General features: G+C 64.5%; 53 protein-coding genes and 1 riboswitch (1 of these 54 running past the window's edge). Of the genes, 41 read left to right on the forward strand and 12 right to left on the reverse strand.

Going from position 1 to position 57,671, the window contains the following annotated elements; genetic code table 11:
• Positions 1-198: 198 nt before the first annotated feature.
• Entirely contained in the window at positions 199-870 is a 672-nt protein-coding gene (locus Q2T94_RS06665; RefSeq protein ID WP_302263381.1) for a GntR family transcriptional regulator, read from the forward strand.
• A 34-nt stretch (positions 871-904) separates the two neighbouring features.
• Here the strand turns inward: Q2T94_RS06665 and Q2T94_RS06670 are convergent, their stop codons facing one another.
• Positions 905-1,201, reverse strand: coding sequence for a helix-turn-helix domain-containing protein (locus Q2T94_RS06670; RefSeq protein WP_264268474.1), 297 nt, complete (start codon positions 1,199-1,201; stop codon positions 905-907).
• 564 nt (positions 1,202-1,765) lie between these two features.
• Between Q2T94_RS06670 and Q2T94_RS06675 the strand changes: the two genes are divergently transcribed.
• From Q2T94_RS06675 to Q2T94_RS06705, 7 genes are all read left to right on the forward strand, one after another.
• Positions 1,766-3,142, forward strand: a complete 1,377-nt coding sequence (locus Q2T94_RS06675; RefSeq protein ID WP_302263382.1) for an MFS transporter — start codon at positions 1,766-1,768, stop codon at positions 3,140-3,142.
• Between the two features lie 450 nt (positions 3,143-3,592).
• The gene (locus Q2T94_RS06680) at positions 3,593-4,387 is read left to right on the forward strand and encodes a creatininase (RefSeq protein ID WP_264268472.1); all 795 of its coding nucleotides are present in this window, start codon (positions 3,593-3,595) and stop codon (positions 4,385-4,387) included.
• A 1-nt stretch (position 4,388) separates the two neighbouring features.
• A complete protein-coding gene (locus Q2T94_RS06685; protein ID WP_372342853.1) occupies positions 4,389-6,143 on the forward strand; it encodes a BCCT family transporter in 1,755 nt (584 codons plus the stop codon).
• Between the two features lie 299 nt (positions 6,144-6,442).
• Complete coding sequence (locus Q2T94_RS06690; protein ID WP_302263383.1) at positions 6,443-7,699, forward strand: M24 family metallopeptidase; 1,257 nt, start codon at positions 6,443-6,445, stop codon at positions 7,697-7,699.
• 106 nt (positions 7,700-7,805) lie between these two features.
• A complete protein-coding gene (locus tag Q2T94_RS06695) occupies positions 7,806-8,282 on the forward strand; it encodes a nucleoside deaminase (RefSeq protein ID WP_264268470.1) in 477 nt (158 codons plus the stop codon).
• Positions 8,283-8,333: 51 nt separating this feature from the next.
• Positions 8,334-9,128, forward strand: a complete 795-nt coding sequence (locus Q2T94_RS06700) for an IclR family transcriptional regulator (RefSeq protein WP_302263384.1) — start codon at positions 8,334-8,336, stop codon at positions 9,126-9,128.
• Between the two features lie 38 nt (positions 9,129-9,166).
• On the forward strand, positions 9,167-9,577 hold the full coding sequence (locus Q2T94_RS06705) for a cupin domain-containing protein (RefSeq protein WP_302263385.1): 411 nt from the start codon (positions 9,167-9,169) through the stop codon (positions 9,575-9,577).
• A gap of 14 nt (positions 9,578-9,591) precedes the next feature.
• Here Q2T94_RS06705 and Q2T94_RS06710 read toward each other — a convergent pair whose 3' ends face one another.
• On the reverse strand, positions 9,592-10,404 hold the full coding sequence (locus tag Q2T94_RS06710; RefSeq protein WP_302263386.1) for an alpha/beta fold hydrolase: 813 nt from the start codon (positions 10,402-10,404) through the stop codon (positions 9,592-9,594).
• 170 nt (positions 10,405-10,574) lie between these two features.
• Between Q2T94_RS06710 and Q2T94_RS06715 the strand changes: the two genes are divergently transcribed.
• Entirely contained in the window at positions 10,575-12,251 is a 1,677-nt protein-coding gene (locus tag Q2T94_RS06715) for an FAD-binding dehydrogenase (RefSeq protein WP_302263387.1), read from the forward strand.
• Between the two features lie 70 nt (positions 12,252-12,321).
• Here the strand turns inward: Q2T94_RS06715 and Q2T94_RS06720 are convergent, their stop codons facing one another.
• On the reverse strand, positions 12,322-12,534 hold the full coding sequence (locus tag Q2T94_RS06720) for a hypothetical protein (RefSeq protein ID WP_264268465.1): 213 nt from the start codon (positions 12,532-12,534) through the stop codon (positions 12,322-12,324).
• A 45-nt stretch (positions 12,535-12,579) separates the two neighbouring features.
• Between Q2T94_RS06720 and Q2T94_RS06725 the strand changes: the two genes are divergently transcribed.
• Positions 12,580-13,083, forward strand: coding sequence for a DUF2087 domain-containing protein (locus tag Q2T94_RS06725; RefSeq protein ID WP_302263388.1), 504 nt, complete (start codon positions 12,580-12,582; stop codon positions 13,081-13,083).
• A gap of 94 nt (positions 13,084-13,177) precedes the next feature.
• The gene (locus tag Q2T94_RS06730) at positions 13,178-13,921 is read left to right on the forward strand and encodes a hypothetical protein (protein WP_302263389.1); all 744 of its coding nucleotides are present in this window, start codon (positions 13,178-13,180) and stop codon (positions 13,919-13,921) included.
• Here the strand turns inward: Q2T94_RS06730 and Q2T94_RS06735 are convergent.
• A complete protein-coding gene (locus Q2T94_RS06735) occupies positions 13,913-14,779 on the reverse strand; it encodes an inositol monophosphatase family protein (RefSeq protein ID WP_264268462.1) in 867 nt (288 codons plus the stop codon). The genes Q2T94_RS06730 and Q2T94_RS06735 overlap by 9 nt on opposite strands.
• A gap of 124 nt (positions 14,780-14,903) precedes the next feature.
• Here Q2T94_RS06735 and Q2T94_RS06740 point away from each other — a divergent pair, with 124 nt between their 5' ends.
• From Q2T94_RS06740 to Q2T94_RS06770, 7 genes are all read left to right on the forward strand, one after another.
• The gene (locus tag Q2T94_RS06740) at positions 14,904-15,404 is read left to right on the forward strand and encodes a MarR family winged helix-turn-helix transcriptional regulator (protein WP_264268461.1); all 501 of its coding nucleotides are present in this window, start codon (positions 14,904-14,906) and stop codon (positions 15,402-15,404) included.
• Positions 15,405-15,456: 52 nt separating this feature from the next.
• Positions 15,457-16,962 carry an MFS transporter gene (locus Q2T94_RS06745; protein WP_302263390.1) on the forward strand — a complete coding sequence of 502 codons (1,506 nt, stop codon included), beginning with the start codon at positions 15,457-15,459 and terminating at the stop codon, positions 16,960-16,962.
• A gap of 480 nt (positions 16,963-17,442) precedes the next feature.
• Complete coding sequence (locus Q2T94_RS06750) at positions 17,443-19,029, forward strand: sodium:solute symporter family protein (protein WP_302263391.1); 1,587 nt, start codon at positions 17,443-17,445, stop codon at positions 19,027-19,029.
• Between the two features lie 123 nt (positions 19,030-19,152).
• Entirely contained in the window at positions 19,153-20,832 is a 1,680-nt protein-coding gene (locus Q2T94_RS06755; protein WP_302263392.1) for an amidohydrolase, read from the forward strand.
• Positions 20,829-21,872 carry a CobW family GTP-binding protein gene (locus tag Q2T94_RS06760; protein WP_302263393.1) on the forward strand — a complete coding sequence of 348 codons (1,044 nt, stop codon included), beginning with the start codon at positions 20,829-20,831 and terminating at the stop codon, positions 21,870-21,872. Before Q2T94_RS06755 ends, Q2T94_RS06760 begins: the two co-directional genes overlap by 4 nt.
• A 251-nt stretch (positions 21,873-22,123) precedes the next feature.
• Complete coding sequence (locus Q2T94_RS06765; RefSeq protein WP_302263394.1) at positions 22,124-23,647, forward strand: APC family permease; 1,524 nt, start codon at positions 22,124-22,126, stop codon at positions 23,645-23,647.
• Entirely contained in the window at positions 23,644-24,843 is a 1,200-nt protein-coding gene (locus Q2T94_RS06770; RefSeq protein ID WP_302263395.1) for a CaiB/BaiF CoA transferase family protein, read from the forward strand. Before Q2T94_RS06765 ends, Q2T94_RS06770 begins: the two co-directional genes overlap by 4 nt.
• Here Q2T94_RS06770 and Q2T94_RS06775 read toward each other — a convergent pair.
• Complete coding sequence (locus Q2T94_RS06775) at positions 24,823-26,376, reverse strand: PucR family transcriptional regulator (RefSeq protein WP_302263396.1); 1,554 nt, start codon at positions 26,374-26,376, stop codon at positions 24,823-24,825. The genes Q2T94_RS06770 and Q2T94_RS06775 overlap by 21 nt on opposite strands.
• Before the next feature lie 82 nt (positions 26,377-26,458).
• Here Q2T94_RS06775 and Q2T94_RS06780 point away from each other — a divergent pair, with 82 nt between their 5' ends.
• The 7 genes from Q2T94_RS06780 (at position 26,459) to xdhC (ending at position 36,896) form a co-directional block, all read left to right on the forward strand.
• A complete protein-coding gene (locus Q2T94_RS06780; protein WP_302263397.1) occupies positions 26,459-27,820 on the forward strand; it encodes an aminotransferase class III-fold pyridoxal phosphate-dependent enzyme in 1,362 nt (453 codons plus the stop codon).
• Positions 27,821-27,870: 50 nt separating this feature from the next.
• Positions 27,871-29,064, forward strand: coding sequence for an acyl-CoA dehydrogenase family protein (locus Q2T94_RS06785; protein WP_302263398.1), 1,194 nt, complete (start codon positions 27,871-27,873; stop codon positions 29,062-29,064).
• A gap of 29 nt (positions 29,065-29,093) precedes the next feature.
• The gene (locus Q2T94_RS06790) at positions 29,094-30,554 is read left to right on the forward strand and encodes an aldehyde dehydrogenase family protein (protein WP_302263399.1); all 1,461 of its coding nucleotides are present in this window, start codon (positions 29,094-29,096) and stop codon (positions 30,552-30,554) included.
• Between the two features lie 134 nt (positions 30,555-30,688).
• Positions 30,689-31,570, forward strand: coding sequence for a 3-hydroxyacyl-CoA dehydrogenase family protein (locus Q2T94_RS06795; RefSeq protein WP_302263400.1), 882 nt, complete (start codon positions 30,689-30,691; stop codon positions 31,568-31,570).
• Between the two features lie 660 nt (positions 31,571-32,230).
• Positions 32,231-33,739, forward strand: a complete 1,509-nt coding sequence (locus Q2T94_RS06800) for a xanthine dehydrogenase small subunit (RefSeq protein ID WP_264268447.1) — start codon at positions 32,231-32,233, stop codon at positions 33,737-33,739.
• A complete protein-coding gene (gene xdhB / locus Q2T94_RS06805; protein ID WP_302263403.1) occupies positions 33,736-36,093 on the forward strand; it encodes a xanthine dehydrogenase molybdopterin binding subunit in 2,358 nt (785 codons plus the stop codon). The genes Q2T94_RS06800 and xdhB overlap by 4 nt, the downstream gene beginning before the upstream one ends.
• Positions 36,090-36,896: a xanthine dehydrogenase accessory protein XdhC gene (xdhC, locus tag Q2T94_RS06810; RefSeq protein WP_302263405.1), complete on the forward strand. Its 807-nt coding sequence runs from the start codon at positions 36,090-36,092 to the stop codon at positions 36,894-36,896. Before xdhB ends, xdhC begins: the two co-directional genes overlap by 4 nt.
• Before the next feature lie 102 nt (positions 36,897-36,998).
• On the opposite strand, the gene Q2T94_RS06815 is transcribed toward xdhC, so the two are convergent.
• Positions 36,999-37,430, reverse strand: coding sequence for a pyridoxamine 5'-phosphate oxidase family protein (locus tag Q2T94_RS06815; protein WP_264268444.1), 432 nt, complete (start codon positions 37,428-37,430; stop codon positions 36,999-37,001).
• 128 nt (positions 37,431-37,558) lie between these two features.
• On the opposite strand from Q2T94_RS06815, the gene Q2T94_RS06820 reads away from it, so the two are divergent.
• From Q2T94_RS06820 to Q2T94_RS06830, 3 genes are all read left to right on the forward strand, one after another.
• The gene (locus Q2T94_RS06820; protein WP_264268443.1) at positions 37,559-38,638 is read left to right on the forward strand and encodes an App1 family protein phosphatidate phosphatase; all 1,080 of its coding nucleotides are present in this window, start codon (positions 37,559-37,561) and stop codon (positions 38,636-38,638) included.
• On the forward strand, positions 38,639-39,103 hold the full coding sequence (locus Q2T94_RS06825; RefSeq protein ID WP_264268442.1) for an acyl-CoA thioesterase: 465 nt from the start codon (positions 38,639-38,641) through the stop codon (positions 39,101-39,103). It abuts the gene before it with no gap.
• Positions 39,104-39,241: 138 nt separating this feature from the next.
• Entirely contained in the window at positions 39,242-39,610 is a 369-nt protein-coding gene (locus tag Q2T94_RS06830; RefSeq protein WP_264268441.1) for an avidin-fold protein, read from the forward strand.
• Positions 39,611-39,706: 96 nt separating this feature from the next.
• On the opposite strand, the gene Q2T94_RS06835 is transcribed toward Q2T94_RS06830, so the two are convergent.
• Positions 39,707-40,141, reverse strand: coding sequence for a hypothetical protein (locus Q2T94_RS06835; RefSeq protein ID WP_302263407.1), 435 nt, complete (start codon positions 40,139-40,141; stop codon positions 39,707-39,709).
• A gap of 15 nt (positions 40,142-40,156) precedes the next feature.
• Positions 40,157-40,280, reverse strand: a riboswitch (SAM riboswitch).
• 46 nt (positions 40,281-40,326) lie between these two features.
• On the opposite strand from Q2T94_RS06835, the gene Q2T94_RS06840 reads away from it, so the two are divergent.
• Entirely contained in the window at positions 40,327-40,932 is a 606-nt protein-coding gene (locus Q2T94_RS06840; protein WP_302263408.1) for a histidine phosphatase family protein, read from the forward strand.
• 76 nt (positions 40,933-41,008) lie between these two features.
• On the opposite strand, the gene Q2T94_RS06845 is transcribed toward Q2T94_RS06840, so the two are convergent.
• Both Q2T94_RS06845 and Q2T94_RS06850 read right to left on the reverse strand, forming a co-directional pair.
• Entirely contained in the window at positions 41,009-42,379 is a 1,371-nt protein-coding gene (locus Q2T94_RS06845) for an APC family permease (RefSeq protein WP_302263410.1), read from the reverse strand.
• Positions 42,376-44,010 carry an amidohydrolase gene (locus Q2T94_RS06850; protein WP_302263411.1) on the reverse strand — a complete coding sequence of 545 codons (1,635 nt, stop codon included), beginning with the start codon at positions 44,008-44,010 and terminating at the stop codon, positions 42,376-42,378. The genes Q2T94_RS06845 and Q2T94_RS06850 overlap by 4 nt, the downstream gene beginning before the upstream one ends.
• A gap of 87 nt (positions 44,011-44,097) precedes the next feature.
• On the opposite strand from Q2T94_RS06850, the gene Q2T94_RS06855 reads away from it, so the two are divergent.
• Both Q2T94_RS06855 and Q2T94_RS06860 read left to right on the forward strand, forming a co-directional pair.
• On the forward strand, positions 44,098-44,754 hold the full coding sequence (locus Q2T94_RS06855; protein ID WP_302263412.1) for a TetR/AcrR family transcriptional regulator C-terminal domain-containing protein: 657 nt from the start codon (positions 44,098-44,100) through the stop codon (positions 44,752-44,754).
• A gap of 75 nt (positions 44,755-44,829) precedes the next feature.
• A complete protein-coding gene (locus tag Q2T94_RS06860; protein ID WP_302263413.1) occupies positions 44,830-45,678 on the forward strand; it encodes a siderophore-interacting protein in 849 nt (282 codons plus the stop codon).
• On the opposite strand, the gene Q2T94_RS06865 is transcribed toward Q2T94_RS06860, so the two are convergent.
• The gene (locus Q2T94_RS06865; protein WP_302263414.1) at positions 45,675-46,595 is read right to left on the reverse strand and encodes a DNA-3-methyladenine glycosylase family protein; all 921 of its coding nucleotides are present in this window, start codon (positions 46,593-46,595) and stop codon (positions 45,675-45,677) included. The genes Q2T94_RS06860 and Q2T94_RS06865 overlap by 4 nt on opposite strands.
• Positions 46,592-47,188 (reverse strand): DNA-3-methyladenine glycosylase I, encoded by a 597-nt coding sequence (locus Q2T94_RS06870; protein ID WP_264268433.1) that lies wholly within the window; start codon positions 47,186-47,188, stop codon positions 46,592-46,594. Before Q2T94_RS06870 ends, Q2T94_RS06865 begins: the two co-directional genes overlap by 4 nt.
• A gap of 63 nt (positions 47,189-47,251) precedes the next feature.
• On the opposite strand from Q2T94_RS06870, the gene Q2T94_RS06875 reads away from it, so the two are divergent.
• The 10 genes from Q2T94_RS06875 (at position 47,252) to Q2T94_RS06920 (ending at position 57,077) form a co-directional block, all read left to right on the forward strand.
• Positions 47,252-47,650, forward strand: coding sequence for an ArsR/SmtB family transcription factor (locus Q2T94_RS06875; RefSeq protein ID WP_302263415.1), 399 nt, complete (start codon positions 47,252-47,254; stop codon positions 47,648-47,650).
• Entirely contained in the window at positions 47,647-48,561 is a 915-nt protein-coding gene (locus tag Q2T94_RS06880) for a cation diffusion facilitator family transporter (RefSeq protein ID WP_264268431.1), read from the forward strand. The genes Q2T94_RS06875 and Q2T94_RS06880 overlap by 4 nt, the downstream gene beginning before the upstream one ends.
• Positions 48,562-49,037: 476 nt before the next feature.
• Positions 49,038-50,555 carry an APC family permease gene (locus Q2T94_RS06885; RefSeq protein WP_264268430.1) on the forward strand — a complete coding sequence of 506 codons (1,518 nt, stop codon included), beginning with the start codon at positions 49,038-49,040 and terminating at the stop codon, positions 50,553-50,555.
• 71 nt (positions 50,556-50,626) lie between these two features.
• Positions 50,627-51,838, forward strand: a complete 1,212-nt coding sequence (locus tag Q2T94_RS06890; protein WP_302263416.1) for a cytochrome P450 — start codon at positions 50,627-50,629, stop codon at positions 51,836-51,838.
• 52 nt (positions 51,839-51,890) lie between these two features.
• A complete protein-coding gene (locus Q2T94_RS06895; protein WP_264268428.1) occupies positions 51,891-52,082 on the forward strand; it encodes a ferredoxin in 192 nt (63 codons plus the stop codon).
• A 2-nt stretch (positions 52,083-52,084) separates the two neighbouring features.
• Positions 52,085-53,314 carry an NAD(P)/FAD-dependent oxidoreductase gene (locus tag Q2T94_RS06900; RefSeq protein ID WP_264268427.1) on the forward strand — a complete coding sequence of 410 codons (1,230 nt, stop codon included), beginning with the start codon at positions 52,085-52,087 and terminating at the stop codon, positions 53,312-53,314.
• Between the two features lie 28 nt (positions 53,315-53,342).
• Positions 53,343-54,758, forward strand: a complete 1,416-nt coding sequence (locus Q2T94_RS06905; RefSeq protein ID WP_264268426.1) for a glutamine synthetase family protein — start codon at positions 53,343-53,345, stop codon at positions 54,756-54,758.
• Complete coding sequence (locus Q2T94_RS06910; protein WP_302263417.1) at positions 54,758-55,480, forward strand: ABC transporter substrate-binding protein; 723 nt, start codon at positions 54,758-54,760, stop codon at positions 55,478-55,480. Before Q2T94_RS06905 ends, Q2T94_RS06910 begins: the two co-directional genes overlap by 1 nt.
• Complete coding sequence (locus Q2T94_RS06915; protein ID WP_302263418.1) at positions 55,477-56,247, forward strand: gamma-glutamyl-gamma-aminobutyrate hydrolase family protein; 771 nt, start codon at positions 55,477-55,479, stop codon at positions 56,245-56,247. The genes Q2T94_RS06910 and Q2T94_RS06915 overlap by 4 nt, the downstream gene beginning before the upstream one ends.
• Complete coding sequence (locus Q2T94_RS06920; RefSeq protein ID WP_302263419.1) at positions 56,244-57,077, forward strand: gamma-glutamyl-gamma-aminobutyrate hydrolase family protein; 834 nt, start codon at positions 56,244-56,246, stop codon at positions 57,075-57,077. Before Q2T94_RS06915 ends, Q2T94_RS06920 begins: the two co-directional genes overlap by 4 nt.
• A 40-nt stretch (positions 57,078-57,117) precedes the next feature.
• On the opposite strand, the gene Q2T94_RS06925 is transcribed toward Q2T94_RS06920, so the two are convergent.
• Positions 57,118-57,671, reverse strand: the 3' portion of a protein-coding gene (locus Q2T94_RS06925) for a cache domain-containing protein (protein WP_302263420.1). 151 nt of this gene lie beyond the right edge of the window; only the last 554 of its 705 coding nucleotides appear in the window; the start codon falls outside the window, past its right edge; it ends in the stop codon at positions 57,118-57,120.

Raw genomic sequence — 57,671 nt, forward strand, 5'->3', positions numbered from 1 at the left:
TGTCTCAACAAGCGTGGCGTTAGTGGCGGTCATCCAGTGTTCACTCCTTGAAGTACAAGTTGTTTATGATTGATATATCAGAACTGGTTGCAATGCTATGATGGGGATCACATAGTGTCAATGGCCGTCCCGAATAAGTCGCGCGGCCGACCGAACTACAGTGATTCCGTACCTCGGCGAAGTGAAGGAGACATCCGCATGAGTACTATCTCCGCAAGCCCGGAGGTGCTGGGCGAGCCCCTTTCCCTGGCCGAGCAGTCGTACCGCGATCTCCGGGATCGACTGATCATGCTCGACATCCGTCCCGGGGAACCGATCAACGACGGCCAGCTGGCCCTTGAGCTGGGTGTGGGGCGAACCCCCGTGCGCGAGGCGCTCAAGCGGCTGGAGATCGACCACCTGGTCGTCTCCTATCCGCGCCGCGGCACCTTTGCCACGATCGTTGACATCACGGAATTGGCTGACGTCTCCGAAATGCGCCGCTCGCTGGAACCCCTGGCCGCCCGCAAAGCCGCGCTCGGTGCCTCGGGGTCCGACCGCGATGCCCTGCGCGCCCTGGCCCGCGACATCGAGCGGCTGGGGGAGAAAAGGGTCGACAAGCGCGGGCTGATGCAATACGACCTCAGCGTCCACCGGCTGATCTACCGGGCGGCGGGAAACCCCCACCTCGAGGAGACGCTGATCCGCCTGGACAATCTGGCCACGCGCATCTGGTGCCTGGTGCTGGACAAGGTCCCGTCCGTCGCCGGGCACATCGAGGAACACGTCGACCTGCTCGAGGCCATTGTTGCCGGCGAAGCCGACAAGGCGGAGGCCATGGCGCTGGCGCACATCACCAGCTTCGAGCAGACGATCCGGGCGGTGCTCTAGAGGCCGACTCCGCCATGCTCGTGGGTGCCGCGCCTCAATTGCGCGTGTCCAGGCTCGCGAGGGCCAGCCGGGTCGTCAAGTGGAGCGCCGCAGGGCGCGAGGTTCCGCGCGGATCGCCGCTTAGCAGGTCGATGATCTTGTTCGGGCGCTTGTGGAGGGTCTGACGTTCCGTGAACAGCGCAGCGGCGGCGGTGGAATTGCAGCCGCTCGACAGCCAAGTCTCCACGGTGGCGACCAAATCGCCGGATCGCATGCTGTCGTGGACCAGCAGGTCCGAAAGGATTTCCTGGATGTAGTGGTCGATTTTTTTGGCCCGAGTTCGCGTTCGCACGGGCGCCTACCGAGCCGCAGTCCGGGTCGGCGCCAGTGAAGCAAAAAATCGGCTCGTAGCAGTTCTTGAGAACCAGCGGGCCCCCCGGCGGAGAGATTGGCCGTGGGGCGCCCACAATGTCGACTGCAGGCTCCGGTTGCCACGACTGTCCATTCCACGGGGTTCGCACAGGTGCCATGTCGCCAACAGTCCTAGTGCCTTCTCGATCTGTTTTTTGGAAGGCGTCGATGCGGAGGCCTGCGCCGAACGCTTGGCCCAGCCGTTCAAGAGGGGTTGAGCCCCCTTGGAATCTGCCCGTGGGATCCGGCACGCACCCCGGCCACTGATGCGTCTAGGAGGAGGCCAGCCCGTGAACTAGCAATTACCTCGGACTGCCCATGGGCAACGGCTCCGTGGCGTCCAGCGGAACAGGACCACGGGGTTTTCCGATCCTGGCCGCACGCCCGGTCGATAGCCGATTTGAGGGGTACCTAAAAAACACTTGACAGTGACACGGGACACAAATAGGGTCAACGCAACAGTGTTGCATGCAATGCAACTTCAAAAACTTTCTGGTGGTTACCCATGATGCACCGCACCAACTCCGCGAACGGCCACGGCGCCCACTCGGTTTCTGCAACGAGCGCACAGGCCAATAACCTGGACATCGATCGCGGCCAGGGACCCGCAGGAGTCGACAAGAAGACGCGCACCAAGGTCGTGGCTGCCAGCTTTATCGGCAACTTCGTGGAGTGGTTCGATTACGCCGTCTACGGCTACTTGGCTGTGACCATTACGGCGGTCTTCTTTCCCGAGTCGGACCCTGCGACAGGCTTGATGCTCACGTTCGCACTCTTCGCGATCTCATTCCTGGTTCGCCCGCTGGGCGGATTCGTCTGGGGGCACCTGGGCGACAAGATCGGCAGACGTGAGGCACTCTCCTGGTCCATCCTGATCATGTCCGCGGCGACCTTCTGCATTGCATTGATCCCCTCCTACGACACCATCGGCATCTGGGCCCCGATCCTGTTGCTGATCATCCGCGTCGTACAGGGGTTCTCCGCCTCAGGCGAATACGCGGGGGCTTCGGCATTCCTGGTGGAATATGCTCCGGCCAACCGTCGCGGCCTCTACGCCGCCGTCGTTCCGGCCAGCACCGCCACCGGCCTGCTGCTCGGCTCGCTGCTGGCGGCGTTGCTCACGGGCCTGCTAGAACCCGAGCAAATGCAGTCCTGGGGCTGGCGTCTGCCATTCCTGCTGGCTGCACCAATGGGTCTGATTGGTCGATATATCCGGACCCGGCTCGAGGATTCACCGGTATTCAAGGAACTGGCCAAGGAAGACAACGCGGACAATGCCCCGGTTAGCTCGCTGTTCAAGAACCACTGGCGTCAGCTCGTACAGGCCGTCGGTGCGGTGCTGCTCAATGCCGTGGGTTTCTACCTGATCCTCAGCTACATGCCCACACACCTTTCGCAAAACATCGGGCTCAGTGAAACCGCATCCTATGTAGCCACCACCGTGGCGCTGACCACGTACATCGGCTTCATTTTCGTGGTGGGCATCCTCTCGGACAGATTCGGGCGCAAGAAGGTGTTGATGAGTGCGTCGATCCTCTTTGTGCTGTTGACGGTGCCGGCGTTCATGCTGTTGGAAACGGGCAACTTCCTCATCGTGGTTCTTGTGCAGATCTTGCTCGGCGCAATGCTTAGCCTCAACGACGGAACGCTGCCCAGCTACCTTGCCGAGATGTTCCCCACCCGCGTCCGTTACTCCGGATTCGCGGTGAGCTTCAACCTGTCCAATGCGCTCTTCGGGGGCACCGCACCTTTCGTGGCAACCGTGCTGATTGCCAGCTCTGGCACCGATCTGGCCCCCGGTTGGTACCTCATGGGAGCGGCAATCATCTCTCTGGTGGCCGTGTCCTTCTCGGTTGAAACCAGTAAGAAGCCGCTGGCCTAGCCAGTCGACGAGCATTTTCCTCACGCGCGAGGTGGGTCTCGATCAGGCCTGGGTTGCCGCATTGGCCAGTTGAATGCACCTCATAACCAGGCTCAAGACACTTATGCCCGGCGGGTACAGGCGCGGACAGGGGTGACGGGGATCAGCTCCCCGCGCCCACCATGTATCAGGGCCGGAACTCCACTGCTGTGACCCTGGATCGAGGCAAATCGCTGTTCCGGTGGTCAATCGACAGTGGCGGCACCTCAGTCGACGTTACGTCGATGTTTATGCCCGAGACTTACGCCTCTCATCCTGAGTAGCGAAGCTTGACTGTGAGCTGAACCACTGAAAGGATTCAATGCAACCATGTTGTGATAGATGCAACAAAAAGTTTCCATTCGCGGGACTCGTGACGTTCCGCCGAAGTCCCGACATTCCTCGTTCGCTGTGAATATATAGGAGACAACGATGGCCTCAGTATTTCTTGAAGACCTTGACGCAGAAACCTACGCCGCCGTTGTGGCCCGGGAAGGATCGACCGTAATCATCCCCACCGGTGCCACGGAGCAACATGGCCCTCACATGCCGTTGGGCGTGGACGCCATGCTGTCGAAGGCAATTGCCGGGGTGGTCGCCGAAAAGACCGGCGCAGTGGTTGCCCCGGTATTCGCATACGGCTACAAATCCCAGCCGCGTTCGGGCGGTGGCAACCACCGGGTAGGTACCACCAGCCTCGGTGCCGCAGCATTGACCGGAATGGTGGATGATGTGGTTTCCTCGTTCCTGGCCCAAGGTTTCAATCATGTGGTCGTCCTTAATGGCCACTTCGAGAACTACCAGTTCATCTACGAGGGTCTGGACAACGCGGTTGCCCGCGCCCGCAAACATGGCACCGGATCGCGGGCATTGTTGCTTTCCTACTGGGACTTCGTGGACGAAACCACCTTGGAGAAGGTCTTCCCTGATGGCTTCCTCGGCTGGGACATCGAACACGGCGGGGTGCTGGAAACCTCCCTGATGCTCTTGCTTCACCCGGAAAAGGTGGATATGTCCCGCGTTGTGGACCACCCGCCGGCCAAACTTACCCCCTACGACATCTTCCCCGAGGACCCGGCGCGAACCCCGGACAGCGGCTGCCTTTCCAGCGCCAAGGGCGCGAGTGCCGAGCGTGGGCAACTCTTGCTCGATGCGGTTGTCACGCAGATTGCAGACGCCCTCAAGGGCGAACTGTTGCTCGGGGACATTGCCCTGGAGGTGTCATAACATGTCACTGGACAAGACGAACCCGCATCCGGCTGCGAGTGCCGAAGGCGATAACGATCCCAAGTCCGCCACGCTGGTGGAGCTTCCCCGCTTCATGGGGCGGCACATCCCGCCCCTTGACAGGTTGCTGATCCGAGTCATTCCGCCAGTGCTCATCGTCGGGGTGATCATCTGGGTGCTGGCCAACCCCGTGGGCGCCGCGGCGGCGATCTCCGAAATGCGAACCTTCGTGACCGGCAAGTTCACCTGGCTGTTCATCCTGTATTCGGTCTTTACCGTGGTGGTGTGCATCTGGCTCGCCGTGAGCAAGGTGGGCAAGGTTCGACTGGGTGGACCCAATGCAAAGCCGCAGCATAGCAAGTTCGCGTGGTACTCGATGCTTTTCGCCTGTGGGCAAGGCATCGGGCTGATCTTCTGGTCGGTCGCCGAACCCATCATGCTGCGTGACGAGAACCCGGTCATCCCGGCCGGGCCCAGCGGCGGTGCCGAGGGCGCCATTGTGTGGACCTACTTCCACTGGGGCCTGACTGCCTGGGCCATGTATTGCGTGGTGGCGGTCTGTCTGGCCTACTCGCACCACAACCTGGGCAAGACACTGACCTTCCGAGAGGCAACCGTCGATATCCTTCCGCGATGGTCGCGCCGTGGGGCCGGCGTCATTGTTGAACTGCTGGCCATCATAGCCACTGTGCTCGGTCTCGCCACGTCCTTCGGGTTCGCAGCCATGCAGTTCAGCTCTGGCATCACTTCCTTCACTGGCATTGCAGCCAGTCCGGTGATGTGGTTCATGGTCATCCTGATTTTCGCCGGTATCACCTCGGTCTCGGCCATCGTGGGCATCAACAAGGGCATGGCCCGGATCAGTAGTGTGAACTCGATCCTCAGCATCGTGCTGGTGGTAGCCGTGCTGATCTTCGGCCCGACGCTGTTTATCATCTCCAATATGTCCCAAACTTTCGGCAGTTTCATGGCGAACTTCGTGGACATGAGCTTGTGGACGGACTCCGGTTTGGCGGCAACCACTCTCACGAGCTGGCAGGACAGTTGGAATGGCTGGTGGACGGTATTCATCTGGTGCTGGGTCATTGCCTTCTCACCCTTCGTTGCAGGCTTCATTGCCCGGATCTCCCGCGGGCGCACCATCCGTGAGTTTGTCCTGGGCGTGACCGTCATCCCGACCCTGATCGTCATGGTCTGGGTGGCAGTGATCGGTTCGGCCGCCATCTACTACGACGACAAGTCCGACCGCGCCATCAGTGCGGCAGTGGCGGCCGATACCTCTGCCGGCCTGTTCGCGATGCTCGACGCCGTTCCAGTGGTCGGCACCATCCTGCTGGTGGTTGCCACGATCCTGGTCGCCACCTACTACGTCACCTCGCTGGACTCTGGCATCTACGCGCTGAGCGAGTTTGTCTCGGCACCGCACAAGTCCGGACCCGTGTTCCGGGTGGTGCTGGTGCTGTCCGTGGGTACGGTCACCACGGTGTTGTTGACGTTGGGCGGAACTGCGGTGGTTGACACCGTTCAAACCGGTACCATCATCGGGGCATTCCCGTTCTCGTTTGTGATCCTTTTGATGATCGTGAACCTGATCCGAAGGCTGCTCAAGCGTGACAAGGCAATTAGGCAGCTGGAAAAGTTCATCAACGACCCCGACCCTACACGGGTGTTCGTTCCCGATCCGAGGGAGGAGGGCGCGATCCGCAGGGTCGCCTCCGAGGTCGACGAGGGAACTGGACTGTCAGAGAAGAAGTGATCGCGCGAAGGTCGTGGTGTCCGCAATGGCGGAGACCACGGCCTTCGCCATTGCTGCGCGGGAAAGCGCCCTTGAAGGTACCTGCAAAAAGGCCCGGTCGAGTCCCGCGAATTGGAAATCTTTCGACGTTAGCCGGAAAGCACTTGACAGTGAGATAGAGCACACATAACCTGAGTGCAACGGCGTTGCAATGAATGCAACAACCCGAACCTTTCTCCGGCGGTTCCCAAGAATCCACGCAATCCATTGGATTGGGCCGGTCTGCATTGCCACCTGATTACTTCTAAGGAGTCAATACCTTGACCACCACCGCTCACAGCGCCACCAACGTTTCAGACCTCGAGCGCCTCAAGACGCTGCACAACGGCACCAAGCAGCAGCTGACCTTCTCGGACGCAGAGTTCGAGCGCCGCCTGGCCGGCCTGCGCCGGATCATGGCCGCCAAGGAGCTCGACGCTGTCATCCTGACCAGCTACCACGGCATCAAGTACTACTCTGATTTCCTGTACACAACCTTCGGCCGCAATTACGCGCTGGTTGTCACCGCCGACAGCTCGACCACCATCACCGCGAACATCGATGCCGGCATGCCATGGCGCACCAGCTACGGCGACAACATCGTCTACACAGACTGGAAGCGCGACAACTTCTACTTCGGTCTGCAGGAAGCCCTGAAGCGCAACGGCGTCAAGGCCTCGCGCATCGGCGTCGAAGACGACGCCCTTCCGTTGATGACCCGCCAGGCCATCGCGGCCACCTTCGACGGAGCCACCCTGGTCGATGTCTCGCAGGATGCCATGCGCCAGCGCATGATCAAGTCCGCCGAGGAAATCGAGGTCATCAAGCACGGTGCACGCATCGGCGACATCGGCGGCGAAGCCATCAAGGCCGCGATCCGCGAGGGCATCACCGAGTACGAGGTTGCACTGATCGGCACCGAGGCGATGGTGCACGAGATCGCCAAGACCTTCCCGCACCGCGAAGTGCGCGACACCTGGGTATGGTTCCAGTCCGGCATCAACACCGACGGCGCCCACAACTGGGCCACTACCCGCAAGCTGGAGCGTGGGGACATCCTCTCGCTGAACTGCTTCCCGATGACCAGCGGCTACTACACCGCCTTGGAGCGCACCCTGTTCCTCGGCGAGCCGGACGAGCGCTCGCTGCAGGTATGGAATGCCAACGTCGAGGTGCACAAGCGCGGCCTGGAGCTGATCAAGCCCGGAGCGGTCTGCAAGGACATCGCCGCCGAGCTCAACGAGATCTTCATTTCGCACAACCTGCTGCCGAACCGCACCTTCGGCTACGGCCACTCTTTCGGAGTGCTCTCGCACTACTACGGCCGCGAGGCCGGCCTGGAGCTGCGCGAGGACATCGACACGGTGCTGGAGCCGGGCATGGTTGTCTCGATGGAACCGATGGTCACCATTCTTGACGGCGAGCCGGGTGCCGGCGGCTACCGCGAGCACGACATCCTGGTCATCGGCGAGGACGGCGGCGTGGAGAACATCACCAAGTTCGGCTTCGGTCCGGACAACAACATCATCGGCGCCTAGGGCCAGCTGGCATGATGGTGGGCGGGTGGGGCGCATGCGTGCACTCCACCCGCCCCCCGCATTTCACCCGAACGTCGCATCCCGACGAAGAATCGAGCCCCACGCCATGACACTGGATGACCACGACCGCGCCGGATACGCCATCGCCCTTGAACAGGCCCGCCTGGGTGCCAGCGAGGGAGGGGTGCCCATTGGCTCGAGCATCCTCGAGAACGGGGTGCTGCTGGGTGCCGGCCGCAACCGCCGCGTGCAAAACGGGGATCCGACGGCGCACGGGGAAATCGACGCGCTGCGCAACGCCGGGCGCCGTGCCTCCTACGCCGGAACCACGCTGTACTCCACGCTGGCGCCCTGCGCCATGTGCTCCGGATCGATCATCCTCTTCGGCATCCGGCGCGTGGTGGTCGGCGAGGAGAAGAACTTCCCCGGGGAACTCGAGCTGCTGCGGTCCCGCGGCGTGGAGGTCGTGGTCATCGACGACCCGAAGGCCACAGCACTGATGGAGGACTTCGTCGCCGAACACCCGGGCCTCTGGAATGAGGACATCGGCGTCGACGAGGCCCCGCCGGCCCCGGCGCGGTAGCGTACAACTGTGAACGCACCCACCAGCACCCCACCCACCGGAGGAATTCCCATGGTTGCCCAAGCGGCCGAAACCACCACCGCGGAACCGCGCGGCGCCTCGGTCATTGTCAACGTCATCGACGTGTTGCGGTGCTTCACCGTTGAGCACCCGGTGCTCGGCGTCACCGAAATCGCCGCGCAGGTGGGCCTGCACAAATCAAGCATCTCGCGGATCCTGGCCACGCTCGAACAGGAACGCATCGTGGCCCGCGACGAGGCCACCCGGAAGTACTCGCTAGGACTGGGGCTGATCGCCGTTGCCGGTCCGTTGCTGGCAAACCTCGACGTGCGCCGGGTGTCCTACCCCTTCCTGGCGGAACTGGCCCGGGACACCGGGGAAACCGCGGTGCTGACCATCTGGGACGGCATCGAATCCGTCTCGGTCGAGCAGATCCCCAGCCTCCACCAGGTCAAGCACACCTCGGCCATGGGCAGCCGCTACAACACCGCGCTCAGCGCCTCGGTGCAGGTCTTCCTGGCCCACGAGGACGCGGAACGCGCCGCGGCGCTGCTGGAAGCGGGGACCGTGGTGCTTCCGGAGAACACCGCCAGCACCCGCGCTGCCTACCTCAAGCGCCTGGAAGAGGTGCGGGTCCGGGGCTACGCGGCCAACTACGGGGAGACCTCCGGCGAGGAGGTCGGCGTGGCCGCGCCCATCTTCGACCACCGCGGCACGGTCGTGGCTTGTGCCTTGGTCGCCGCCCCGTACTACCGCGTCTCGCAGGAACAACTGGCCGCACTTGGCGCCGACTGCGTCCGTGCGGCGCGGCAAATCAGCATGCGCCTGGGCGCATCGCCGGCCTAGTTGAAGCACGGCACAACCGACGAAGAAGGGGGGCGCTCATGTTTGAACCACGTGGTGCACACACCTTTGACTACGCCCTGCACGAGGGCACCGGCACCCGCATGCAATTCCATTTCGCCGACGAGATGCGCATGCCCGTCGCCATCCAGACCTGGGAACTCGAACCCGGCGGACACGAGGGCATGCATGCCCACCACCGGGACGACATGGCCCTCGAGGAGTTTTACCTGGTGCTCGAGGGCACCGCGTCCATGCGCGTGGGCCAGGAGCACCACGAGCTGAAGGCGGGGGACAGCGTCCTGGCCCCGGCCGGGGTGGAGCACGATCTGCGCAACACCGGGGACGGCACGCTGCGCGTCCTGGCGGTCTGGGGCGAGGAAGGGCACAAGGACTTCTCCGCCTTCGGGTCCCTCGCCGCGGCGCGGGAAGCCCGGGCCGGGAATGACTGACCGCGCGGCAATGCTCAGGTCGAGGTGCCGCCTGGGAGGGGAAGCAGTTCGTCCATGCGGGCGATCCATGCTTCGAGCAAGCTGGCGGTGAGCTCGGGTTGGTCCAGGTGCGCGTTGTGTCCTGCCCGCTCGAGGATCGAGAACGTGGAGTTTTCATAGCGCGCCGCCAACGTGGCCTGGTCCTGGTATCCCACCACGTGGTCCTGCCGTCCCGCGATGACCAGGGTGGGGCCCTTGAAAGTCGATTCACGGTCCTCGGGCTCGATGGCCAGCGGGTATTTTCCGGCGATCCTGCCGATCGCCTTGCGGTCAAATCTCCGCAGCCCCGGTAGGGCCGAATCGCGGAAACGAGCCCAGTTCTCCGGGGTTTGGAGTACCGCCATTTCTTGGTAGGCCGCCGCGTCCTCCTGGTCCAGGGAGGCCAACAGGTCCTCATCGGTGCGCAGTACCATCCGGGGCGGCACCCGCCGGCGTCCGTGGTCGGCCACTGCCACCGGGCAAAGTAGGGCAAGGCCAAGGACCTGGTCGCCGAACTCCGCCACGAGGTGGCGCGCGATTATTCCACCGAAGGAATTCCCGAGAACCGCGAATCGCTGGATGCCAAAGGCCTTGCGGGCGAACGACGCCACGGCCGCCGCGACGTCATCGGTGCTGCGGATATCCGGCCCGGCGGCGGATAGGCCCATGCCCGGAAGATCGATGTAGACCCGCCGCCAGCCCCCACGCCCGGCAAGCGCCGGGTCGAGCCCAACCAGCAGGTGGTGGTCCACGCAGAAGCCATGGATCACCAGCAGCGGGGTCCCGTAACCAATCTCGACAAAATGCACCCCTTGAACGCTAGCACCACGCCACGACGGCCACCTGTCGCACGGCTACGCCGGGACGCCCGGGGTGCGGCCCGAGAGGCCAGTTCGTCGAGTGCGCCGTCGCGGCACATGCCGCGCCTCCGCCGAAGCGGCGCGTGTGGCCCGCGCCACTTCGGCGCTAGGGTGGATCCATGTCGAACATCCCGCATTCGCAACACTTCGATGTCATCGTCGTCGGTGCCGGCCTGGCCGGACTGGTGGCTGCCACCGAGGCCACCGCGGCCGGGGCACGCGTGCTGCTGCTGGACCAGGAATCCGAAGCGAACCTCGGCGGACAGGCCCACTGGAGCTTTGGCGGGATCTTCTTGGTCGACTCGCCGGAACAGCGCCGGCTGGGTGTCAAGGACTCCGCGGACCTCGCGCTGCGGGACTGGGCCAACACCGCGGGCTTCGACCGCGACGAGGATGAGTGGGCCCGCAAGTGGTCCCGCGCCTACGTCCAATGGGCTGCAGGCGGTAAGCGTGAATGGCTGCGTGAACGCGGCATCCGATTCTTCCCGGTGGTCGGGTGGGCCGAACGCGGCGGGGCCGGGGCCCAAGGTCCGGGAAACTCCGTGCCGCGCTTCCACATCACCTGGGGGACCGGACCCGGGCTGTTGGCCCCCTTCATCCTGGCCGCCCGCACCGCAGAGGCAAAGGGGCAGCTGACGATGCTTTGGCGCCACCAACTCGATGAATTGGTCACCGACAACGGTGCAATCACCGGGGTGCGCGGCACGGTGCTTGCGGATGATCCGGCACCGCGCGGGGTTGCAACCAACCGCACCAAGGCTGGGGACTTCGAATATTCTGCCCCATCGGTCATCGTTGCCACCGGCGGCATCGGAGGGAACCTGTCCAAGGTGCGCGCCGCGTGGCCGAAACGCTTGGGGACCCCGCCGCAGGACATGGTCTCCGGTGTGCCCGCCCACGTGGACGGACGCGGCCTGGACATCGCCCGGCGGGCAGGGACGCAGGTGGTCAACGAGGACCGGATGTGGCACTACACCGAGGGAATCGCCAACTGGAACCCGTTATGGGCGCGCCACGGAATCCGCATCCTGCCCGGGCCCAGTTCCTTGTGGCTGGATGCCACCGGTCGGCGGCTGCCGGCTCCGCTGTGGCCCGGCTTCGACACGCTGGGAACCCTCGAATACCTGCGCGGCACCGGGCACGATTACAGCTGGTTCATTTTGAACCGGCGCATCATCGGCAAGGAGTTCGCGCTCTCGGGTTCCGAGCAGAACCCCGACCTCACCGGCAAGGACATCCGCGCGGTGCTGGCACGGGCACGCGTGGATGTCCCCGGCCCGGTCCAGAATTTCCTGGACCACGGCGACGACTTCCTCCAGGCAGCCACGATCGGCGAGCTGGTGGCAAAGATGAATCGGCTCACCGGGGACGACCTCTTGGATCCGGCGCAGGTCGCCGGGGTCATCGACGACAGGGATTTGGCGGTGGCGAACCGCTTCGGAAAGGACGGGCAGATCTCGGCCATCACGTCGGCCCGGAACTATCTGGGCGACAAGCTGGTGCGCAGCGTCAAACCTCACCGCCTCACGGATCCAAAGGCCGGCCCGCTGATTGCGGTGCGATTGAGGATCCTGACGCGCAAGTCATTGGGCGGGATCCAGACCGACCTTGATTCGAGGGTGCTGGATGCCGCCGGGAATCCGATCCCGGGCCTCTACGCTGCGGGTGAGGCTGCGGGCTTTGGCGGCGGTGGCATGCACGGCTACCGGGCACTCGAGGGCACGTTCCTGGGTGGCTGCCTCATGAGCGGCAGGATTGCAGGCCGCCACGCCGGCGAGGCTTGGAAGCGAACATAGTGCGAGCCACCAACGTCCCGTCCCTTGTCGAGGCAGCAGTAAATTCGTGGCTCGGCGTGGGGCGATTCGGTCAGTGCGTGAAGTGGTAAACAGTGCCAAATAGGACAGCTGAAAGGCCGAAGGCGATACCGATCAACATGGGTTCCCATGCGCCTTGGGCAGCAAACAGAAAGACGGCGAAGACCGCAAAGAGCAACACCGCCAGGATTCCGCCAAGGATGATCGAGCCGCCACCGTGGTGATGCACAGCAGTCTGCGCATGCCGATGAAATAGAGTAGCCATATCCTCAGGGTAGGCCGAGTATCTAGGAAAAACGAGGGATGGAACATGAAGGATCCAGTGCAGGAATCCGCGGGCGACTGGCGCCAGGTTTTTGGCGCATTGGCCAATGAGGAAACACGCCGTTTCTACGCCCAACAAGTCCTGGGGTTGGAGAGCGATCTGCGGCCCGAACGCCAGGCCAAGGCGCAGCTGAACCTGACCAACGCGGGCCTGCTCGATGGGAAGGGCCATATTGACGGCGAGGTCTTTGCCCGCATCCTGGCCGAGGGTGCACCGCGGGAGCCGCGGACGGGGAACGACCGCTTCTTCGACAACGAGGGCCGCATCGACCGCTATCCCAAGAAGCACGAGGAACGTCTGGGCTTGCTGCGTGTGGTGGCAGGTAAGGTGTTGCGGCACGGGCAACGACTCACGGAGGCCGAACTGACCTCGAAGCTGGAAGCCTTCAGCGATGACCCGGTGCTCCTGCGCCGCTATCTCGTGGACTACGGGATGCTGCTGCGCCAGCGTGACGGGTCGGCGTATCGGCTGGCCGACGGATCGGACTAGGCCCGGCAATTGTGTCCTGCCCGCGACAGGGAGTAATTTCTTAGGTGAACGGTTGCGGCAGCTGCCGCCCCGCCCCGTACCTTTCAGGAGCCACATGTCTGACCCGTATGCCCGTCCGGGCGGAGATCCCCACCACGGATCGTGGTCGTCTCCCGGCGGGTACCCGTGGCAACCCGGATCCGGCCAGGAGCCCTACGAGGGCCAATATCCGCCCAACGGGTACTACGGCAACGGTGGCAACCAGCCGCCGCCGCGCACGCATGGGATGACGACATTCGCCATGGTGACTGGAATCGTGGCGGCCGTGATTTCCCTGGTCCCCTTCCTGGGCTTCATTTCCTTTATATTGGGTCCACTGGCCATGGTGTTGGGCATCGTCGGCATCGCCAAGCGGTTCAGGAGCCGCGGATTCAGCGTCACGGCATTGGTGACGGGGACATTCGGGCTGCTGGTCTCGATTCTCTACGCAGTGTTGCTTTCCACGATCCTCTCGTTTTACGACAATACGCAGAGCTTTGAATTTGAGGCCGAGGGTACCGGCGAATATGAGCTCTCGCTGACCACCACCTCGGCCCTGCCCGTGACCACCAACGAATCCGGCCGGTACGGAAGCACAGTTGACGCCTCGACGCTCTTTGGCGGCATCGTCGTCACGAATCTCGACGGCAACCGCGGCACCATCAGCTGCCGGATCTACGATTCGACGGGAAACCTGTTGGTGGAAAACACCGATGTGGGCATCGACGCGGTCGCCCAATGCATGCTCAGCGACGTCCTGGTGCGCAAGGTCGAGGACCTGGACTTTCCCGAGGAAATCAGCGCCCGCGGCCTAGGCTGAGCCGACGGCGCCCCGCGCGTTGCGGGCAGCGATGATCCGGTGGATCGATTCGTCCAGCACCGGGTAGTCGGCACCCGGGCCCAACGCCAGGAAGCACGGGGCCTCGTGGTCGGGCAGCGTGTGCACGTCATAGCGGAAGCCCAGGTACGTGCCACCTGCGCGACGCACCAGCAGCGCACCGGCGGCAACGTCCCAGGGCTTGGTGTCGAAGCCAATGGTTGCATCGCACCATCCGGCTGCCACATGGGCCAGGGCCATGGCGGCGGAGACCTTGCGGCGGACGGTGGCAAAGGCCCCGACCCACGCGCCGAACTCGCGCAGGCCCGCCTCCCCGTCGACTTCCAGGGCCTCGGCCGACGGGTAGTCGGTCATGATGTTCGCATGTTTCTGGTCGGGTCTGGATCCGGGAGCCAGGATCGTGCCGTTGAGGTAGGCATGTTGCGCGTCGGCGGTGAATTCCAGGTCGGCGATGGGGTCAAGCACGACTGCCGCCAGCAGCACCCCGTCGCGGGCCGCGGCAATGGAGATGCAGAAGAAGGCAACCCCGTGGGTGAAGTTGCTGGTCCCGTCTATGGGGTCGACGATCCATTCGATGCTTCCCGCGCCGGTGCTGCCGCCTTCTTCGCCCAGGACCCGGGAATCGGGCTCGGCCGCCAGCAGGTGTCCGCGAATGATCTCTTCGCTCTGCCTGTCGAACGCCGTCACCAGGTCGTGGGCATTGGTCTTGTTTTCGCGTGCCACGTCCTGGCGGAATGCCCCGCGCAGGACCGGTGCGGCCAGCCGCGCCGCATCCAGGGCGATCGAGCGCAGCCGTGCAGCCAGGGCGATATCGGGGGTGCTGAAATTTTCGGTGCTCACGATCCACCAGCCTAGCCGCTGTGAGATGCGCCAAATTGGTTTGACGAGGCAACTAAATTGACCATATGGTTGCCTTGGGCAACATTTGCCTTGGTCAACCATATTTGCGAAGGAGTGCTATCCGTTGCAACGCGGTGAAACCTCAACACTTGAACTGGTCGAGAGCCTGACAGCCCTCCAGCGCACCTTGCGCTGCGTCGGGCACCTGAGCGAAGGAAAGCAGCCGGTGGGCTTCGCGGCCCTTGGCGTCCTGGCCTACGTCCAGCGCAACCAACCCACTCGAGCCACCGACATTGCCCAGTGGATCGGCATCGGGCCCGCGGCGCTGAGCCGCCAGGTCGTTGAGCTGGAAAGCTCGGGATTGCTGGTGCGGAGCCCGAGCCCCACGGACGCCCGTGCCCAATTGATTTCCCTCACTCCCCAGGGCGCCGAGGAGGTCGAAAAGGCCTACGACAGGCGCGCAACGGTGCTGGCCGGGCTGCTCAAGGACTGGGACGAGGCGAAAATCTCCGCGGCGGCAGCCACGATGAACGACATTCAACAGGTGCTGCGCGCCGGGCTGGACGACATCCACGGAAAAACCACCCCGACGGTCAACGGTCCGGAAGGGGCTCCCATTGTCTGAGCAGCGGCAGTCTATCGACCGGACGCGGGAGCGTCCCGGGGACCAGCCGCAGATGAGCCAGAAGGAAGTGCTGCGCTCCATCACCGGCGTGCTCGCCTCCTTCTTTGCCGCGATGCTGGCCACCACGATTGTTTCCATCGCCCTGCCGACCATCATGGATGCCCTGGGCGGCACGCAGACCGACTTCAACTGGGTGCTCACCGCGGCCCTGCTGGCCAACGCCGCGAGCACACCGATCTGGGGCAAGCTGGCTGACCTCTTTGACAAGAAAAAGCTGCTGCAAATCAGCATCGTCATCTTCGTGATCGGTTCCGTGCTGGCGGGATTCGCCATCAACATCCCCATGCTCATGAGCGCGCGCGTCATCCAGGGCATCGGCATGGGCGGGCTCACCGCCATGGGAATGGCGGTGATCGGCACCGTCATTCCGCCGCGCGAGCGCGGCAAGTACTCGGGCTACTTCGGCGGCGTCATGGCCGCGGCGACCGCCGGCGGTCCGCTGCTGGGCGGGCTCATCGTGGACTCTCCACTGGGCTGGCGCTGGACCTTCTTCATCGGGGTGCCCATTGCCATCATCTCCATGTGGCTGATCCACAAGACGCTGCACATCGCGCACGTCCCGCGCAAGGTCTACATCGACTGGGCCGGCGCGGTGCTGGTGACCATCTCGGTCTCGGTGCTGCTGATCTGGGTCTCCTACGTGGGCAAGGAAGGTTTCTACGAGTTCAACTCCTGGCAGACCTACGCGATGGTCGGCGGCTCACTGGTGCTCATCGCGCTGCTGCTCTGGATCGAGGGCAGGGTTCCGGAACCGGTGATCCCGCTGCGTATCATCGCCACCCGCACCACCGCACTGGCGATCCTGGCCTCGATCTCCATCGGCGTGGCCATGTTCGGATCCGGCGCCTTCCTGGGCCAGTACTTCCAGGTGGCACGCGAGGCGAGCCCCACGCTGGCCGGGGTCATGACCCTGCCCATGATCGCGGGCAACCTCTTCGGTTCGGTCTTCTCCGGCCAGCTGATCTCCCGCTTCGGGCGCTGGAAGATCTTCTTGGTCATCGGCGGAATCGTCAATGTCGGCGCCCTGGGACTGCTGGGCATGATGGCCCACGACACCAACTACTGGATCCTGGCCACCGGCATGTTCTTCAACGGCCTGGGCATGGGCTTCATGCTGCAGAACCTGGTCCTTGCGGTGCAGAACACCGTGAAAGTCACCGACATCGGCACCGCCAGCTCCTCGGTCGCCTTCTTCCGCGCCGTCGGCGGGGCCGCGGGCGTGGCGGTTCTTGGTGCAATGCTCTCGGACAAGGTCGGGGCGCTGGTGCTCGATGCGCTCAAGTCCGCGCACCTGGTTTCCCCGGACGGCTCCAGCGGCGTCGCCGCAGGCGGGGCGTCGCTGGACCTGTCGGAGATGCCTCCTGCGGTGCGCCTGATGTACGAGACGGCCTTCGGCGATGCCACCGGCGTGGTGTTCATGACCTCGGCCATCGTTGCCGTCGTCGGTCTGGTGTGCATCCTGTTCATCAAGGAAGTCCCGCTGCGCCGAACGGTCTAAACGCTGGGACCTCGTCTGTGCCGAGGACAATGCGCGCCCGGCTCGGATGTTGTGCCGAGTCCCGTTGGCTGCCGGCGGGGGATTGCCAGACCTCGAGGGTAAACCCAAATCCAACCCTCTCTCGGCCGGCCCCGCCTGGCGCCTCGTCCACGGTGGAAGGCGACAAGCCGGGGACTCCACAAGCAAAAACGGGGGCCTTGTTCCTGCTTTGTTCTTCCCACACAAGGGGCGGCGAGCGGAACAGTGGGCGCTGGACCCCATAAAATCCAGTCAATCTGGATCTTTGATTCACCCCCGGGACAAAGAGAGAGTGATCTATAGCACATCCGACCGGGTCGGGGCCGCAGGCAGTTGAACGATGATGTCCACGGGCCGCGCTCAGGGTGATCTGGCGGCCAGCCAAGGACCCAATGCCGCCCGCGGCAACCCATTTGGCCTCAAGATGTGCAATTAGAGCAACTTCGAGCTTCTATGGGAACGGTGGCACTGCGCGTGAATTGGTATCTGGTTTGGATTGTTGGATTTTTGATCCTATTATTTGCGGTCAGCGTGAGATCATCGAAAACGGTGAAGACGGCCGACGATTATGTGATGGCCGATTTCAAGCTGGGCTTCTTTCCGATCTGCGGCTCCATCATCGCCACCGTCACAGGCTCAGCAGCTCTTATCGGCGGAGCAGGCAAGGGCTTCGAAATGGGGATCTCGTACTTCGTCAGCGTCATCAGCTTCGTGCTGTTCACGATCGTCGCGATGCTGGTCCTGGGGCCGGTGATCCGGAAACTACGACTTTATACCGTACCGGAGCTGTTTGCCCGCCGGTTCGGGAAGTTAGCGGCGCTGATTCCGGCGCTGATTATAGGATTCCTCTATATGACCCCCACCTTCGGTATGCAGCTAGTGGGCATGAGCTCGATCCTGTCGTCCATCACGAACCTGCCGTTCTTTTGGGGCATTTTCCTAGGATTCGCCGTCACACTGGTATTCACACTGATCGGCGGCATGCCCAGCGTTGCCTGGACAGACGCCATCCAGACCCTTGTCATCCTTGCCGGCGTGATCATCACTCTCGTCGTTGGAGTCGCCTACGTCGGCGGCCCAGCCGTCGTCGTCGCTGCGACCCCACAGCACTTGCTCACTTTCGGCAGCATCGGTGGCCTAGAGCTTTTGAACTGGTTCCTTATATTCGGCCCCTTTTACCTCATCTGGCAGACCACCTGGCAGCGCCTCACTGCAGCTAAGTCCACCAAGGTGGGCATCTCGGCCGTCGTCAGCGGGTTCATCATCTCGGGCGTTATCGGCCTCCTGGCGATCTTCATTGGCATCACCGCGGTCCAGATGTTCCCGGCCGGCACCGCTCCGGACCTTATCTACACATCGTTCATCTCGGAGCTCTTCCCGGGCCCTATCGGTGGCCTCCTCATGGTGTCCTTGCTCGCGGCGTTGCTCACCGGCGCCACCTCGTTCCTGCTCAGCGGTGCCATCAACGTCTCCAAAGACATCTACCAGGGTTGGGTCAATCCGAACGCCGGTGATACTCAGATCCTCAAGGTCTCCCGACTGTCCGTCGGGTTCATGGCCGTCCTCGGACTCGTAATTGCGCTGTTGGTCAAGGACATCATCGCCATCTACCAGATCGCACTGTCGTTCACCGCATCCGCCCTCGTTGCCCCGGTCTTGGCCGCAATGTTCTGGGAACGTGCCACCAAGACCGGTGTCTTGGCCAGTACCATCGGCGCCCTCGTCGCGTCGCTTGCCTGGCGCTTGGCTGGCACGCCATTCGGGATCCACGAGATCGCCCCGGGGCTCCTGACTTCCGCGTTGCTCCTCGTCGCCGTCAGCCTCGCCACGAAACACTCCGATGATGAAACAGTCATCGCCTACTTCCATGCCTTCCGGCGCGGCCGCCTTGCCGGAGACGGCGTCCCGGTGGAAGGCCAGGTGGTTTACGCTGGCGAAGACCTCCTGTTGGAAGTCGACGCGGTTCCCGTGGCCGCCGTCTCCGCCGATTCCGGCTCCCCGGGGGATGAAACGGACGCACGGGCTTCGGAGCAGCGGGGCCGCCCGTGAACGAGCCCTCGTGTTTCGGTTCCTTGCCCCGAAGGTAGGGACCATGGGAACACGCGAGTCGCGACGCATCGGCACAGTGCTTTTCGTGCGGCCCAACTGAGACCCCCTACTGAAAGGACTATCATGCAATCCACCATCGTCTATCCCGCCCGCACCGTCCGCACCATGGACCCCGCCCGCCCGACGGCGGAGGCCGTCGCCGTGCGGGGCGAGCGGATCCGCGCGGTCGGCAGCGTCGCCGAGCTGATGGCCTATCCCGATGCGGTCCTAGACGAGCGCTACGCCGATGCAGTCCTGCTGCCCGGCTTCGTGGAGGCCCACAGTCACGCGGGCTCCGGCAATGTTTGGGACAACACCTATGTGGGCCTCGTGGATCGAATCGACCCGGACGGCCGGCGCTGGCCTGGCTGCCGCACCATCGCCGAGGTGCTGAACCGGCTGCGGGCGGCAGCGGCCGACCTGCAAGACCCCGAGAAGCCGCTGCTGGCGTGGGGACTGGACCCGATCTATTTCCCGTGCCAGCCACTGGCCGCCGCGGAACTGGACCGGGTCTCTGCCTCGCGACCCATCCACGTCGCACACACCAACGGGCACGTGTGCGCCGTGAATTCGGCGGTGCTGCGCCGCTTCGGAATCGACGAGTCCACGCGCGTCGCCGGCGTGGTCAAGGACGACGGCGGCGAGCCGACCGGGGAACTGCAGGAATTCGCGGCCATGGGACTTGTCGCCGAGCTCGTCGAGGGCTCGGGACTGCTCAACATCAGCCCCGATGCCCTGCGCCGTTTCGCGCAGGAAGGCATCAACACGGGCACCACGACACTGACGGACTTGGGCTCGGGCCTGCTGATGGACGATGACGGGGTCGCCCTCTACGGCTCGACAGTGGACGACGGATTCCCCGCCCGCCTGAACGTATTCCACTTCGGTGCCGGGCTCGGCCCCGTCGCGCTGTCCTTGCCGGAAGCAGCGGATCGGTTGGTGCGCCTGCGCGGGATCTCCACGGACAAGCTGCGCTTCGGCAACGTGAAGCTCATGCTCGATGGCTCCATCCAGGGCTTCACCGCGCGACTGCTGGACCCGGGCTACTTCGGCGGACAGCCGAACGGGATCTGGAACGTCAGCCCGGAGCAGTTCCGCGCGGCATTCGAGACGTTCCACGCCGCCGGCCTGCTGGTGCACGTGCACTGCAACGGCGACCAGGCCACCCAGCTGTTCCTGGGCACGCTCGAGGACATCCTCACCGCGCACCCGCGTCCCGACCACCGCCACACCTGCACACATTCGCAGCTGAGCACCGCCGCGCAGTACCGCCGCATGGCGGCTCTGGGCGTGTGCGCCAACATCTTCGCCAACCACATCTGGGCCTGGGGCGACCAGCACCTCGACGTCACCGTGGGGTCTGACCGAGCCGCCCGGATGAACGCGGCCGCCACGGCGCTGCGCCACAGGGTGCCGATCTCCCTGCACTCGGACACTCCGGTCACGCCCCTGGGTCCGCTGCACGCCGTGAAGCACGCCGTGACCCGGCTGACGGTCTCCGGCCGAGTCATGGGCGAGCATGAGCGGATCACGGTGCAGGAGGCCCTGGAAGCGGTGACCCTGGGCGGGGCATACATGCTGAAGATGGACCACGAGGTCGGCTCGCTGGAGGCGGGGAAGTTCGCCGACATGGCCGTTCTGGCGCAGGATCCGCTGGCGGTACCGGCGGAGGAGATCGGTTCCATCCACGTCCTCGGCACCGTCGTCGGCGGCCGGCACCACACCACGAAGGTCGCTGCTCCCTGCGCGGTGCCCGCACCGTGAGTGCCCGGCTCGGAATTATTGGCGGCTACCTTGGCTCCGGCAAATCCACGCTGGTGAACCGGCTGCTGGCGGGAGTGCTGCCGGGGCGCACCGCCGTCGTGGTGAACGATTTCGGAAGCATCAACATCGACGCCGATCTGATCGCCTCGGCGTCCGGGGACACCATCGAGCTGAGCAACGGGTGCATTTGCTGCCAGATTAGCGACGACGCGTCCCGCACCATGACCGCGTTGGCTGCTCGCGGGGATCTTGACCACGTGCTTTGCGAGGTCAGTGGAGTGGGCGACCCCGGCCAGCTTGCCACGTGGCGGGATTTCCCGGGCTTTTCCCCGGGTCCGGTGCTGGTGTGCGCGGACGCGACGTCCATCCGGCGGCTCCTGCGCGACGAGTACGTCGGCGATACCGTGGCACGACAACTCGCCGCGGCGGAGGTCGTGCTGGTGACGAAGACCGATTTGGCCCTGCCGACCGAAACCGAGGACGCGGCAAAGGCGTGCCAGTCGGCGGCGCCGCAGGCTCGGCTGATCCTGCAGGATGCCGTAGACCCGGGGGTAAGCGCGGCTGAAGCCCTCGCCGCCCCGGCCCGCGAAGCCGGCGGCGACGTTGCCGGCCGCGACGCGGGGAATCGCCGCCCCGGTGGGGCGAAGCACGCCGAGGCCCATGCTTCCGCCACGCTGGAGTGCCCGGATCCGGTGGACGTGGAGGCGCTCACCCGTGCCCTTGCCGCGCAATCGGGAAGCCTGGTTCGGGCCAAGGGAATTGTCCGGGGCTACGCCGGGACTTGGCACGAGGTTCAGCTGGCCGGCGGACGAGTGGACGCGCGCGCCCGATCCAAGGACCAGTTGTCTCCCGGGCGACCGGCGCTGGTGCTCATCGCTGCGGGCCCGGACTCCGGTCGGCTCGTCAGGGAGGCTGCGGCGGCCCTGGAACCGGTGGCGGGACGGGCCTCGCATCGGATGTCGGCGATCCCGCGCCCCAACGCCCCGGGCGGTCGGGGCGGAGACGGCCGCGCCGGCCTTGGGATCCGGGGACTCCGGTAGGCCACCCTCGGTGCAACCATGGCCGGTCTCGACGTGTCGCCGTGAACTCCAGGTTCCCGCGGTCAGGGTGTTCATCCGGGGCCGGCGCACGACGTCCGGCCCCGGGCAAGCTTCGTGTGGCGGCATTCCAGGGGAGTGCAACCGACCAGTGGTCCCGGATGAAGTGACCAATTGTTGGACGATCTGTCTGAATACGCCGTTCGCCTGCCCTCCGTAGTGTGATCTACGTCGTACTCACGGAAGGAACCGCGATGACCAGCAGTCACATGCAAGGCAGCACCGCAGCACCCAGACTCAAGAAGGTCCTGGGCCGGTGGGACACCCTCGCCATCGGCGTCGGTGCCATGATCGGCTTCGGCTGGGTGGTGCTCACGGGCGACTGGATCACCACGGCGGGACCCTTCGGAGCCGCACTGGCCATGGTCGTGGGCGGCGGCATCATGGCCGTGGTCGGGTTGACCTACGCGGAACTTGTGGCGGCGATGCCCCGGGCCGGAGGCGAGCACAACTACCTGCTGCGCGCCATGGGCGCCCGCTGGTCCTTCGCCGGGTCCTGGGCCATCGTCGGCGGCTACATCACCATCGTCGCCTTCGAAGCGGTGGCGCTGCCCAAGACGGCGCTCTACCTCTTCCCAGACCTGAACCGCATCAAGCTTTGGGACATCGCCGGCTCCGAGGTCTACCTGACATGGGCGTTGGTCGGTGTGCTGGGCGGGGTCGTCATCACCGCCATCAACATCCGCGGCATCAAGACCGCCGGGGTGGTGCAGACCTTCGTGGTGCTCTTCCTCTTCGCCATCGGCGCGGTGCTGCTCTTCGGTTCCTTCACCGGCGGATCCACCCAAATCATGGAGCCGTTCTTCAGCAACGGGGTCGCCGGGTTCTTCGGGGTGATGATCATCGTGCCGTTCATGTTCGTGGGCTTCGACGTGATCCCGCAATCGGCCGAGGAATGCGACATCGAACCGCGGCGCATTGGCAAGTACGTCGTGATCGCCGTGCTCATCGCCACCGCCTGGTACGTCATGGTCATCCTGGCCACCTCCTCCGGCATGGGCGCATCGGCGCTGGCCGGCTCCGAACTCGCCACGGCGGATGCCATGGGCGCGCTCTTCGGGTCCGACCTGATGGCCAAGGTCCTCATTGCCGGCGGCATCGCCGGGATCCTCACCTCCTGGAACTCGCTGCTCATGGGAGCCTCACGCCTGCTCTACGCCATGGCCGGCTCCGGCATGCTGCCGGGCTGGTTCGCCAAGCTGCACCCCAAGTACGGCACCCCGGTCAACGCCCTGCTGTTCATCGGCGGGCTCTCGGTGCTTGCGCCCTTCTTCGGCACGGCCATGCTCGGCTGGTTGGTCGATTCCGGCTCGCCATCGATCGTGATCGCCTACCTGCTGGTCGGGGTGGCCTTCGTGATCCTGCGCCGGCGCGAACCCATGATGGAACGCCCGCTGCGCATCGGCGGCCAGGGCAACTTCGGCCAGGTCATCGGCATCACCTCGGTGGTTTTCTGCGCCGCACTGATCAGCCTCTATCTGCCGGGCATGCCCGCTGCCATCGGCATCCAGCCGTGGATGCTTTTCGCCGCCTGGTGGGTGCTGGGCATCGTCTTCCTGTTGCGGGTCCCGCGCGGCATCGAACCGGGCATCCACGCGGAAGAGGAATTGTTGACGCGCTTGGCCATGCGCAAGTCGGCCAGGGTGGCGCCGCGCTACGACAGCGGCACGGACGCAGCATCGGCCAACGAACACGAGAAGGAATCCGAGCGAGCATGAACACCATCCGTCCCCTCGAGGGAATCATCGTTGCGGACTTCTCCAGAGTCCTGGCCGGACCGCTGTGCACCATGACGCTGGCCGACATGGGTGCCACGGTCATCAAGGTCGAGCGCCCCGGCACTGGGGACGATACCCGCGCCTGGGGTCCGCCCTTCTCTGCCACGGGCTCCACCTACTTCGAATCGGTGAACCGCAACAAGCAATCCGTCACGCTGGATCTCACCGATCCGGCTGACCTTGAGCTGGCCAGAGAACTGGCGCTGCGGGCCGACGTGCTGGTGGAAAACTTTAAGCCCGGCGGCATGGAAAAGCTGGGCCTGGGATATGCCGAACTTTCGGCGCTGAACGCCGGGCTGGTCTATGCCTCCATCTCCGGATTTGGCTCTGCCGGCGGGGCGCACCTGCCCGGCTACGACTTCATCGTCCAAGCCCTCGGGGGACTGATGTCCATCACCGGGGAGGCCGGGGAAGAACCCATGAAAGCCGGGGTAGCGCTAGTGGACGTGCTGACCGCCAAGGACGCGGCCATCGGGGTGTTGGCGGCACTGACCGCACGGGCCTCATCCGGTGCCGGGGCCCACGTGGAGGTCAACCTGCTTTCCAGTCTGCAGGGCGCGCTGGCCAACCAGGGCCAAGCCTATTTGGGGGCGGGGAAGGTCGCCACGCGCATGGGCAACGAGCATCCCTCGATCGTGCCCTACCAGCTGCTGGCCTGCGCCGACGGCTCCGTGGCCGTGGCCTGCGGCAACAACGGACAATTCGCCAGGCTCTGCGCCGAGATCGGCTTGCCCGCGCTCGCCACCGACCTCCGCTTCGCCACCAACACCGCCCGCGTGGCACACCGCGCGGAGCTCATCCCGCTGCTCGAGGACTCTCTGGGAGCGGACACCGGGGCCAACTGGCAGGCCCGGTTCACCGCCGTGGGCGTGCCGGCCGGAAAGGTCGCGGGCATCGACGAGGGCCTGGCCTACGCCGATTCCCTCGGGCTCAACCCACTCATTGAGGTGCACAACGCACAGGGGGAGGCCGTGGGACGGCAGGTGCGCCACCCGATCACCTGGACCCCGGCACTGGATGCCCCGACGATGTCGCCCCCGCAACTGGGCGAACACACCGAGGCCGTCCGAGCCTGGCTGGGCAGCGACGTGGGATCCATGGCGGAGTTCCAGGCGCTAGCGCGGCCCCGTCCCTGACGCTTCGCGGCGCAGCGCCAGCCACAGGTGTGCAGCGACATCCGGGTCGTCCAGGTCCACGCCGATGAGGTTGCCCGCCACCGAAATCCGGTGCCGCAGCGAATTGCGGTGGATGCCCAGAGCCCGCGCCGCATCTTCCCAGGTGCCGCGGGCCGCCAGATAGGCGCGCACCGTGGCCAACAGGTCGGCGCGGTGGTAGCCGGCCAGCAGGCGAACCCAGCCGGCGGCCTTGGCATCCTCGCTGGCGTTGACGGCAACCAGGCGGCCGGCCGGGGCCTGCAGCACGGCGCGGCGCAACACCGCAAGATTGCCCGGAATCTCGCCCAGGCTCACCGGGTCGCCCAGCGCGGCGGCCAGCGATCCGGAGACCTCGGGGTAGCCCGGCGCTGAAATCCCCAGCAAGGCGTTTTGCTCCAGGGACTCGCCGCGCCCGTCCACGGGCTTGCTGCCGATCCCGGCTGCGGGCAACACCAGGTACAGGATCTCGTCCTGGACGTGGCGCAGAGTGCAGGCATCCACCGCGGCGGACAACTCGGGCAATCCCGGATCAGCGGCCAGTCGCGCCGCCGCCCGTGCCGCCAGCCCCGGATCGTCCCCGGGCGAAAGCCTAATGCCCAAAAGGCGGACCCGGTTGGGAAGCTCGGCCAATCCCACGTCCTCGGCCACCATGTGTGCCGCCTCGGCCTGCCCGTGCAGCAACAGCTTGGTTGTTGCGGCACCCAGCGCATGGGCGGTGCTGACGACCACCTCGCGTTCCCTGGCCCGCAGGGCCAGCAACGTGGAGACCGTCATGATGATCTGCCGGTCGGCGCGGGTCAGCGTGCGCCCCGAGCCGATGCACAGGAACCCGTGGATCCGCGCGCCGAGCAAGATCGGGTAAAGCACCACTGGCTGGCCGTGGAGCTCGAAGGTGGCGGCCGAGGGCACCCCGGCCTTGTTGAAGCGGATCGACTCGGCCCGCAGGTCCCCGACCAGGGATCCGGCGGAAGTCGGCCACACGGTTTCGGTCCCGGCATCCGCCGGAAGGTAGGCGGCCCAGCCGCCAAGCGCCTGGGCGAGTCCGCGGACAACGGCGCTGGTGGCGTCGGGGCGCATGGCTGCCCTGGCCAGCGCCGTTTGCGTTCCGAGTGAATCCATGAGGTTCGCCGTGTCGTCCCGGGTGGACAGCCGCCAATACGCGCGTGAGACATGCTGGAACGGAACCCCGTCAGGGACGAGCGCAAGCTCGATGCCAGCCGCGCGGCTGGCGGTCAGCACGTGGCCGGGCACCTGCCTCAGCCACGGCCCCAGGCCCAGCCCCACGGCACGAACCTCCTTTGCCCCGAGCCGCTTCATATACGCGAGCGACAGCGCCGCTGACTTCGCGAAGGGCATGCCGGTGGTCAGCAACAGCTCACCGCCGTCCAGATACGGGGTGGGGTCCTCCAGCTCGGAGACATGGACTCCCGTCACCGGCTTGGCGCTGAATTCGGCCCCGGGACAGGGCACAAGTTCTGGTCCGAGTTCGGCACCCAACTGCAACAAGGAAATCATGGGTTGAATTATCCAACACAGAGGGCCGTGTTGGGCAAATCATCCAATGACGCGTGTCACGCTCTCGCATAACGTGGAGCCCATGACCGAAACACTTCTGGCCGTCGACGCCGAGACGCTCCCGCAGACCCGCCACCTCGCCACCTCCATCCCCGGCCCGCGCTCCACCGCCCTGCACGCCGAACGCACAGCACAGGTGACCAACGGCTTCGGCATCACCCTGCCGGTGTTCGTTTCCCGCGCGGACGGCGGCATCGTCGAGGACGTCGACGGCAACCGGCTCATCGACTTCGCCTCCGGCATTGCCGTGACCTCGCTGGGTGCCAGCAACAAGCGCGTGGCGCAGCGTGTAGCCGCCCAGCTGGAAGCCTTCACCCACACCTGCTTCATGGTCACCGAATACGAATCCTTCACCCAGGTCTGCAAGTGGCTCAACGCCAACACCCCCGGCGACTTCGACAAGCGCACCGGCCTGTTCTCCACCGGCGCCGAGGCCGTGGAAAATGCCATCAAGATCGCCCGCGCTGCAACCGGACGGCCCAACGTGCTGGTGTTCGACGAGGCATATCACGGCCGCTCGCTGCTCACCATGGCCATGACCGCCAAGGTCAACCCGTACAAGCTGAACTTCGGCCCGCTTCCCGCGGAGATCATCCGGGCCGCCTCCGCCAATCCGCTGCGCCCCGCAGAGGGGCTGGCCGCAGGCGCCGAAGCGGCACTGGAATCCGTGGAGGCCACCATCCTTGAACACGGCGCGGATTCCTTCGCCGCCATGGTCATCGAACCGATCCAGGGCGAGGGCGGCTTCATCGTCCCGGCCGCGGGCTTCATCCCGGGCCTGCGCAAACTCGCCGACAGGTACGGAATCGTGCTGGTCATCGACGAAATCCAGGCCGGCATGGGCCGGACCGGAACGCTCTTCGCCTCCGAGCACGAGGGCGTTGCGGGGGACATGATCCTCACCGCCAAGGCACTGGCCAATGGCGTCCCGCTTTCCGCCGTCACCGGACGGACCGAGCTGATGAACGCGCCGCACGCGGGCGGCCTGGGCGGCACCTATGCCGGAAACCCGCTGGCCTGCGAGGCCGCGCTGGCGGTCTTCGAGCAGTTCGAGGACGGATCGCTGCTGGCCAACGCCCGCCGCATCGAGGCAGTGGCCCGCGAAATCCTGGAGCCCTTGCTTTCCTCCACCGGCATTGTGGCCGAGGTCCGCGGCCGCGGCGCCATGCTCGCCATCGAGCTGGCAGACGCCGGCACCCTGGCCCCGCGCCCGGACCTGGCCAAGGAAATCTCCGCGGCCTGCCACGCCGCCGGCGTCATCACGCTGACCTGCGGCACGCACGGCAATGTCGTGCGCCTGCTGCCCCCATTGGTGATCGGCGAGGACCTGCTGCGCGACGGACTGGCCGTCCTGGCCCAGGCCATCACCGACGCCGCCAACTAGCCCCCCCCTTCTTCAGCCCCATACCCCCCCCGAACTTTTTGGAGAACACCATGACCCTCACCATCCATGACCACGAAACCCACCTGCTGGACCCGGCGGACCTGATCAACTTCGACGCGCTGCTCACCGCCGAGGAGCTCGCGCTGCGCTCCAAGGTCCGCACCTTCGTCGACGAGGCCATCAAGCCGAACATCGCTTCCTGGTACGCCGATGGGGTGTTCCCGCTGGAGATCGTCCCGGAAATGGCGAAGCTCGGCCTGTTGGGCATGCACCTGAAGAGCTACGGCTGCGCCGGGGGCACCGCGGTGGAGTACGGCCTGGCCGGCTCCGAGCTGGAGGCCGGGGATTCGGGGCTGCGCACCTTCGTCTCGGTGCAGGGATCCCTCGCCATGAGCGCGATCTACAAGCATGGTTCCGAGGAGCAGAAGCAGGAGTGGCTGCCGAAGATGGCAGCGGGGCAGGCCATCGGCTGCTTCGGGCTCACCGAGCCGACCGCCGGCTCGGACCCCTCGGCGATGAAGACCTTCGCCCGCAAGGACGGGAACGACTGGGTCATCAACGGCGCCAAGCGCTGGATCGGGCTGGCCAACGTCGCCCAGGTCGCGGTGATCTGGGCGCAGACCGATGAGGGCATCCGCGGCTTTGTGGTTCCCACGCAAACCGCCGGGTTCGAGGCGACCCCGATCGAGCCGAAGCTCTCGATGCGTGCCTCGATCCAGTGCGAGATCGAGCTGACCGATGTGCGCCTGCCCGCAACCGCGGTGCTGCCGAACGTGGTGGGGCTCAAGGGACCATTCTCCTGCCTGAATGAGGCTCGCTACGGGATCATCTGGGGCGCCATGGGAGCCGCCCGCGACTCCTTCGAAGACGCCCTGGCCTACTCGCAGCAGCGCATGCAGTTCGACAAGCCGTTGGCCGGGTACCAGATGACCCAGCAGAAGCTGGTGGACATGGCCTTGGAGATCAACAAGGGCTACCTGCTGGCGTTGCACATCGGACGCATGAAGGACGCCGGAACCCTGGATCTGCACCAGATCTCGGTGGGCAAGCTGAACAACTGCCGCGAGGCCATCAAGATCGCCCGCGAGGCCCGCACCATCCTGGGCGGCAACGGCATCACCCTGGACTACTCGCCGCTGCGCCACGCCAACAACCTGGAATCGGTGCGCACCTACGAGGGCACCGACGAGGTCCACACCCTGATCCTGGGCAACAAGCTCACCGGCGTCCCTGCCTTCCGCTAACCCACCTCCAACGTTTCGAGAGGCAAGACATGACCGAAACCATGACGCACACCGATACCGTGCCGCTGCGCCTGCTCATTGACGGCGAATGGATCGACGGCGCCGGTGCGGGCCTGGAATCCACCTCGCCCGCCGATCCCGGGCACGTGGTTGCCGCCGGCGGCACCGCCACCGAGGCCGACGTGCGCTCCGCCATGTCGGCCGCACGCGCGGCGGCAAGCGGCTGGGCTGCAACGCCCATGGCCGAGCGCGGCTCGTACCTGGCCCGTGCCGCGGCGATCATCACTGCCAACGCCGATGCATGGGGCGCCGAGCTGGCCCGCGAGGAAGGCAAGACCGCGGCGGAAGGCAAGGGCGAGGTGCTGCGCGCGGCCCAGATCCTTACCTACTATTCGGCCGAGGGCGACCGCCTGGCCGGGGAGGTCTTCTCCTCCCCGCGCCGCGGCGAGCAGATCCTGGTCACCCGCAAGCCGCTGGGCGTCGTGGGAGTCATCACCCCGTTCAACTTCCCGATCGCGATCCCGGCCTGGAAGATCGCCCCGGCACTGGTCTTCGGCAACACCGTGGTGTGGAAGCCTGCCTCCACCGTGCCGCTGCTGGCCATGCGCCTGGCGCAGGCACTGGTTGAGGCGGGGCTGCCGGCGGGCGTGCTGAACCTGGTCATCGGACCCGGGTCGCTCGGCAACGAGATCGTGAACCACCCCGACCTGGACGGACTCACCTTCACCGGATCCACCGGGGTGGGCAGGAAGCTCGCCGCGGCGGCCGCCGCGGCCGGAGTCCCGATCCAGGCGGAAATGGGCGGCAAGAACGCCTCCGTCGTGCTGGATGACGCGGATGTGGAACTCGCAGTGGAGCAGGTACTCTTCGGGGCTTTCCGCTCCACCGGCCAGAAGTGCACCGCCACTTCGCGGCTCATCCTGCAGGAGGAAATCGCCGATGCCTTCCTGGCACGCTTGCACGAACGCCTCAGCGAGTGGAAAACCGGGGACCCGACGGATCCCTCCGTCCACATGGGGCCGGTGGTCTCGGGCCCGGCCGCGGAGCAGATCCGTGCCGGCATCGCCGCCTCGATCGCCCAGGGAGCGGTCGTCACCTTCGAGGGCGATGTCGCGGGCCTGGGGGATGCCTTCGTGGCCCCGACGGTCCTTGAGCTGCCCGCCGGGGAGAACAATGCCTGGAGCGAGGAGTTCTTTGGCCCCGTGCTGGCAGTGCGCAGGGTGGCAACCACCGAGCAGGCGTTCGAGCTGGCCAACGACTCCGAATACGGCCTGAGTTGTGCGCTGTTCACCCAGGACCTTTCCAAGGCGCTGGCGGCCATGGAGAAAATCGACGTGGGCATCTTGCACGTGAATTCGGAATCGGCGGGCGCCGACCCGCACGTGCCCTTTGGCGGGGCCAAGAAGAGCGGGTACGGGCCCAAGGAACAAGGCGGCGCGGCGAAGGAATTCTTCACGCACACCACCACGGTGTACCTGCGCGGAGCGTAGGAAACGAGGTTTGGGGCACCCGCCGTCATCCAGCCTGACCGGATGCGGCGGATGCCCCGGGTCATGTCTAGGATGGGCAACGGGCATGGCAGAAACGTGATCCAGCGAACAATTGACGAAAGTGCGGAGCCTAAATGAGCGCAGAGACCGGCATCGAGAACATTTCCACCATCCTGGTCATTGGAGCGGGGACCATGGGGCGGCAGATCGCGATGACCGCTGCCCTGGCCGGGTTCGCGACCATCATCCAGGATATTTCCGCCGACGGCCTTGCCGCGGCGCGCACCGAGCTCGAGGGTTGGGCGGCCTCGCGGGTGGCCAAGGGCAAGCTGGAGCAGGCGACAGCCACCGCGGCGCTGGAGGCGCTTGGCTACAGCACCGACCTGGACTCCGTCGCGACAAAAGCCGACTTCATCATCGAGGCCGCCACCGAGCGCCTGGACATCAAAACGCAGATTTTCGAGAAGCTCGGCGTGCTGGCACCGGCCCACGCCATCCTGGCCACGAATTCCTCGACCCTCGGTTCCTCCAAGGTCGCCGAGGCTACAGGCCGGCCCGCACAGGTGTGCAACATGCACTTCTTCAACCCGGCCCTGGTCATGAAGTGCGTGGAGGTCGTGCGCCACGAAACCACCAGCGATGCAACGGTGGAAACCACCATGGAACTGGCGCGGCGCCTGGGCAAGGAGCCGGTGCTAATCAATCGCGAGGTCCCCGGATTCATCGCCAACCGCCTGATGGGCGCGATCCAGCGCGAGGCGCTCTTCCTGGCCGAATCGGGCATCGCCAGCATCGAGGACATCGACACCACCGCCCGCACGGCGCTGGGCCACCCGATGGGTCCGTTCGCGCTGATGGACTTGGTGGGCCTGGATGTCATCGACTTCATTGCCCAGGCCACCCACGCGGAAACCGGCGCGGTCGAGGACGCCCCCAACGAGCGCATCGCGGCCCTGGTGGCCGAGGGCAAGCTGGGACGGAAGTCGGGCGCCGGGTTCTACGACTACAAGGGGTAGTGGGAAACCGTTTTGTCCCGGCCCGGGCACTGCCGCGTGACAGGCGTCCGGGGTTGCTGACACCGGCGCCGTGGGCCGTGGGCCTTATGGTTTCTGGCGGCGAACTTCCTCGACAAGAGGTGCAGGGAGGCCGTTCGACAGGGGCGAAATCACGGCACCAGTAGAGAGGGAACTAAGTGTCGCGTGAAGCATGACACAAGTCACAGTCACTGCTATGGTCGGAGCAAGTCCATGGTTCGCTTTACCCATGGTAGCTATCGACCGGACGCGGGGTTGAGTGGGTGACTGGCGGTTCCGGGCACGGGAGGTTTTCCGGTTCACCCATGTGAAACGACAGGGAGTCACAGCTGTGAACCACCAGACGGCCGGCTTTGAGCACAAAGACGGCAGCCGGGGACAGCAGGTCTCCGCAAACTTTTGACTGTTTTGTGAACCAAGCACATTGATGATCTGAAAATGTCGGAGGACCCCTCATGGGTGGAACGATCGCTTGGCCGAAAGGGCAGATTGCCCACGGAAGCTAAGCTGGCCTGCACACAGCGAGCCAGCTGACCCGGACTTCGGCTCCTGACGCTGATACGCAGGCCGCTTTGTTGCGTGCCCATCATCGATCGTTCGTACACAGCGCTTTCCGCTCGGCGGGAAGTAGGAGGAAGCGGCATGACCGCCAAACCAACCACAGACTCCCAGTGCTTGATTACCGTTAACGGAGCGGTGCGGGAATTTACCGGACCAACGCATACCAACGCCCTGGACTTCCTGCGCGGTGAAGGACTTACCTCATGCAAGGAAGGGTGCGCCGAAGGTGAATGCGGGGCCTGTTCCATCCTGGTGGCCAGAGCAGACGGCGAAGCCACACGCTGGACCGCACTAAACGCCTGCCTCCTGCCGGCCGCTGCCCTTGACGGGCAGGAGGTGATTACCGCCGAAGGGCTGGGGGACCGCACCCGCCTGCATCCGGTCCAGCAACAGATGGTCGAGCACGGTGGATCCCAATGCGGTTACTGCACCCCGGGATTCGTCTGCAGCATGGCCGCCGAATACTATCGACCGGAGCGGGCAACCGCCGCAGGCGCCCCGCCGAATGAAGAGGACGCAGCAGACCAGCACTGCGGGCCAAATGGGTTTGACCTGCATGCGCTTTCAGGCAACCTGTGCCGGTGCACCGGGTACCGGCCCATCCGTGATGCCGCCTTTGCGCTCGGCACGCCGGCGGTGGATGACGCGCTGGCTGCCCGCCGCGACCAGCTGGCTCCGGCCGTCGTGCACACAGACCTGTCTCGCGCCGATACCCCCACGGGCCAGCTCGGCCGCTACCGGAGGCCCGGAACCCTGGAGGAAGCACTGCAGATCCTGTTCGAGGAACCCGGGGTGCTGCCCCTCGCCGGTGGAACCGACTGGGGCGTGGAGGTCAACATCAAGGGGGCACGGGCCCGTTCCCTGCTGGCCATCGACCGGCTGAGTGAACTGAGGCAACTGGATGTGACTGACACGCACATTGAGATCGGGGCGGCTTGCACGCTCAGTGAACTGGAACGTGGACTGCACGGACGGATCCCACTGCTGGGCAAGCTCTTTGGCCAGTTCGCTTCCCGGCTCATCCGCAACAGCGCGACCATCGGCGGGAACCTGGGCACCGGCTCACCCATCGGCGACACGGCTCCGGCCTTGTTGGCCCTGGACGCCGAGCTGGTGCTTGGCTCGGTGACGGGCCAACGGGTGGTGCCATTGGCCGACTACTTCACCGGGTACCGACAAACGGCCCGTCAGCCCGGCGAGCTGATCACCGTCATCCGCGTCCCGCTGCCCCTTTCCGGATTGACCTCATTCCAAAAAATCTCCAAGCGCCGCTTTGACGACATCTCCAGTGTGGCCATCGGCTATGCCCTCGCTGTCCAGAACGGCATCATCACCAAGGCGCGGATCGGCCTGGGCGGGGTGGCGGCCACCCCGTTGCGCGCGACCGCCACCGAAGCGATGCTCGAAGGCCGGGCATGGGACCTGGAAACCATCCGCGCCGCGGCCCAGGTCATGGGTGAGGAAGGAACCCCAATGGATGACCACCGGGCCAGCGCCGAATACCGGAAGGCGATGCTCGAATCCTCGTTCGAACGGTTCTTCGCCGCACAACTGCAAGTCGCCCATTCGTTGAAGGGAGAAGGCAAATGAGCCGGTTGTCCCAACGTCCCGACCGTCCCATCGTCGGGGAAACCCATCCGCACGAGTCGGCGGTGGGACACGTCACCGGAAGTGCGTTGTACACCGATGACCTGGACCGGCGGTTGGTCGGAGTGCTGCATGCCTACCCGGTGCAGTCAACGCAGGCGCACGCAAAAATCCTGAAAGTGGGTATCGACGGGGCCTACCGGGTTCCCGGCGTGGTCCGGGTGATCACGGCATCGGACATCCCGGGGGTCAACGACCAAGGTGCCAAACGCGACGAACCGATGCTGCCGGTGGACGAGATCATGTTCTATGGCCAGCCTGTGGTGTGGGTGCTCGGCGAGGACCTGGAAGCTGCCAAGGCCGGGGCAGCCGCCGTTGAAGTGGACTACGAACCGCTCGACTCGTTGATCACCCTGCAGGATGCGATCGCCGCGCAAAGCTTCCACGGAATCCAGCCCGTGATCGACAAGGGCGACAGCCAAGCCGCCATCAGGGACGCCGCGCAGGTGTTTGAGGGGGAGTTCGAGTTCTCCGGCCAGGAACACTTCTACCTGGAGACCCAGAACTCGCTGGCCATGGTGGACGAAATCGGCCAGGTGATGATCCATTCATCCACCCAGCACCCCACCGAAACCCAGGACATCGTCTCCCACATACTGGGGATCCCCGCGCACCGGGTCACCGTCCAAGTGCTGCGCATGGGAGGCGCCTTCGGCGGCAAGGAAATGCAGTCGCATGGCTATGCCGCGGTGGCAGCCCTTGGGGCCTTGCTCACCGGGCGGCCGGTACGGGTGCGGCTGGACCGCACGGTGGATATCACCATGACCGGCAAACGCCACGGCTTTCATGCCAGCTGGAAAATCGGTTTTGACGACGAAGGAAAGATCGTGAGCCTGGATGCGACGCTGACCGCTGATGGAGGGTGGAGCCTGGACCTGTCCGAGCCGGTGCTGACCCGGGCGCTGTGCCATATTGACAATGCCTACTGGATACCAAATATCCGGGTTCACGGCCGGGTCGCCAAATGCCACAAGACCTCGCAAACGGCTTTCCGCGGTTTCGGGGGGCCACAGGGCATGCTGGTCATGGAGGACATCCTGGGCCGGGTGGCCCCGCAACTGGGGATGAGTGCCAGGGAACTGCGTCGTCGAAACTTCTACGTACAGGGGCAGGACACCCCGTACTACCAACCGGTGCGACACCCCGAACGGATGGAGGCCGCCTGGCAGCAGCTGCTGGACGGTGCGGAGATTGAACGTCGCGAAGCCGAGATTGCCCGATTCAACGGGAGCCATGAGCATGCAAAGCGGGCCTTGGCCCTGACACCGGTGAAATTCGGGATCTCTTTTAACCTCACCGCGTTCAACCAGGCCGGCGCCCTGGTGCTGGTTTACAAGGACGGATCGGTGCTGGTGAACCACGGTGGCACTGAAATGGGGCAGGGGCTGCACACCAAGATCCTGCAGGTGGCAGCCACCACCCTCGGAGTCCCCCTCGATAGCGTGCGGATCGCACCGACTCGTACCGACAAGGTTCCGAACACCTCGGCTACGGCGGCCAGCTCGGGCAGCGACCTGAACGGCGGGGCCGTGAAGGATGCGTGCGAGCAGATCCGTGAACGGCTCGCCGAGGTAGCGGCCGTAAAGCTGGGTGTTCCCGCCCACGAGATCAGGTTTATCCGCGGTACGGTCTCCAGCCTCAGTGGACGCGAATCCATCGGCTGGAATGAACTGGTTCATGCCGCTTACTTCCAGCGGGTCCAGCTTTCGGCAGCAGGTTTTTACCGGACCGAAGGGCTGCACTGGGACTTGGACATCATGAAGGGGGAACCGTTCAAGTACTTCGCCTATGGGGCGGCGGCCAGTGAAGTGGAGGTCAGCCGTTTCGACGGTTCGTACACCTTGCGCCGGGTGGATGTGGTGCACGACGTGGGGGATTCGCTCTCCCCGCTGATTGACCTGGGACAAATCGAAGGCGGATTCGTGCAGGGGACGGGGTGGCTGACCCTGGAGGACCTGCGTTGGGACACCAGCGACCGGCCCACCAGGGGACGGCTGGCGACTCAGAGCGCCAGCACCTACAAGATCCCGAGCCTGTCGGAAATGCCCGAGGTCTTCAATGTCTCGCTCCTGGACAAAGCCCATGAAGAGGGTGCGGTCTATGGTTCCAAGGCCGTGGGTGAGCCCCCACTGATGTTGTCACTTTCGGTGCGCGAGGCCCTGCGCCAAGCCATTGCCGGTTTTGCCGAGCCCGGAACCAGTGTGTGCCTGGCTTCGCCGGCCACGCCCGAAGCGGTGTTTTGGGCGGTTCAGGCGGCCCGCGAGCACAGTGCATTGATCAGCGGGCGATCATCATGACCTGGATTGATGCGGTGATGCGGCTGCGGTCCCAGCGGGTCCCGGCGGTTTTGATCACCGTGGTTGGTGTGCGCGGGCATGCACCGCGCGAGGCCGGAACCAAGATGGTTGCCACCCTTGATGAGCTTTTTGAAACCATAGGTGGCGGCAACCTGGAGATGACCGCGGTGACACGGGCCCGGCAAATGCTCACCGAGTCGCTGCACGTGCCCGAAACAATGACCTTGCGGCTGAATGACAAGGCTCCGGCGACCTATGGTCGACAATGCTGTGGAGGAGAAGTGACGATCTTGCTTGAACCGATGGCCGTACCCCCGGCGGTGGCGATCTTTGGCGTTGGCAATGTGGGTCTTGAACTTGCCCGCATTCTTTCTCGGCAGGACATTGAACTGTATTTGAGCGATTCCCGCGAGGAAAACCTGCAGGGGCTGAACGCACTTGAACCGGCGGTGGCGCGGATTCATCCGAAACCGGCCGTCATTGGCGAAGAAGTGCTCAGTCGGTTGCCTGGTGGAACACACGTGCTGATCATGACCCATGACCACGCCGAGGATTTCCACCTATGCGATGCCGCGTTGCGGCATCCGAATCTTGGCTCGATCGGCCTGATCGGGTCCAACGCCAAATGGCAGCGATTCCGCAAGAATCTTGCGCAAAGCGGACATGAGGAAGCCGTGATTGGAAGGATCGACTGCCCCATCGGAGACCCGGAGGTGGTGGGTAAGGATCCGGCCACGATTGCGGTGAGCGTAGCAGCCGACCTTCTCAAACGAATGATCAAGGTCAACGCCGTCAAGGTCTGATCACCACCCGTCCGTCCCCGCGGGTGTGGGGCCGCAAACGGCGATATCCAATTAATTCCCATTGAACCGCCGACAACGCCGAAAATAACGCGACTGCAGTACCTAGTCTGCCTCGGGCTGTGCCCCAAGGACGAAGTGGCGCCCCGAGATGCCGGTGACCTCGATCTTCACCCATGATTCCTTTTGAGTGGGGATCCAAGGGGATACCCCGGAGCTGCGGGCCACTTCGATTTCCTTGCTGGTTTGCAAGTGGTGTGCCTGGCCGTGCACGACCACCGACCACGCTTCGTCGGAGAGGATGCCGTCGGCTTCGAACGCGACCGCATCGTGTACCGTGAGGGCCGCAAGTTTTTCGCCCGGCCCGGTGCGGAGATAGATGGTCTTGTCCAACAGACCGAAGTTCACCGGGAAGATATCGATGGTGTTGCCCACGGCGGTTGCCAGCCGGCCGTGGCTGGTCCTTCCGAGTAGGCCCCAGGACTCCTCATCTGTCAGCGTTAGCACTGGCTGGTCTGCATCATGGTTGAACATCATGCCCCCACACTTCTATGAAGTGTGAATAAATACCAGTGTGTCGAGGATTGCCGCCCTATTTCATGCCATGGCGGCGCGTCATCCTTTCGATCCACCGCATGCCACCAGCTCATGAAAGACTGGGGATCATGGTCAAGGAAACAGGATCAGAACGCGCCCGGCACATCGCAGCACGCTTCGAGGATCGCCTTTACGAGCTTCGCGCAGAGAGCGCCCGCGAACGTGGGCTGATCCCTACGGTGCTGCCCTACACCGGATACGGCTTGTCGGATCCGGAGAACGGCTGGGTGCGCATCTTCGCCCGGGTGCTGCTGGCCAAGCCCGGCGCCTTCGAAGACGGGCGCCACCTCGCGAAGGTCATCACGGACGGCGTGCGGGGCTGGCGTAACTTCATGTCACCGATCCTGCCCCACGGCGAGATCGAGGCCCACATCAACGGCGAACGCTTCAAGGTGCAGGCAGACCGCGGGGGAGTGGTCGATGTCCGCGTGGCCGCCTCGCTGGAACCCGGCTGGAACGAGATCAGCCTGCACGTCGAGGGTGGGCCCACCGTCACCGCGCCGATTGTGGTCGTTGACGGGAAGCAGGAGTTCGGGGTGCTCTCGGACGTGGACGACACCGTGGTGGTCACCGCGCTGCCGCGCCCGCTGCTGGCGGCGTGGAACTCGTTCGTGCTCTCCGAGCACGCCCGCCTGGCCACACCGGGGATGCCGGTGATGATGGAGCGGCTGATGCGAGACAAGCCCGGCGCCCCCACCTTCTATCTCTCCACCGGTGCCTGGAACGTCGCCCAGACCCTGACCCGGTTCCTCTCACGCAACCTCTACCCGCAGGGCCCGCTGCTGCTGACCGACTGGGGCGCCACCGAGCGCGGCTGGTTCCGTTCGGGCATGCAGCACAAGGCCGACCAGTTGCGCCGTCTCGCCGCCGAATTCCCGAACATGAAATGGCTGCTGATCGGCGATGACGGCCAACACGACCCTTATCTCTACGCCGAATTCGCCCGCCGCTATCCCCGCCATGTCGAGGCCATCGTCATTCGCCAGCTGACCCCCTCCGAGGCGGTGCTGGCCGGTGGGCGCAGCCAGGGGATCCTGAATTCCACCCCCGGAGTGCCCTGGGTCTACGAGCCCGACGGGTCGCGCATCGCCGAGAAGCTGGAGGGCCTGGGCATCATCAGCCCCGACGATCCGGCAAGGATCGACTGAATGTCCGGACACAAGATCCGCGTCGAGGTCCCCATGCGCTGGGGAGACATGGATGCCTACGGACACATCAACAACGTGAACCTGGTCCGCATGATGGAAGAGGCGCGCATCGCCGGCTTCGGGGTGCCCGGCGGCACCGGAAAGCCCGGCATCATGCCGCAGGTCGACCTGTTCTCCACGGTCCCGGAAAACACGCAGATCCTGGTCGTCGAGCACCGCGTGCGCTACCTCAAACCGTTGGACTACCGCAACGTCCCGGCGCACGTGGATTTGTGGATCAGCACCATCAAGGCCGCGAGTTTCGACATCAGCTACGAGTTCCACGATCCGGTGGACGGCGGGGTGTGCGTTCGTGCTGCAACCACCCTGGCATTCTTCTCCGTTGACGAGCAGCGATTGCTTCGACTTAGCCCGGGGAACAAGGAAGCGCTGGCGCAGTACGCGGCCGACCCGATTTTCCGCTAATGCTTTCTCTTTCCGGACGCAATGGACAATCGTTGCCGTGCAAGGCCTAATGCCCAGCCCCGCCTAGGAACACGTCGAACCGTCACATTGAGACAAGCCTTGGACTCTCCCGTGCAATGCGTTGCTATTGTTCGGAGCATGAGCACCGAAACTGCACCTCAGGCAGACACCGTGTCCTTGGACGGCCGAGTATTCTGCGGCGTTGAGAATTCTGCAACAGGAGAAGTAGGGCAATCCACCACATTTACCTACCACCAAGATCACGAAGTGGTTTGGGCAGAGTACTCCGGTGGTGCAGTCGTCCGAGGCTATCTCGTCGGCACTCGCAATGCGGATAAATTGAACTTTCGCTACGTTCACCTTGGCGCTAACAAGGAAACCTCAACCGGAGTTTGTGAATCGGTCATCGAGGTCCTTGACGACGGTCGGGTACGTTTCCATGAATCGTGGGCATGGGAATCCCGACCGGAAACGGGAAACAGCATTGTCGAAGAGCTGAAGCAATAGCCCGTTCTAAACCACCGAAAAAGGGGTGGCCCGCCAAGCACCGGTGGACTGCGACCGCCAACCTTGGGTCCACGGCCGTCTCAGCCGCCCGGAATCCTAGGAAAGTTGCAGGTTGCCCGTCAGGGACTCGAAGTCGCGGGCCAATTCCTCATCGCGCTCGAAGGTACATGCAGAGAGCGGTTCGGTGCTGAAGGAAAAGTAGCGCAGCCCGGCACTGTGGCGCGGATCGGCGGGAAGCGCAATCGCGTTGCTGTGGAAATTCACCCGCCCAAGTGAAATCCCCGGAGCCGGCTGCGGCGCAATGCGCAGCAGCTGCACAATGACCGGCAGGTCGTGGGCGAACACCTGGTGGTGGGTGCCTCCGGCAAAGACATGCAGTGTCAGGCCCTGGGTCAGGGACATCGCGACCTCGATGTCAGCGGGCGCCCAAAGCGTGGGGCGGGCCATGAGGCTCCTGATCGCCCGGGGATTGGTGCGGTGTCCGGAGTGGAACGAGATACAGGTGTCGATGGAACGTGACTCATTGCGCAAGGTGGTGGCGCCTTTCGTGTGCTCTTGTCCCCAAGGCAGCGGCTGCTGCCAGGACCGCTTCGTCATCCGAACCACCCTTGAAGCATGGGGTTGGTGTCGCGCCGGGTCGGAGCCCAAAGCTGACGCGTATCTCGTGAAGCTAATTTCATCCTACCAAACGCCCGGCGACGTTTTAGAGTGAGTGAATGAGACTCATCTTGATCCGCCACGGGCAGACAGCCTCCAATGTGGCCCAGGCCCTGGACACTGCGGCCCCCGGCGCGCCGCTGGACGAGACCGGCCTGGCCCAGGCACGGGAACTCGTCCGGAGGCTCGGTGCCGAGGATGTGGACGCGGTCTTCTCCTCGCCGTTGCTGCGCGCCAAGATGACCGCAACGCCCTTGGCCGATTCCCGCGGACTTGTCCTTGCCGAGCACGTGGGGCTGAGCGAAATCTCCGCCGGTGACCTGGAGATGCGCAACGACCCCGAGGCCCAACTTGCCTACCGCGAAGTGTTTTTCCGGTGGCTTTCCGGCGACCTTGCCGCCAAGGTTGCTGGCGGCGAGGATGCGCACACGGCACTGGATCGATTCAACTCGGTCATCGAACAGGCGCGCGCAGCTGGGACCGGAAAGCTGGTCGTGGTCAGCCATGCCGCAATGCTGGTGACATGGCTTGCCTCCCGAAGCACCAACTTCGACCCCGGCCTGCTGAGCCCGCTGCCACTGGCCAACACCGGAGTGGTGACGCTGGATGCGGTAGCAAGATCGCGGTGGACCATGCGCAGTTGGCAGGACCGGCGTCTGGACTAGAAAGTCCCGTTCTGCAACCGGCGATGCCGCCCGCACGGCGCCGAAACGTCGTGGGGGCGGCAATTCAGGATCGGCGTCAGTCCTCGAAGGAAAGCTTCGGCGGGGTGGTGCGGAAGCCCTTGGTGCGGATGGCCAAAAAGCCGATTCCCGCGGCGAACCACATCAGTCCCACCACAAGACTGACGCCGGAGAGTGAGGTCCACAACCAAATGGTCAGCGCGAATCCCACCAGGGGCATGAGCAGGTAGAGCAACACCGAACGGGCACCACGCGCCTTAGCATCCATGAAGAAGGTCTTGATGACCGAAAGGTTCACCATGGAGAACGCAACCAGGGCCCCGAAGCTGACCACCGAGGCCGCAGTCTCCAAGCTGACGAAGAGGTAGGTCAGCGACACCGCGGAGACCACGAGGGTGGCATAGACGGGGGTGGAAAAACGGCGATTGAGCATGCCCATGCGGCGCGGCAGCAATCCGTCACGCCCCATGGAGTACAGGATTCGGGTCACGCTGGCCTGCGAGGCCATGGCCGAACCAAATGACCCCACAACGTAGACCGCCACAAAGATCGCGGTGAGCACCGAACCGCCGACCCCTGCCATGAGCTCGACGCCCGCGGCATCCGGATCGTTGAAGGTGGTGTGGTCCGGGTGGATCAATGCCCCGGCCCAGCCAACGACGATGAAGATCAGGCCGCCGGCCAAGGTGGTGAGCACGATCGCGGCGGGAATCGTCTTGCCGGGATTCCTCGCATCCTCCGACAAGGTCGAAATAGCATCGAATCCCAGGAACGAGAGCGAGAGGATGGCAGCGCCGGAGAAGATCGGGCCCAGGCCGTCGGCGCCAAAGGAGAACGGTGCCAACAGGCTTGGGGCATCGGCGTTGATGACCTGGTTGAGCACCAGCGCCACGAAGATGCCGATCATGAGCACCGAGGAGGCGACCACCGTGGCGCTGAGCCGGCCGATGAACTTGATGCCGATGATGTTCAGGCCCAGCACCAGCACGAGGGACACCAGCGAGAACGCCCAGGCGGGGACCGCAGGGAACTGCGTGTTGAGATAGATGCCGATGAGCAGAAAATTGATCATCGGGATGAACAAGTAGTCGAGCATCAGCGTCCAGCCCGTGGCAAAACCGACAGTTCCGCCGAAGGCCTGCTGGGTGTAGGCGTAGGCGGATCCGGCCTGCGGCACCGCCCGGGACATCTGGGCGTAGCTGAAGGCCGTGAACAGCATGGTCACCAGTCCCACGATATAAGCGGCCGGCAGATGTCCGTTGGTCACCCCGGTCACCACGCCGTAGGTGGTGAACACCGTGACCGGCGCCATGTACGTCAGTCCGAAGAGCACCAGGAAAGGTATGCCCAGGACCCGCTTGAGCTCGGTGGGACGGGCGCCGTGTATGCTGCCGGATGCCGGAACATGAGCCGAGATCTTGGTATTCATCGTATTCCGTCCAATGCCGGTTCGGGTGTCGTCAGGTGGGTGGGTTTGCCGGCAAGCCAGGTGCCAAGGACCTTCACGCCGGCCACGTCGTGTTCCGCGATGGAGCGTGGATCGCTCTCCAGCCAGACCAGGTCCGCGATCTGCCCCGCTGCCAGGGTTCCGCGTTCGTGGTCGGCAAAGGCCTGGTAGGCGACCTGGGCGCTGTAGGAGTCCAGGGCATCGACAACGCCGTAGGGGGCCCCGGCCAGCGGAGGAATGTCGGGGTCGGACAGCCCTGTGCGGGTCACTGCCGTGCCGATGCCCGGCATCGGGTGGTGGTGTGTGACAGGCCAGTCGCTGCCAAAGGACACCCTGACGCCCGAGGCGGCGACCTCGCTGATCTGGAACTGCCGTGACGCCCGTTCGGCTCCAAGCCGTGGGAAGGTCAGTTCGGTCATGACGGTGTCCCGCTGGGCCCACAGCGGCTCGAAGTTCGCGATGACGCCCAATTCCCTGAACCGTGGCAGGTCGGTGGGGGAGATGGACTGCAGGTGGGCCATGACCGGTCGGCGGTCGCGTGGGCCGTTGGCGGCAACGACCGCCGCAATGGTGTCCAGTCCCTGACGAACGGCGGCGTCTCCGATGGCGTGCAGGTGCAATTGGAAACCCATGGAATCCACGGCGATCGCCGCATCGATGAGTGAGTGGTCTTCCCAATTGGGCAGGCCGCGGCTGCCGGGGCAGTCCGCATAGGCATCGATCATGTGGGCCGTGTGCGATTCAACGATCCCGTCCAGGAAGAACTTGATGGTGTTTGCGCTGAGCAGTTCCCCGCCGGCGGCGATCACGCGGTCCCTGGCTGCGGCAAATTCGGGCAGTTGCCCTGCCCAGCGCAACGGGTCAGCGCGGAAGGCAAGGTTCACCCGGGTGTGCAACGCCCCCTGTCGTGCGGCGGCGAGGTAGGCGTCGAGGGATTCCGTTTCCACCCATGCGTCTTGCACCCAACTGACACCGGCCCGGGCAAATGCCGAGGTGGCCCGGCTGAGGGCGGAGACCAAGGTGTCCTGGCCGTGTGCGGGAACATGGGCGGCAACCAGGTCGATGGCGCCGGGTTCGCACAACGTCCCCAGGGGAGAGCCGTTCGGGCGACGGATGATACGGCCGAGCTCGGGCTCTGGCGTGTCCGAGGTGATCCCGGAAATTTCCAGTGCCCGGGAATTTACCCATACCGTGTGGTAGTCCCAGGCGCGCAAGAGTACGGGGCGGTCGGAAACGACGCTGTCGAGCCATCGGGCATCGAAGCATCCATCTTCGGACAGTGTTGCGTCGTAGCTGGCACCGACGATCCATTCGTCCCCGGGGTGCTCGTCCGCCCAGCGTGCGACTGCGGCCAGGATTTCGTCGAGGTCCGTGCAGTGGCGGATCTGGGGACCGACGTCCTCGAGCCCGGCAAAGAGGGGGTGGGCGTGGCCGTCGCCGAAGGCGGGCCCGAGGTAGCCGCCGCGCAGGTCATGGAGGACATCGGCGATCGATGCCAGGTCCCCGGCGGCCGGACCGATGGCGGTGATGATTCCGTCGGTGACCGCCACGGCGGTCGTTTGCCCCGCAGGGGCACCGGCAACCGAGCCCGAATGAAAGACTGTCAAGGTCAAGGGGTGCAGCTCCCAACTAAATTTAATAAGATTAAATAAACTGTCGCCTACCTTATCTGTGGGCGGAGTCACACGCAAGGGGTTTTGGTGGATTCGTCAGAAGTTCGTCGCGCCGGTCGGCCGCGCACGTCGGTGCTTGACCGCGAAAGGATCCTCGTCGCGGCCCTTAGGCTGCTCAATTCAGTGGGGCCGGAGAAGTTCTCCATGGCAGCGCTCGCCGGCGAGCTTGGGGTCAAGCCGCCCGCGCTCTACCACCACGTCAAGAACAAGCAGGCGCTGTTGGTGGGGATGCGCGAGGTAGTCAATGAGAGCATTGATGTCAGTGGTTTCGGAAGTTTGTCCTGGCGGGAAGCCGTGGAGCGCTGGGCTCGGTCCTACCGGGCCGCATTTTCCGCACACCCAAATGCCATTGCCCTGTTGGCCACCGAGCCCATCACAGGGGCGACTCGAACCTTGGCCATGTATGAATGCGTAGTGCAGGGATTCCTTGCCGCCGGCTGGGAGGCCTCCGCAGTCATGGGCGACATGGTGGCGTTGGAGTCGTTCATCCTGGGATCCGCGCTTGATGTGGTTGCCCCGGATGACATGTTCGATCCCGGCGACGCCGCTGCGCAAACCCCGGGGCTGACCGGAGTCCTCGCTGCGCAGTCTGCGCTTGAGGGCTCGCGCGCGAACCATTCCTTTGAGGTCGGGCTGGCGATCATGATCGACGGTCTGGCCCGGCGCAATGGAGTAGGCATGTGAAGTTGGCATTGGCTTGGTCGATGCCCCATCGAATAGGATAGGTTTACCTTCCCTAATCCAAGAAAGTGGTAATTAGTGAGTACGCAGCGTTCAGCACGTCCGGTTCGGCCCCAGGTAGTCCTCGAGGTTTTGGCGAGCGAGCGACTGAGTCCCCACATGATGCGACTGACCTTCGGCGGGCCGGGGTTCGTGAACTTCCAGGACAAGGCCGTCTCCGACCGCTACGTCAAGATCCTCTTTGCCAAGCCCGAACTCGGGCTGGTTCCGCCGTATGACCTCGATGCCCTGCGCGAGCAGCTGGCTCCGGAAGACTTCCCGGTTCGACGCACTTACACCCTGCGCCACGTGGATCTCGAGGCCCAGACCGTGCAGATCGACTTCGTCATCCACGGCGACCAAGGCCTGGCCGGGCCCTGGGCGCAAAACGCCAAGATCGGTGATCAGATCTGCTTCGCCAGCCCGGGCGGGCTCTACACTCCCGACCCGGCATTCGACCGCCACCTGCTGATCGGCGACGAGACAGCGCTTCCGGCGATTTCCGCAGCCGTCGAGGATATGACGCCGGACATGGTGGGCGACATCTACCTTGAGGTGTCCGGTCCCGAGGACGAGGTTCAGCTGGATGTGCCCGCCGGGGTCAACCTCCACTGGTTGCACCGCGGCGGCTACTTCACCCCGGAGAACACCAAGCTCGAGGAAACCGTGCGCAACTCCGACTGGCACGAGGGGACCGTGCAGGTCTTCGCCCACGGCGAGCGTGAGACCATGAAGTCGCTGCGTGCCTACCTCAACGGGGAGCGAGGGGTGGACCGCAAGGCCATGTCGCTCTCCGCCTACTGGGCCTACGGGCGTGCTGAGGACGAATTCCAGGCCGAAAAGAAGACGCCCATCGGGCAGATCTACCCCGAGGCGATGAACGCCTAGCCAGGTTGCAGGCCGGGGCGACCCCTGTTGTCCGAGGCTCCGGGCTTGGGTGAATCGGTCGACACCGGTGCCAATGGGTCCGAGGCCCACAGGTGGACCATGGCGTAGGACCGGTATGGCGCCCAGGATTCCGCCAATCTGGATGCCTCGCGTTCAGTGATCCTGTTGAGGGCTCGCCTCGCAACCAGGTCGCCGGGCACGAATGCATCCGGATCGCTGCGGCCGCGCATCTGCAGGTAGTCGGCCGTCCAAGGGCCGACGCCGCGCAGTGCCAGAAGTTCGGCGCGTTCCAACGGGATCCCCGCGGTACCGGAAAAATTCTTGGCGTCGAAGCTTTCCGCCATGGCGAACAAGGTGGCCGCGCGGGACTTGGTGAGGCCGATGGTTTCACGCAGCATGTCAACTCCGTGCTCGACCACCGCAGCCGGGGTGGGGAAGAGGCGAAGGCCGTCTGGCCCGTCGTTGCCGTAGGCGCCGACGAACCGTCCGCCAAAGGTCCGGCCCGCCGCCAGGGACACCTGCTGGCCAAGAATGGTGGTGGCTGCGGCCTCGAAGCCGTTGAGGTATCCAATCAGGCGCAGCCATGGCCGGGACCGGACCAGGGGGCCGAGCAACGGGTCGCGGGCGAAATGCCCTTGCATGGGTGCGAGGTCCGAATCCAGGTCAAGCCACGCTCGAACCACGACCTCCAGCTCGTCAAGGCCCCGGGCGTCGGCCTCGGCGCAGGAAAGTCCGACCCCGTCCTCGGCAAACTCCAGCCGGACAGACTTCGGCCCCGAAGCCGTCGAAACCGCCCGGGTGTGCCGCAAGGCGTCGGGTTCGTGGATGTCGAGCGTGGGAATCGAATGGATGCCGAGAGTGCGCATCATGTGCCCGGGGTCCAGCAAGCCGTTGGATTTCAGGAGGCGCGAGCTCATGCCGTCCAGATGCCCGAGGTGCCGCGGCGATGGGATCCCAACAAATGGGTGTCCACGATGCCCAATGCCTCCATGAGCGCAAACATGGTCGTGGGTCCCACGAAGGCGAAGCCGCGCTTCTTCAGCGCCTTTGACATCGCCACGGATTCGGGGCTGGTGGTGGGGATGTCCTCGAGCGCGTTCGGTGCCGGGGTGGAATCGGGCTGGAACGACCAGATGAAGTCGGCCAGGCCGCCGTCCTCGCGCAGTGCGATGGTGGCCTTCGCGTTTTTGATGGTCGCCAGGATCTTGGCGCGGTTGCGGATGATCCCGGCGTTGCCCAGCAGCTCTTCGACCTTCGCATCGCCGAAGCCCTCGATGACCTCGGGGTCGAACCCGGCGAAGGCCTCGCGGAAATTCTCGCGCTTGCGCAGGATGGTGGCCCAGGACAGCCCGGCTTGGAACGCCTCGAGGCTCAGCCGCTCAAAGACGCCGTGCTCATCACGCACCGGCATTCCCCACTCGGTGTCGTAATAGGTGCGCATCATCGGGTCAGTCGCCGCCCAGGACGGTCGGGCGAGGCTGTCTTCGCCAATGATTATTCCGGTGCTCATGTTCCAATCCTGCCACGGCTCTTCCTCGTTGGCTTTATCGCCACAAATCGCTATCATCGTAATATGACGATGCTAGCTCGAGCGGACCACGAACGCCAGGACGCCCTTGAAAGCCATGCAGCAGCAGCGGCCCTTTTCCATGGACTGGCCGACCCCACTCGGCTGATGATCCTGGCGCACCTGCGCACCGGGGAGCACAAGGTCAAGGAACTCACCGAGCACCTGGGCCTGGCCCAAAGCACCGTGAGCGCCCACCTTTCCTGCCTCCGCGACTGCGGCCTGGTGACCTCGCGGGCACAGGGTCGGGCCAGCATGTTCTCGCTGGCAAACCCGCAGCTGTTGCTGGAGTTGCTTGGCGATGCGAACCATTACATCGGCATCAGCGAAGACCACGAACTGGACACGCACGACTTCACCGCGGTTCATGATCCTTCCCGGGCGCAGGAAGGCGTCCGCCAATGAGCCACGACCACGACCACGGTTCGGCCACCACCAACCGCAAGAAGCTGGCCTGGGCCTTTGGCATCACCGCGACGATCCTCATCGCCGAGGTGATCGGAGCATTTCTCACCAACTCGTTGGCGCTACTCGTTGATGCCGCACACATGCTCACCGATTCCACCGGTCTGCTGCTGGCACTGACCGCGGCCACGCTGGTCATGCGAAAGCCCACCGCCAAGCGCACCTGGGGATTCCGCCGGGCGGAAGTGCTCTCCGCGACCCTCCAGTCGGCCTTGCTGCTCGGTGTGGGTGTCTATGCGCTGATCGACGGCGTTCGTCGCCTTTTTGAGCCGACGGAAATCTCCGGCGGCGGTCTGCTGGTTTTTGGCATCATCGGCCTGCTTGGCAATGTCGCCTCGATGCTGATCCTGGCTTCCGGCAAGGACGACAACCTGAACATGAGGGCCGCCTTCCTGGAAGTCGTCAACGACGCCCTGGGATCCGTTGCCGTGATCATCTCCGCGATCGTCATCTCCATGACTGGTTGGATGCAGGCGGACTCGATCGCCGCCATGTTGATAGCAGCGCTGATCATCCCGCGTGCGTTGAAGCTGCTGGGGGAGACCACGCACATCCTGCTGGAATCCACCCCCAAGGGCCTTGACCTCGAAGACGTCCGCGCCCATCTGGTCGCACACCCGTTGGTGTTGGCGGTCCACGACCTGCACGCCAGCCAGATTGCCACGAACCTACCGATTCTTTCCGCCCACGTCGTGGTGGAGGACGAGGCATTCCACACCGGCGCCGCGGCAACCCTGCTGGGTGAATTGCAGTCGTGCGTCGCCGAGCACTTCGAGGTGAGCATCGAGCATTCGACCTTCCAGATCGAGTCACACAGCCACCAGGCCCCGGAGCACGAGCGGCACGACTAGGTGATACGCACCTGACGCATGTGGGGATTTTCGGTATTGCGTGAAGCGCCCGTGGTCTAGTTTTTGAAACTGGACCACGGGCGCTTTGTTTTGCCGGCACGTTGCTCGACGGCCCACGGACGAGATTCCTCGGATCGGTTTGCCTCATGACGGTGGGGTGTTGCGCTCTCGTTGAACTTTACCTTCGGAAATAAAGTTTAAAAGGCCATTCGCATCGCGGGGAAGGCTGGTGCGATCGTCTTATTTTCTGCATGAAGTTAGGCTTTTCGCCCCGAGGCTGGTGATGTTTGGGGCGAATTGGCCATATTTGGCCATCGATGTCGGCTTGGCCCGCTGTGGAAATGTTTTCGGAGGCCTTGCGCACTAAATCATTCACAGATACAGTTTTTATTTATCAGAGGCCGCGTGATGTGAATCACAAGGGTGCGTGGCTCTGTTCACTCGACCCAACCACCGAAATCCAACAAGGAGACGTCGTGTCCATAGAGTCACGTAAAGTACCTGAGGCCTCATCGCATGTGCATGACGAGGACGCCGCTCACCTGGCATCTCTCGGCTACGAGTATGAAGCCCAGTTCAAGCGAGAAATGACGTTCTGGGGGAACGTCTCGCTGGGGTTCACTTACTTATCGCCCGTGGTGGGAATTTATTCTCTCTTTGCGATCGCATTGGGCACCGCGGGGCCCCCGATGTTTTGGTCATTGCTCATAGTTGGAGCCGGGCAGATGTTCGTCGCCATGGTCTTTGGTGAAATCGTGTCGAACTACCCGGTGGCCGGCGGAGTCTACCCGTGGTCGCGACGGCTGTGGGGCCGCAAGTGGGGTTGGATGAATGGCTGGGTTTACCTTGTCGCGCTTCTGACGACGATCGCCTCCGTGGCTTACGGTGCGGGCCCGTATCTTGCGGCCTTCCTCGGAATGGAAAGCAGTGTCGACGCGACCATCGTGGCGGCCTTGGTCATTATCGCGCTGGCAACCTGCCTCAACCTGCTCGGCACCGGCGTATTGAACAAGGTTGCCATGCTCGGCTTGATCGCAGAACTCGGCGGTGCCGTCGTCGTGGGCCTCTGGTTGATTATCGGACACCGCAACCATGACCTAGGCGTACTCTTTGAAACCTTCGGCGCCGGTGAGGGGTCCGACTACTTCGTGGCCTTCGCGGCAGCAGGATTGATAGGCATCTTCCAGTACTACGGCTTTGAGGCCTGCGGCGACGTTGCGGAAGAAGTCCCGAACCCAGGTCGCACCATCCCCAAGGCCATGCGCATGACAATTTACATTGGGGGAGCGGCAGCGATGTTTGTCTGTCTCTCGCTCATCCTCGCCGTCCCCGACTTCGGTGCAGTGATTTCAGGTGCCGACTCCGACCCGCTCGTGGGCGTTCTGATGGCGGCATTTGGCCCTGTTGGATACAAGGTCGTGCTCGGGGTGGTGTTGGTTTCCTTCGTCTCATGCGTCTTGAGCCTCCAGGCTGCTGCGAGCCGTCTGACCTACTCCATGGCCCGGGACGGAATCCTGCCATGCAGTTCCCTGCTGAGCCGATTCAGCGATCGCCGCCACGTACCTCCGTATGCGCTGCTGATCGCCGGTGTGTTTCCCGCGCTGGTCGTGATCGGTTCCAAGATTTCCGAAGATGCGCTGGTCGCCATCATCTCCTTCGCGGCCATGGGAATGTACCTGGGATTCCAAATGGTCGTGCTTGCCTCACTGCGGGCCAGGCTCAAGGGCTGGAAGCCTGCAGGCAAGTACCAGCTAGGTCGCTGGGGCGTTCCGGTCAATGTGATGGCCCTACTGTGGGGCGTACTGGGCATGATCAACATGGCCTGGCCGCGGACACCGGAAGCCGGATGGTTCGCCAACTACATCGTCTTGATTTCCTCGATCTTCGTCCTTGGAATCGGGGGGCTGTATCTGGCGCTTCGCAAGCCCCACCTCAAGGGAGACGCCCCCGCCGCGGATGCCTGCAGCGCTCCCGCAACAGTCGGCGGAAGCTAAAAGCGCGAAGCCACGATCAACCGTTGGGCGACCGCCCAAGAAGTCCAGTACCACCACGAAAGGATCGCACCATGAGTGTCGAAACCGCCCCGAACCAACTCAACGTCCCCTATCTCGACATCTCGGATCCGAGCTTCGCCATGCAGTCCGAAGAGCTCCGCAATGCCCGCGAGGCCAGCTGGTATGCAAAGACCAACTACGGCATCGCCGTGTTGCGCTACGACGAAGTCAGCAAGCTGCTCAAGAGCCCCAAGCTCATCCAGGGCAGTGCCAAGTGGCCCGCCCACAACGGAGTGCATGGCGGACTGTTCTTTGACTGGTGGACCAAGAATCTGCTCGTGTTGGAGGGCGAGGACCACCACCGGATCCGGCGTTTGCTCAACCCGGCCTTTTCCCCGCGGCTGATCAAGGACCTGGTTCCACGCTTTCAGGCGCTGGCTAACGAACTCATTGACGAATTCATTGACAGCGGCTCCTGCGAGTTCATCGGAGATTTCGCCGAACCGTATGCCACCCGCGTGCTGACCATCTTGTTGGGCATTCCGGAAAGCGAATGGCCGACCATTGCCCGGCTTGCCTCCACCATAGGTCTGGCACTTGGCGTCACCTTCAAACAGGACCTGGACAAGGTCGACGCGGCGGTGGCCGAGTTGTACGCCTACGCCGAAGACCTCATCAAGGACCGCCAAGCAAACCCGGGCGAGGATTTTGTCTCCCGGCTGGTCCTGGCCAGCCGGGACGGCGACAAGCTTAACGACGAGGAACTGCGCAACGCACTGGTGCTGCTGATTTTCGGGGGCATGGACACCACCCGCAACCAGCTAGGGCTGGCCATGCAATCCTTCATGCGCAACCCGGAGCAGTGGGAATTGTTGTCGGCGCGGCCGGAGCTCGGCGCCAAGGCCGTCGAAGAGGTCATGCGCATCAACCCAACCGTCACCTGGGTAACCCGCGAGGCAGTCGAGGACTTCACCTATCAGGGACTTGAAATCGCCGCCGGCACCACCGTGCACCTATTCACCCAGGCTTCCGGCACCGATCCGCTCGCGTTCCCCAACCCCGAACTGGACCTGCTTGGTGAGCACCCCGCCCACTACGGGTTCGGCGGCGGAGTACACCACTGCCTCGGTCACTTCGTGGCCCGTGCCGACATGAGCGAGGCACTTCCGTTGTTGGCCAGCCGCCTCGGCAACCCGCACCTGACTGGCGGGGACGAGTGGCTGCCCGACTCGGGCAACACCGGTCCGATTCGGCTACCCATCGGTTTCACCAAGCGCAACTAGGCTCCACGCGCCTCCCCACCTCACCACCAGCAGCAAGGAAACGAGCTCCACCATGGCACAAATCACCGTTGACCGTAAACTATGCGACAACCATGGCCAGTGCGCCATCGCAGCCCCGAAAGTCTTCACGATGAACGACGAAGGCATCCTCGAATTCGAGGAGTCCTTCGATGACGCATTGCTGGACGAGGTCGAGGAAGCCATCGATGTGTGTCCCGTCCAAGCCATCTTCGTGCAGGACTAACGATGGGTCAGCGGATCATTGTCGCCGGCGCTTCGCTCGGGGGACTGCGCGCCGCAGAACAGCTGCGCGCCGCCGGGTGGGAAGGAGAAATCCTGGTCGTCGGGGAGGAAGAGCATCCTCCCTATAACCGTCCTCCGCTCTCCAAGGACGTCCTGGCGGCACCGGGAACACCCGAGGAGGCCCTTGCCAAGCTGGCCTTCCGGCCACGGCGCAGTGCCACCGGAATCCAGTGGCGCTTGGGGACCCGCATTGCTGCTTCCAATCTAGCCGACCGCACCATCACCCTCAACGACGGGGAAGAACTTGGTTTCGACGGCTTGGTGATTGCCACGGGGCTGCGTCCGGCCCGCGTTGAGGCCCCCGGACCCTTGAGCGGTCGACACGTCTTGCGCAGCATCGATGACGCGCTGGCCCTGCATGCGGTGCTCCTGCCGGGAACCCGGGTAGCGGTGATCGGCTCGGGGTTCATCGGATGCGAAAGCGCGGCTACCGCGGCCTCACTGGGCTGCGAGGTGACGCTTGTGGAGGGACGCACCGGGCCGATGGAACGGGCCCTGGGACCAGAACTTTCCGCCGGGGTGAGGGAGATGCTCTCCCGCCGCGGCGTGGACTGCCGGGGGGCTGTCTCCGTGGTCGCCTACCGGGGAAATGGATCCTGCACCGGCATCGAGCTTTCCGACGGCAGCACGGTGTCCGCAGAGGTGATCATCGAGGCCGTGGGATCCCATGCCAATGTCGAATGGTTGCAGGGAAACGGACTGGACCTCGGCGACGGCGTGGAATGCGACAGGTACCTGCGCGTCCTGGCCGTCGACGGGCAACCGGTGCCCGGCGTTGTGGCCGTCGGAGACATTGCGCGGTACCCCGATGTCCGCAACGGGCTGCCCGCCCGGCGCGTGGAGCACTGGGCGACACCCACCGACACTGCCAAGATCGCCGCCCCCGCGCTAATCGCCGGGATCGTCGGCCGGACGCCGGCAGAGGCCCCCGCCCCGCTTCCATCTTTCTGGACCGACATCTTCGGCACCCGGATCAACGGCATCGGTTCCCCGGCAGACGCGGAGGAAACCCGAATCCTCGAGGGCGATCCCGGCCGGCCGCAGGAGGGAACCGCGGTGGGCTACTACCGCGGGAACGCGCTCATAGGCGTCGTCAACGCCGGCCTGCCGGCCTCGCGGCACTTGCATTACCGCCAGCTCGTGCTCGACGCCGGCGTACTTGTCACCAACTAAGACTTCCAGAAGAAACGAGTTGAGTCCCATGACCTTGCAAGCACTGAGAACCGAATCCGACGCCATGCTGGACCGTGAATCCTTTTCCCGGCACCAGGCACGCAACCTCGAACCCCAGATCGTCAAGGATCTCGCGGCGAAAATCGAGGCCGCCGGGGTCGAGTACATCTACTACGCGCTGCCCACCATTGGCTCGCGCGTGGTCGCCAAGATGGTCCCGGCCAACCACTTCCGCCGCAACCTGGAAAAGGGAATCTGCTTCCACCGCACGGCGCTATCCGACCTCCAAAACGACCGCCATGGAAACCTGATCGGCGGCGGCATCGAGGCCCGCGAGTTCTGGGCCCTGCCGGAGCCCGAATCCTTCGTGGTGCTGCCCTGGGACACCTCGGTCGCCCGAATCTTCTGCACCGCCTACGAGCCCCCGCACCTGCCGGAGGTCGGCGGTCGACCGCTTGCCATCGACACGCGTTCCCTCCTGGCACGCACCCACGCGGCGTTCACCGAGCGCACCGGTTTCGAAGTGCGCTCCGGCACCGAGCCCGAAATGACCTGGGAAGGCCCCGGACTCGAGGTCGTCAAGCGGCCCGGTTCCAGCCCCGCCTACCAGGTGGAAAACCTCGAGCGCATGCGCCCGATCTACAAGAAGCTCGTCACTTACTCCAAGGCCATGGGCCTGGACATGATCGAGGGCGACTACGAGGACGACGGACAGCTCGAACTGAACTGGATGTACGACCGCGTGGAAAACACCGCCGACCGGCTGGTCACCTACCGGCAGATCTGCAAGCAGGTAGCCCGCGAGTTCGGGGTCACCGCTTCCTTCATGCCCAAGCCCTACAACGGCCAGATGGGCAATGGCTGCCACCACAACCTCAGCCTCTGGGACGGGGACACCAACGTCATCGAGGACGCCGGACGTTTGGAACTGCACGTCTCGGAAACCGCGCGGCACGCCATTGGCGGCATGCTGGCCCACGCCCAGGGATCCATGGCCGTGATGGCCTCCACCGTGAACTCCTACAAGCGGTTCTGGGACGCCGGGCAATTTGCTCCCTCCACCGCCAACTGGGGCCTTGACTCGCGCGGCTGCCTGATCCGGATCTCTGCCAACGGCCGGATGGAGTACCGAGTGCCGGACGCGGCGGTGAACCCCTACTTGTCCCACACTTTGCTGATCGCCTCGATGGAGGACGGGATCAACCGCAAGCTCGAACCGGGCGCTCCCGACGAGGCCTGCGACAACGCGCCGGCGCTCGGTGCCCAGTTGCCGCTGACCCTCGGCGACGCCATCGGCGCGTTCGTTTCGGACACCTACCTGACCTCGCAGCTGCCGGCGGACCTGGTGTCCATCTACACCAAGCTCAAGGAAGAGGAATGGGCCCGCTACTGCGGCTCGATCACGGAATGGGACCGCGAAATGTACTGGGAGACGATGCCGTAATGACAACGCTCAAACTGGCCTGCATCGACGCTGACGCGCCGCCGCTCTTTTCGCTCCTCGATTCCAACGGACAACGCACCGGATACGAACCGGACGCCGCGAAACTTGTGGCCTCGCGCATGGGCAGGACCATCGAATGGGTCGTTATGGGATGGGACGAGATGCTGCCCTCGGTACGCGAGCACCAGGTGGATGCGGTGTGGTGCGGACAGGGCATCATTCCCGAACGCCAGGCTGTCGTAGATTTCACCCGCCCGTATGCTGTCTTCGATGAAACGGTGCTGGTGCGCAAGGGAGACCCTGCACGCACCCCGGCCGACATAGTCGGGTACCGGGTGGCCGCCATCGACGGCAGCGCCAATATGGCATTGGCTCGAACTTTCGAGGGGGCGATCATCGTTCCCTTCAGCGGGGACACCGTCTATGAAGACATGCTGGCGGCGGTCGCCGACTCCAGCGTCGATGCCATGGTCGACGATGACGTGGTGCTGGTGCCGCTGGGCGATGACCCGCGCTACGACGTGGCCTTTACCGTGGCAACCCGCAACGCGTGGGGGATCGGGGTCGCCAAGGACAACCTCTTCCTGCGCGAGGAACTCAACGTTGCACTGGCCGCCGTGATTGCCGACGGCAGCCTGCGCGAGGTGTGGGACACCTGGATGCCAACGCTCGGTTTTCCGTTGGGGCACAGCCTCGAGGCAATCGCGGGCAGCCGGGCATGACGGACGGTCCAAGCGCCGCCCGCCGCCCGCTGATAGGCGTCCCCGGCATGTGGTCGGCCAAGGTACAGGGCATGCGCTTCGCGGGGGCTGCAGTGGCCGTGGCCGTGCTGGCAGGCATTGACCGGGCCGGAGGTGAACCCGTCGTCCTGTTTCCGGGCAGCAGCGAGTCGGCCGCCGAACAGCTCGCCCGGCTGGACGGGGTGGTCATTCCAGGCGGCGCCGACATCGACCCGCGCCGCTATGGAAGCGAGCCGGACGAGCACTATTGGCCGGCCGACCACCCGGGACAGGACGGCTATGAGGCCGGCCTCCTACGGGCCTGCCTCGATTCAGGGATCCCGACCCTGGCCATCTGCCGGGGCATGCAATTGCTCAACGTCATCCACGGCGGAACGCTGGTGGGCCATTTGGCACCCGGTGAGATCCAGCACCGCGGTGCCGAGCACCCGGTGACCTGCGAGCCCGGCACTCTCCTTGCCGCGGTCTTGGGGCATGCCCCGGTGCGTACATCCTCGTACCACCACCAGGCGGTCGAGCGCATCGGCGCGGGGTTGCGGGTTGCCGCCACGGCGCCGGACGGAGTCGTTGAGGCGCTGGAGGTTCCTGGCGCATCGCTACTGGCGGTCCAATGGCATCCCGAGGATCTGGCCGAGGCATCGGCCACCGATCATGCACTTTTCAGCTGGGTCGTCGAGGCAGCCCGGACCCGCCGGGCCACCGAGTCCCACCGCGAGCAGACGAAAACCTTGGAGGTTTTGGGTTTATGAGCACCGATCCACGAGAAGACCGGGTATTGACCCTGGACGAGGTCATCCCGGAGGGGTTTGACTTGCTTCCCCCGGATGCTCCGCTGGTGGCAGTGGTGGTCTCACTGACTTTCCCCGGCATGGTTGGCGAAAGCCACACGATCATGCGCGACTTCACTCGCAGTGCCTTCGACCAATTACTCGAAAGCGGTGCGCGCGCTGTGCTGATCGACAGCTCCGCGGCGGACCCACAGGCAGCGCTGGCTGCCGAGGAAGCCGACGGGGTTTTGTTTCTCGGCGGCGGCGACGTGGACGGGTCGCTGTACGAACTTGAAGGGCCGATCCCCAAGGCCTACGGGGTGGACCGCACCGCCGATGAATTCTGCATCGCCATGATCCATCGGACCCTGGAGAAGGACCAACCGCTGCTCGCCATCTGCCGGGGATCCCAGCTTTTGAACGTGGCACTCGGCGGGACATTGGTGCCGGACATCGTTCCCTCGACCCTGCACCAGGGGCAATCCGGCCAGCCGATGTTCCTCGACGAATGGGTGACTCTGGCCGAAGGTAGCAAGATCCAAGGGATCCTGGGCCGTGAGCGAGTCACTGTGCGTTCCGGGCATCACCAGGCCGTGGACCGCGTGGCAACTGACTTGGTCGTCAGCGCCGTGGCCGACGACGGGATCGTGGAGGGCACCGAGCACCCCGGGAAAACCTGGGTCGTGGCCGTGCAATGGCATCCGGAGGACCGGGACGGATCCGCTGAAGACCGCCGCGCGATCATCGGAGCCTTGGTGGAACAGGCCGTTCTGCGGCGCCTGCAACTGGCTCGGCACGCGCAGACTGCCTGATGTGAGTGGCGGGCAGAAGTGTATTGGACCCGCCACGCGGTTACGCAGGAACCAACATGGACAGGCCCAAGTGCGGGACCTCCAGGGGAACGATCCGGCTTTCGCTGGGCGCGGCCTTGATCCTTTCTCCCACGAGGTAAGCACCGGAGTTGCCGATGATGACCCGATCGCTGGAGTTAAGTAAGGCCGCATGGCCGGGGATCGAGCGCAACGCGGGGAGGAAGATTTCTTCCAGTGCCCGAACTGTCACGTCATAGCCGGCAACCCCCGCAAACTCGCCATGGATCTTGAAAGGGGCGGTGTGCGTGAGAATGTATTCGTCGGATCCCAGGTAATCGACATACGGTCCCCAGATGGTTGCCTCGCCGGTCCTTTCAGCGGCGCTGAAGAAGGGAAGATGCTCGTAGTCGTAAAAGCGCTCGCCATCGGGGTCGAGGTCAAATACCAGTTTTTCGGCCCCACTCGGCCTTGGCGTCCACCACTCGAGGGCCCCTTGTCCCTCGCTGATCCGAGCCGAGGAGAACGTTGCCCCGGACCCAACAGCGAATGAATGCCGCTGCAGGAAATCCGATGCCAGTGCCTTCAACCCGGCCA

Source organism: Paeniglutamicibacter sulfureus, from assembly GCF_030512175.1.
Taxonomy (GTDB): Bacteria; Actinomycetota; Actinomycetes; order Actinomycetales; family Micrococcaceae; genus Paeniglutamicibacter; species Paeniglutamicibacter sulfureus.

Bases quoted from the DNA above. Each gene is read 5' to 3' on its own strand.
- Q2T94_RS06665 (WP_302263381.1), top strand. From the start codon at position 199: ATGAGTACTATCTCCGCAAGCCCGGAGGTGCTGGGCGAGCCCCTTTCC.
- Q2T94_RS06675 (WP_302263382.1), top strand. From the start codon at position 1,766: ATGATGCACCGCACCAACTCCGCGAACGGCCACGGCGCCCACTCGGTT.
- Q2T94_RS06680 (WP_264268472.1), top strand. From the start codon at position 3,593: ATGGCCTCAGTATTTCTTGAAGACCTTGACGCAGAAACCTACGCCGCC.
- Q2T94_RS06685 (WP_372342853.1), top strand. From the start codon at position 4,389: ATGTCACTGGACAAGACGAACCCGCATCCGGCTGCGAGTGCCGAAGGC.
- Q2T94_RS06695 (WP_264268470.1), top strand. From the start codon at position 7,806: ATGACACTGGATGACCACGACCGCGCCGGATACGCCATCGCCCTTGAA.
- Q2T94_RS06700 (WP_302263384.1), top strand. From the start codon at position 8,334: ATGGTTGCCCAAGCGGCCGAAACCACCACCGCGGAACCGCGCGGCGCC.
- Q2T94_RS06705 (WP_302263385.1), top strand. From the start codon at position 9,167: ATGTTTGAACCACGTGGTGCACACACCTTTGACTACGCCCTGCACGAG.
- Q2T94_RS06715 (WP_302263387.1), top strand. From the start codon at position 10,575: ATGTCGAACATCCCGCATTCGCAACACTTCGATGTCATCGTCGTCGGT.
- Q2T94_RS06720 (WP_264268465.1), bottom strand. From the start codon at position 12,534: ATGGCTACTCTATTTCATCGGCATGCGCAGACTGCTGTGCATCACCAC.
- Q2T94_RS06725 (WP_302263388.1), top strand. From the start codon at position 12,580: ATGAAGGATCCAGTGCAGGAATCCGCGGGCGACTGGCGCCAGGTTTTT.
- Q2T94_RS06730 (WP_302263389.1), top strand. From the start codon at position 13,178: ATGTCTGACCCGTATGCCCGTCCGGGCGGAGATCCCCACCACGGATCG.
- Q2T94_RS06745 (WP_302263390.1), top strand. From the start codon at position 15,457: ATGAGCCAGAAGGAAGTGCTGCGCTCCATCACCGGCGTGCTCGCCTCC.
- Q2T94_RS06755 (WP_302263392.1), top strand. From the start codon at position 19,153: ATGCAATCCACCATCGTCTATCCCGCCCGCACCGTCCGCACCATGGAC.
- Q2T94_RS06765 (WP_302263394.1), top strand. From the start codon at position 22,124: ATGACCAGCAGTCACATGCAAGGCAGCACCGCAGCACCCAGACTCAAG.
- Q2T94_RS06770 (WP_302263395.1), top strand. From the start codon at position 23,644: ATGAACACCATCCGTCCCCTCGAGGGAATCATCGTTGCGGACTTCTCC.
- Q2T94_RS06775 (WP_302263396.1), bottom strand. From the start codon at position 26,376: ATGATTTCCTTGTTGCAGTTGGGTGCCGAACTCGGACCAGAACTTGTG.
- Q2T94_RS06780 (WP_302263397.1), top strand. From the start codon at position 26,459: ATGACCGAAACACTTCTGGCCGTCGACGCCGAGACGCTCCCGCAGACC.
- Q2T94_RS06785 (WP_302263398.1), top strand. From the start codon at position 27,871: ATGACCCTCACCATCCATGACCACGAAACCCACCTGCTGGACCCGGCG.
- Q2T94_RS06790 (WP_302263399.1), top strand. From the start codon at position 29,094: ATGACCGAAACCATGACGCACACCGATACCGTGCCGCTGCGCCTGCTC.
- Q2T94_RS06795 (WP_302263400.1), top strand. From the start codon at position 30,689: ATGAGCGCAGAGACCGGCATCGAGAACATTTCCACCATCCTGGTCATT.
- Q2T94_RS06800 (WP_264268447.1), top strand. From the start codon at position 32,231: ATGACCGCCAAACCAACCACAGACTCCCAGTGCTTGATTACCGTTAAC.
- xdhB (WP_302263403.1), top strand. From the start codon at position 33,736: ATGAGCCGGTTGTCCCAACGTCCCGACCGTCCCATCGTCGGGGAAACC.
- xdhC (WP_302263405.1), top strand. From the start codon at position 36,090: ATGACCTGGATTGATGCGGTGATGCGGCTGCGGTCCCAGCGGGTCCCG.
- Q2T94_RS06815 (WP_264268444.1), bottom strand. From the start codon at position 37,430: ATGATGTTCAACCATGATGCAGACCAGCCAGTGCTAACGCTGACAGAT.
- Q2T94_RS06820 (WP_264268443.1), top strand. From the start codon at position 37,559: ATGGTCAAGGAAACAGGATCAGAACGCGCCCGGCACATCGCAGCACGC.
- Q2T94_RS06825 (WP_264268442.1), top strand. From the start codon at position 38,639: ATGTCCGGACACAAGATCCGCGTCGAGGTCCCCATGCGCTGGGGAGAC.
- Q2T94_RS06830 (WP_264268441.1), top strand. From the start codon at position 39,242: ATGAGCACCGAAACTGCACCTCAGGCAGACACCGTGTCCTTGGACGGC.
- Q2T94_RS06840 (WP_302263408.1), top strand. From the start codon at position 40,327: ATGAGACTCATCTTGATCCGCCACGGGCAGACAGCCTCCAATGTGGCC.
- Q2T94_RS06845 (WP_302263410.1), bottom strand. From the start codon at position 42,379: ATGAATACCAAGATCTCGGCTCATGTTCCGGCATCCGGCAGCATACAC.
- Q2T94_RS06865 (WP_302263414.1), bottom strand. From the start codon at position 46,595: ATGAGCTCGCGCCTCCTGAAATCCAACGGCTTGCTGGACCCCGGGCAC.
- Q2T94_RS06870 (WP_264268433.1), bottom strand. From the start codon at position 47,188: ATGAGCACCGGAATAATCATTGGCGAAGACAGCCTCGCCCGACCGTCC.
- Q2T94_RS06875 (WP_302263415.1), top strand. From the start codon at position 47,252: ATGACGATGCTAGCTCGAGCGGACCACGAACGCCAGGACGCCCTTGAA.
- Q2T94_RS06880 (WP_264268431.1), top strand. From the start codon at position 47,647: ATGAGCCACGACCACGACCACGGTTCGGCCACCACCAACCGCAAGAAG.
- Q2T94_RS06890 (WP_302263416.1), top strand. From the start codon at position 50,627: ATGAGTGTCGAAACCGCCCCGAACCAACTCAACGTCCCCTATCTCGAC.
- Q2T94_RS06895 (WP_264268428.1), top strand. From the start codon at position 51,891: ATGGCACAAATCACCGTTGACCGTAAACTATGCGACAACCATGGCCAG.
- Q2T94_RS06900 (WP_264268427.1), top strand. From the start codon at position 52,085: ATGGGTCAGCGGATCATTGTCGCCGGCGCTTCGCTCGGGGGACTGCGC.
- Q2T94_RS06905 (WP_264268426.1), top strand. From the start codon at position 53,343: ATGACCTTGCAAGCACTGAGAACCGAATCCGACGCCATGCTGGACCGT.
- Q2T94_RS06910 (WP_302263417.1), top strand. From the start codon at position 54,758: ATGACAACGCTCAAACTGGCCTGCATCGACGCTGACGCGCCGCCGCTC.
- Q2T94_RS06915 (WP_302263418.1), top strand. From the start codon at position 55,477: ATGACGGACGGTCCAAGCGCCGCCCGCCGCCCGCTGATAGGCGTCCCC.
- Q2T94_RS06920 (WP_302263419.1), top strand. From the start codon at position 56,244: ATGAGCACCGATCCACGAGAAGACCGGGTATTGACCCTGGACGAGGTC.